Source organism: Microbacterium marinum, assembly GCF_014204835.1.
In the GTDB taxonomy this organism is placed as follows: Bacteria; Actinomycetota; Actinomycetes; order Actinomycetales; family Microbacteriaceae; genus Microbacterium; species Microbacterium marinum.
In genome coordinates this window covers 1469138-1526808 of the sequence record NZ_JACHMD010000001.1, presented here as the reverse complement: position 1 = coordinate 1526808, position 57671 = coordinate 1469138, and the positions used below count along the sequence as shown (strand labels likewise).

Below are 57671 nucleotides of genomic sequence, written 5' to 3'. Positions count from 1 at the left end.
GCCCTCTACGCGTCGAAGATCGTCGCGTACAGCCAGGGCTTCGACGAGATCCGCGCCGGCGCCGCCCAGTACGGCTGGGAGATCGACCTCGGTGCGGTCAGCAAGATCTGGCGCGGCGGCTGCATCATCCGCGCCCAGTTCCTGAACCGCATCGCCGACGCCTACGACGCCGAAGCCGACCTCCCGGTCCTGCTCACCGCGCCGTACTTCGTCGAGGCGCTCGGCCGCACCCAGGACGCGTGGCGCGAGATCGTCCGCATCTCGGCGGCATCCGGCATCCCCGCCCCCGCTTTCAGCTCTTCGCTCGCCTACTACGACGGCCTCCGCGCGGACCGGCTGCCCGCCGCCCTCATCCAGGGACAGCGCGACTTCTTCGGCGCCCACACCTACAAGCGCATCGACAAGGACGGCACCTTCCACACCCTGTGGTCGGGAGACCGCAGCGAGATCGAAGCGGAAGACACCCACTGAGCGGGGACGACACCGCCCTCCGGGTCCACCGCGCCGCGGCGCGGGTGGTCCTGGCGATCCTGACCGCGCTGTACGCGTGGGCTGTGGGGTGGATGACGCTGCGCGCCGCTCCCTACGGCGCCGACATCGCGTCGGGTCTGGAACGTCTGCTCGACTGGTTCTCGGAGCGGTCGGCGACCGCATGGATCACGTTCGAGCGCGTCGAGTTCGGGGCGAATGTCGCCATGTTCGTGCCCCTCGGGGTGATCGCGGTGCTGTGGTTCGGCGTCCGCGGCTGGTGGGCGGCGCCCATCATCGGCGCGGTCGCGAGCATCGGCATCGAGGTGCTGCAGGCGGTGTTCATCGATACACGCGTCTCGGACGTGCGCGACGTCATCGCGAACACGCTGGGCTCCGTGATCGGCATGTGCCTCATGCTTCTGCTCGCCTTCCTGCTCTCCCCGCCCTCGCCGCGCCGCCCGCGCACGGCGTGACGGCGGGATCGGCGCCCGCTGACCTCGGACGCCGACCCCGGCTCATCAGCGGGTGGAGACGGTGACCGTCCCCTTCGCGAGCCGCAGCCGCCTGCCCGCTCGCGCGGCCACGGCGGAGTCGTGCGTCACGACGATGAGCGTCAGCCCCTCGGCGTGCAGATCCTCGAGAACCCGCAGGATCTCGTCGCGCATCGACTCGTCGAGGTTGCCGGTCGGCTCGTCCGCCAGCAGCACACGCGGCCGCTTCGCGATGGCGCGGGCGATGGCGACGCGCTGCTGCTGACCGCCGGACAGCTCCCCGGGGCGGTGGTCGGCGCGCTCGGCCAGCCCCACCCGCTCCAGTGCGTCCGCCGCCCGGGCGGCGCGCTCGGCACGTGGGAGCCCCAGGGGCTCCAGCCCCATCTCCACGTTCTCGGCGGCGGTGAGCGTCGGAATGAGGTTGAACCCCTGGAAGACGAAGCCGATGTCGCGGGCGCGCACCCGGCCGAGCGCTGCGGGCGAGGCCGCCGCGAGGTCGGTCTCGCCCAGGACGACGCTGCCCGTCGTCGGCTGATCGAGCGCCCCCAGCAGCTGGAGCAGCGTGGACTTGCCGCCGCCTGTCGGTCCCTGGATGGTGACGAACTCACCTTGCGCGATCTCGAGGTCGACGCCGTCGAGCGCGCGCACGCGGCGACCGCCGCGCGTGTAGTCCTTCGTGATGCCGGTCAGGCGGTAGGCGACGGAGGTGGTCGTCGCGGCCTGCTCGGTCGTGAGCGTGTCGCTCATGGGTGCTCCTTCGGATGAGACGTCGGGTTGACGATCGGTGTACGGGGTGGGGTCGGATGCCGCGCTCATGCCAGTGCCCGCAGCGCTTCGGCCGGACGGAGCCACGAGGCGCGCCACCCGCCGACGACGCCGGCGACCAGTCCGCCCACGAGGGCGAGGCCGAGGGCCAGCAGGACGATGGTCGGAGCCAGCGGCGCGCTGAGGGTGATCTCGCTCACGGTGGCCGCTGCGGCATCCGCTCCCCCGGGCCCCATGCCACCCATGCGGTCCATCCCACCCGGTCCGCCACCCGACGCGCCCGTCGACTCGGCCGCGAGGCTGACCGTCGGCGAGATCAGGTTGATCGAGACGACCGCGACCAGTCCGATGACGATGCCCACGACGCCGCCGATGGCCGCCTGCACGACCGACTCGCCCGCGATCTGCCCGACCACGCGCCGGTCCGACCATCCGATGGCCTTCAGGGTTCCGATCTCCCTCGTGCGGCGGGAGACTCCCGAGATCGTGAAGAGCACGGCGAGGACGACCGCGACAGCGAGGAGGATCACCGAGAGCCAGGTGCCGAGCCCCGCGATGAGGGCGCCCGCGCTGGAGAGCGACGACGACACCGACGAGGCGAGGTCGGACTGCGAGCTCACCGTCGAATCGGGCACGGCATCCTCAAGCTCGGTCTGCAGCGCGGAGATGGTGGCGGCCGAGGTGGCCTGCACGTAGACGGTGGACACGACGTCGCCGGCACCCGAGATCTCCTGTGCGGTCTCGAGCGGCAGGTACACGTTCGCGGCGGTGTCGGCATCTGCGGAGGTGGAGGCGACGATGCCGACGACCTCGATGTCCGTCCCGCCGACGTCGATGGTGTCGCCGACGGCGATCTCCTCGGATGCCGCGTAGGTCGCATCGACCACGGCGACCTCGGCGCCCGCGTCGGCGGCGGCGAGGGCGCGACCGTCCGTCACCTCGACAGCGGAGAGCGGGCCGACGCCTGCGACGTCGGTGGAGATCCCGAGGACGGTGAACGAGTCGACGTCGAACGATCCGCCCCCGAACCCGCCGCCGCCGGGTGCCGGTCGGTCGCCCGCGGCGGCGTCGTCCGAGGCTCCGGTGTCGGTGGCGTCGTCCTGGGTGGGTGCCTGCGGGAGTTCGCCGTCGAACGTCGTGTTGGTGAGGCTCAGGGCTCCCACGGCGGCGGCGACGTCGTCGAGCGCCGCCACCGACGACACGGTCGAGCCCTCGAGGGTTCCCCGGCGGAAGTCGGTCATGAGTCGCGACTGACTCAGGTTCGTCGCACCGTCCTCATCCGTCTCCGCACCGTCTTCGTCGAACTGGAAGCTCGGGCCTCCGCCCTGCCCCGGCTCGGCCTCGGCGCCGGTCACGGTGAGGTCGGTCCCGACGCCGTACACGGAGGCGAGGGCTGCCTCCTGCGCATCGCGCACGCCTGCGGACAGCGCGTTGACGACGATCACCAGCGCGATGGCGAGCGCGAGGCCTGCCGCCACGATCATCGTCTGCTTCTTGCGCCCGGACAGCTCGCGGCGCGGATAGGTCAGGTACATCGGATCTCCTTCTCGGCGCCCACTGCGCCACGGGACACGACGCTAGGAACGCTCTCGATGGCCCTCCCCTGGCGAACTGAGGGGAACGCTATGAGGACCGCCGCATCCACCGTGCGTTGCTCATAGCAAACGCAGAGGTGGTGCCATAGCTTCTCCATAGGGAAGGCAGAACAATGGGGTCATGACCACCCCCGCGCCCGCCCTGCAACGACCCGACGGGACGCCGCTGCGCGTCCTCGTCGTCGACGACGAGCAGATGCTCACCGACCTCCTGTCGATGGCTCTGCGGATGGAGGGCTGGGACGTGCGGACGGCGTCGTCCGGCTTCGACGCCCTGGCCGCCGCGCGGGAATTCACCCCCGACGCGATGGTGCTCGACATCATGATGCCCGACCTCGACGGCATGGCCGTGCTGCAGCGGCTGCGTCAGAGCGGCGACGACGTGCCGGTGCTGTTCCTCACCGCGAAGGACGCCGTCGCCGACCGTGTCGCGGGCCTCACCGCCGGGGGCGACGACTACGTCACGAAGCCGTTCAGCCTCGAGGAGGTCGTCGCACGTCTTCGAGGACTCATGCGGCGGGCGGGCGCGTCCGCCGGCACGGCGGACCCCATCCTGCGCGTCGGCGACCTGACCCTGAACGAGGACTCGCACGAGGTCATCCGCGGCGGCGAGATCGAGCTGACGGCGACGGAGTTCGAGCTCCTCCGCTACCTCATGCGCAACCAGCGTCGGGTGCTCTCGAAGGCCCAGATCCTCGACCGCGTCTGGAACTACGACTTCGGCGGCCGCTCCAGCGTCGTGGAGCTCTACATCTCCTATCTGCGCAAGAAGATCGACGCCGGGAAGGAGCCGCTCATCCACACCGTCCGCGGCGTGGGCTACATGATCAAAGCGCCGCAGTGACTGCCTCCCCCACGCGTCGCCGGCATCGCTGGAGCCTCCAGGCGCGCTTGATCACGGCCGTGGTCTCGTTCGTCTCGGTGATCCTCATCTCCGTGGGACTCGCGACCGGCGCCCTCCTCGGCGGCATCGTCAGCGACAACCTCGACTCGCAGGTGAGCCGTGCGGCCGACCGCGTGGAGTTCTCCCCCAACTCGACGGCCCAGCAGATCCTGTCCCAGGGGCCGAACGAGCCGGGAACGCTGCTGATCGTCGGGAACCTCGTCGGCACCTCGGGCGCCTACATCACCGAGGACGGGACGGTGACCTCTTTCGGTGTCGACACCGACCTCCTGCGCTCGCTCAGCACGAAGGGGTGGGTGACGCAGACCGTCGAGGGCGTCGGCGAATATCGCCTCCGGTTCGCCAACGACCCCAGCGGCCTGTTCATGATCGTCGGGATGTCGACCTCCGAGGTGAGCTCCATCACGGCACGAGTGGTGACCACCGTCGCCCTCCTCACCGCGGGCGGTCTCCTCGTCCTCGCCGCCGTCATCGCCCTCATCATCCGCAGCGGTCTCGCGCCGCTGCGCTCCGTCGCCGACACCGCGACCCGCGTGGCATCCACCCCCATGTCCGAGGGCGCCGTCACGATCTCCGAACGCGTGCCCGACGAGGACACCGACGACCACACCGAGATCGGACGTGTGGGCCTCGCCCTCAACACCCTCCTCGACCACGTCGACTCCTCGCTCTCGGCACGCCAGCGTAACGAGGAGCGGATGCGCGCGTTCGTCGCCGACGCGAGCCACGAGCTGCGCACGCCCCTGGCATCCATCCGCGGATACAGCGAACTGTCGCTGCGCGGCATCCGGCAACAGGATGCCGCGGGCGCGCCCTCCCCCGTCATCGCCGAGACCACCCGGGAGTCACTCGAGCGCATCCAGGCGCAGTCGCTGCGGATGTCGGCGCTCGTTGAGGACCTGCTGCTGCTCGCGCGGCTCGACGAGGGCAAGGAACTCGTCTACGGCGCCGTCGACCTCACCCGACTGGCCATCGAGGCCGCCTCCGACGCCCGGGCGGCAGGCCCAGAGCACGCCTGGGTCATCGACGTGCCCGACGAGCCCGTCATCGTCGCGGGCGACACGTCGCGCCTGCACCAGGTGGCGGCGAACCTCCTCGCCAATGCTCGCGTGCACACGCCCGCCGGCACGACCGTCACCACCCGGGTGTCCGTCGAGGACGGCACCGCCGTGCTCCGCGTCCACGACGACGGACCTGGCATCGACGCCGCCGTGGCGGACGACCTGTTCGAGCGGTTCTCCCGCGCGGACACGTCGCGCGCGCGGCAGACCGGCGGGACGGGTCTCGGTCTCTCCATCGCCAAGGCGATCGTCGACGGCCACGGCGGCACCATCACCGTCGACTCGGTGGCAGGATCCACGACCTTCTCGGTCCGCCTCCCGGCCCGCCCCGACTCCCCCGCGGAGTGAACCCGGTCCCCGGCCCCCAAGGCCGCGGGGCGCAGCGGGTCAGTAGCCGCTGAACGCGTCGGTCGTGATCCCGCGTGCGCGGTCGAGAGCGGGTGCCAGCGCCGCGATCAGCGCGGGAGGGCCCGAGACGTACGCATGACGCTCGGCGATGTCGGGGACGAGAGCGAGCAGCCCGTCGGCATCCAGACGCGCGCCGCCGGCCCACCGCCACCCCGCAGGCAGCGACGCGGGCTCTTCACGCGTGATGACGATCACGGGGATGCCGGCGGCTTCCAGGTCGTCGCGGAACGCGAGCTCCTCCGCCCCGGATGCCACGTAGACGAAGACGACGTCGCGTCCCTCCTCCGCCAGGCGGAGGTGGCGAAGCTGTGACACGAACGGCGTGACACCGATGCCGGCCGCCACCATGAGGATCGGCGTCGTGGTCTTGCGCGGCAGCACGAAGTCACCCCAGATGCCGGTGATCGCGAGGGCATCGCCCGGCTCCACCTGCGCGAGCGCCTTCTTGTAGCTCGACTGCGAGCCTTCGCGCATCGCGATCCGGACGATCGGGAGCTCCGCGGGCGAGGAGAGGATGCTGAACTCGCGCCGGGTGCCCCGCGAGTCGGGGTGCGGGTGCGGCACCTCCAGCTCGAGGTACTGCCCGGGAGCGAACCGCACCGGGCGCTCGGCGCGGAAGCTGAGCTCACGAACGGTGGGCGTCACGGCCGTGCGCTCGACGATCGTCAGCCGGACGGCGGTGCGCATGGCGAAGAGGAAGGCGACCAGATTGCCGATGAGGAGCGCGCGCTCTTGACCGAGCGTGACCTCGCCGAGCGGGATCGGCCATCCCGCGAGGATGCCGACGACCACCGCGACGATCGCCTGCTGCCAGCGACGCGGCGGAAGGGTGAGCGGCTCCGAGAGCATGAACGCTCCGAGGAACAGGAACGGCGTCTGGAGCAGGAGCTGAGAGAACGTCAGACCGACGTCGAGCGGCAGTCCCAGCGACTGGGTCTGCACGACGGTGCGGAGGAAGCCGACGACGATAGCCACGACCAGGAAGATCGCCACCACCCGGACCTTTTCAGTGCGGAGCAGGACGACGAGGCCGAGGACGGCCACGGGGCCCGCGAGCAGCGGCGATCCGACCCACCACCACGACGACCCGAGGTCCGGCACGGCGATGCTCACCAGGGTGAGCACGGTGGCGCCCACCGCGGCGGGATTGAAGATGTGGCGCCCCTGCCACGCGAGCACGTACTTCGACGCCGAGGCCACCGCTCCGCCGATCGCGATCCCGACGAGCCCCCATGGCTCGAGCGTCGGACGCAGCACGAAGAGGAGGATGAACGCCGTGATGAGCGCCGACTCGATGCGCCACGCCCGTCCGAGCAGTCGCTGCGCGACGGCATCCACCAGCACGATGGACACCGCCAGCACTGCGAGCGAGACGACCAGCTCCACGGGCCCGGCCGCGAGCTGCCCCGTGAAGGAGAGCCCGAACGCGATGACGGCGAGGGCCGCGAGGGCGAACAGGACGAGACGGTACATGGAGACCCGGCCCAGCAGGCCGAAGACGCGGTTCCACACCGCGGTGAGGGTGGAGATCACAGGAACAGCTCCGCTTCGCTTCTCGGGGACCACTCGACGGAGCCGTCGGTGCGCATCCGCACCCATTCTGCGCCCCAGTCAGCCGCCAGGGCCGGACCGCCGTCGAAGAACAGCGCGGTGGCGACGGCGTCGGCTGTCATCGCGTCGGCGGCGACCGCCCACGTCGCCGCATACCGCCGCACCGGTGCGCCGGTGCGGGCGTCGAGCACGTGGTGGAGGCCGGCGCCCCAGGCACGTCGATTGACTGCGGACGCGCACAGCGCGGCATCCGTCACCGACCACACCCCGATGGCTCGGGTGGTGTCGTAGGGGTGCTCGAGCGCGACCCGCTGCGTGAGACCGGAGACGGCGAGGTCGCCGCCGGCGTCAATGACGATGCCCCCGCTCACCCGCGTGAGGAGTGCGCCGTGCACCAGATCGACGAGGCGCCCCTTGCCGAGCGCGCCGACGTCGAGCATCGCCGGCGGGGTGATGCGGAGGCTGCCGGCCTCGTGCCGGACGATCCCCCGCCAGTCTGTGGGAGCCGGGGCCGCGCCAGAGTCGACGAGGGAGATCGTGGCGTCATAGCCGCGCCGGGCGAGAGCGTCACCGACGAGCGGGTTCACCGCGCCGCCGGTGGCCGCATCGAGCTCCGCGTATGCGTCGAGCATCATGGCGGTGTCGGCAGGTGCCGGCGTCGTCTCGCCGCGGGCGAGCGCGGTCACGGCTGAATCCGACCGGAACCGCGACCACTCCCGGTCGAACGTCTCGATGATCCCGGTCACGGCCGCCCGGGTTTCGACGTCGAGCGGGGCATCGGTGTCGATCCTCCACCGGGTCCCGATGGCGTCGAACCGCCAGCGGGCGCCGCTCATCCCGCGGCTTCGGTGCGGATCTCCTGAACGGCGGCGTTGAAGCCGCCGCTGGTGAGAGAGGAGCCGGCGACACGGTCGACCTCGATGTCGTCGAGGCTCTTGCCGACGACCTCGTCCGCGATGCCGCCGATGAACAGCCCCTGATACTGCTCGCTCTCCCGCGCCTGCGGGTCTCCGGTGACCTCGACCTCGGTCACGACGCCGTCCGCGAGGGTCAGGGTGACGCTGACCGTCTCCACCGACTCGGGGGTCTGGTACGAGCCGTCGGCGGTGTAGGTGCCGTCGGCGTAGTCGGCTCCGGGGGCGACGGTCTCGGCGGCCGCGTCCGGGCTCTCCGTCTCGGCGCCGCACCCGGCGAGGAGGACGAGACCGGCGACGGATGCCGCGGCGGCACCGACGCGGACGGGACGGGAGAGGGCGGGGCGGCTCATCGAAGGCTCCTCGGGGGTGGGGGCGAACGCACTCACGCTAACGGTCACGGCCGAGCGCAGGCTCTGCGCCGTCTATGCGGCGACCGTGACGGGGCGGCGGACACCGAGCTTCAGCAGCTCGACGACCAGGAACACGACGACACCCGCCGCCAATGCGACACCCACCTGCAGCAGGCTGAGCGGGCGCGAGTCGAACAGTCCGTTCAGCAGCGGCAGGTAGGTGTAGGCGAGCTGGAGCACGAGCAGCGCCGCCGCCGACCAACCGACCACCGGGTTGCCGCGGAGAACGGCCGGCGTGAGGCTCGACCGGGAGAGGAACCGGCAGTTCAGGAGGAACCCGAGCTGCCCGAACGCGAGCACCGTGACCGCCATCGTGCGCGCGACCGCCAGCTCGGCCCCGGCAGCCAGCGCCCAGCCGAACACGGCGAGGGTCACCCCGCCGATGACGAGCGAGACGGCGAGAACGAACCCGAGTTCGCGCCGGGAGATGATCGACCCGCCCGAGGGGCGCGGCGGGCGCGTCATGATGCCGCGCTCGGCCGGCTCGTAGGCGAGGGCGAGCGAGAGGGTGACGGCGGTGACCATGTTCACCCAGAGCACCTGGACCGGCGACAGCGGCAGCGTGAAGCCGAACAGCACGGCCGCGAGCACGACGAGCGACTGAGCGCCGTTGGTGGGCAGCAGGAAGACGACCGACTTGCGGAGGTTGTCGTAGATCCGGCGACCCTCCCGGACGGCGCTGCGGATCGTGGCGAAGTTGTCGTCGGCGAGGACGATCTCCGCGGCTTCCTTCGTCGCCTCGGTGCCCTTGATGCCCATCGCGATCCCGACGTCGGCGCGGGTGAGCGCGGGCGCGTCGTTGACACCGTCGCCGGTCATCGCGACGACCTCGCCGTGCGACTGGAGTGCGCGGACGATGCGGATCTTGTGCTCGGGGCTCGTCCGGGCGTACACGTCGACGTCGCGGACGACCTCGGCGAGCTGCGTCTGGCTGAGCTCCTCGAGCTCGGGACCGGTGAGCACGCGGGAGCGCTCGTCGCTGACGAGCCCCATCTCGCGGCCGATCGCGACGGCGGTGCCGGCGTGATCGCCGGTGATCATCTTCACCCGGATGCCGGCGGCGTGACAGTCCGCGATGGCGTCGATCGCCTCGGGGCGGGGCGGATCGACGATGCCCCACAGCCCGAGGAACTCGAGGTCGACGAGGTCGCCGGCCTCGACGTGCGCGGCACGCGTGGCCTTCCGGGCCGCGGCGAGCACGCGGAGACCCTGCGCACTGAGCGCGTCGACCTCACTCTCCCAGCGGACGCGGTCGAGCGGCTCGGAGCCGTCGGCGCCACGCTGCGTGAGCGCGCGGGCGAGGAGACGGTCGGGGGCACCCTTCACGAGGATCGCGCGGGAACCGTCATCGGACTCGTTGAGCGTCGCCATGAACTTGTGCGCGGAGTCGAACGGCACGACATCGCGGCGGGTGGTGCCGGCACTCGACGCGCCGCCCTTCATCGCGACGACCTTCAGGGCGCCCTCCGTCGGCTCGCCGACAAGGCTCCAGCGGTCGCCGTCCTTGACGAGGTGCGCGTCGTTGCAGAGCGTCGCTACGGCGAGGAGGGCGGCGAGGTCGCTGCTGGAGGCCTCGTCGCCGTCGGCGTCGACGATGCGCCCGTCGGGGTCGTAGCCGAGCCCGGTCGCCTCGTAATGCCCGATCGGAGTGACGAGCGTGCGCACGGTCATCTCGTTCTTCGTCAAGGTGCCGGTCTTGTCGGAGCAGATCGTGGACACCGAGCCCAGCGTCTCGACGGCGGGGAGCTTCCGGGTGATCGCGTGGCGACGCGCCATCTGCTGCACGCCGATGGCGAGAGTGATCGTGACGAGGGCCGGGAGCCCCTCGGGAATGGCCGCGACGGCGAACCCGATGGCCGCGGAGATGAGGTCGTCGAACGGCAGATCGTGCACGTAGCGGCCGATCAGCAGCATGACCGCGGCCATCCCGAGGATGACCAGGGTCAGCACCTTGCCGAATTTGCCGAGCTGCATCGACAGTGGGGTCTGCAGCGACCCGGCATCCTGCACCAGCTCCTGGATGCGGCCGATCTCGGTCGCCGCCCCCGTGTCGGTGACGATGCCCCGCCCTTGGCCGGCCGAGACGATGGTGCCCGAATAGGCCATCGACCTGCGATCGCCGATGCCGACGTGCGCCTCGACGGGTTCGGTCTGCTTCGACGAGGGCACCGACTCCCCCGTGAGGGCGGCCTCGTCGATGCGCAGCTGCACCGCCTGAGTCAAGCGCAGGTCGGCCGGCACCCGGTCGCCGGGCGCGAGGCGGACACTGTCGCCGGGGACCAGCTCGGCGGCGGGGATCGTGATCCAGGCGCCGTCGCGGCGGACCGTCGCCTCGCGCGACAGCATCCCGCGGATGCCGGCGAGGGCCTTCTCTGCACGTCCCTCCTGCACGAAGCCGATCACCGCGTTGATGACGGCGACGGCGACGATCACCCAGAACTCCAGCCAATCCCCCATGACCGCCTTGATGGCGGCCGAGGCCAGCAGGATGTAGATCAGGATGTCGTTGAAGTGCGACAGGAAACGGCGCCAGGCGGGCGTCCGCGCAGCTTCGGGAAGCTCGTTGCGCCCGTGCTCGCCGAGCCGAGCGGCGGCGTCGTCGGAGGTCAGTCCGCCGGCGTCCGTGCGCAGCAGCGCTTCGACGTCGTCGATCGGGAGGGAGAACGGGGCGCCGATGCCCGCGCCGGAGTCGGAGTGCGGCAAGGCCATGGAATGTCCGATCAGGAGGCGCCGTCGAACATGCTGGTCACCGAGCCGTCCTCGAAGACCTCCTTGATCGCCCGCGCGAGCAGCGGGGCGATGGGGAGGATCGTGAGCCCGGGGAAGCGCTTCTCGGGAGGCAGCGGCACCGTGTCGGTGACGACGACCTCGTCGATGGACGCGTCCTGCAGCCGCTCGGCCGCCGGGTCACTGAAAATCGCGTGCGTAGCGGCGACGATCACGCGCTCGGCGCCATTGGCCTTCAGCGCCTGGGCGGCCTTCACGATCGTGCCGCCGGTGTCGATCATGTCGTCGACGAGGAGGCACACACGCCCCTCAACCTGGCCGACGATCTCATTGACGGTGACCTGGTTCGCCACGTTCGGGTCGCGCCGCTTGTGGATGATCGCGAGCGGGGCGCCAAGGCTGTCCGACCAGGTGTCGGCAACGCGGACGCGGCCGGTATCGGGAGACACGACCGTGAGCTTCGCGCGGTCCTCGGGCGAAAGGGTGTTCTCGAAGTGCTCGAGCAGGACCGGCTTGGCGAACAGGTGGTCGACGGGGCCGTCGAAGAAGCCCTGGATCTGCGCCGCGTGCAGGTCGACGCTCATCACGCGGTCCGCGCCGGCGGTCTTGAACAGGTCGGCGACGAGGCGGGCACTGATCGGCTCGCGGCCGCGGCCCTTCTTGTCCTGCCGCGAGTACGGGAAGTACGGCGCAACCACGGTGATCCGCTTCGCGGACGCGCGCTTGGCGGCATCCAGCATGATGAGGGTCTCCATGAGCCACTCGTTCACCGGGGGGCCGAACGACTGCACGAGGAAGAAGTCGCATCCGCGGATCGAGACCTCGAAGCGGGTCAGGATCTCGCCGGAGGCGAAGGTGCGGTGCTCGGTGGGGACGAGCTGCGTGCCGAGCGCGTCGGCCACCTCGGCAGAGAGCTCCTCGTGCGAACGACCCGACGCGACGACGAGACGCTTCTTGGTCTTCGCGACCAGGCCGGGCGCGATGCCGCGCTCGGCGTCCAGGTCAACCGTCTGCTGCTTCTTGCGACCCATCGTCCGCCTTCTGTGCGGACCGGGCCCGGGCGGCGGCTTCCGCAGCTCCGGTTCCCGGTCGGTTGGTCTCGACCCAGCCCTCGATGTTGCGCTGGGGGGTGACGTTCAGGGCGAGAGCGCCGGCGGGCACATCCTTGCGGATCACCGCTCCGGCACCTGTCTTGGCGCCATCTCCGATCCTAACCGGCGCGACGAAGACGTTGTGCGAGCCGGAGTGCACCTCGTCGCCGATCTCGGTGCGGTGCTTGGTGATGTCGTCGTAGTTCGCGGTGATCGCGCCGGCACCGAGGTTCACGTTCCGGCCGATCGTGGTGTCGCCGATGTACGAGAGGTGAGGCACCTTGCTGCCCGCGCCGATCGTCGAGTTCTTCGTCTCGACGAAGGTGCCGATCTTGCCCTTCACACCCAGCTCGGTGCCGGGGCGGAGGTAGGCGAACGGACCGACCGTGGCGTCCGCGCCGATGACGGCGAGTGTGGCATCCGTGCGGGTCACGGTCGCGCCGGCGCCGACCTCGCAGTCGACGAGGCTCGTGTCGGGCCCGATCGTGGCGCCCTCGGCGATGAACGTCGAGCGCAGGATGTGGGTGTTGGGGAGCACGGTGACGTCGGGCGACAGCGTCGCGGTGACGTCGATCCACGTCGTCGCGGGGTCGAGGACGGTGACGCCCTCGAGCTGCCAGCGCCGCACGGTGCGGGCGTTGAGCAGCCGGCCGACCTCGGCGAGCTGCACGCGGTCGTTGACGCCGAAGGTGACCGTGACGTCACGGGCGACGGATGCCGCGACGCGCGCGCCCTCGGTGCGCAGCAGTCCCACGACGTCGGTCAGGTACTTCTCCTGCTGGGCGTTGTCGGTGCCGACGCGGGCGAGCGAGGCGCGAAGCGATGCCGCGGCGAACACGTACATGCCCGCGTTGATCTCGTCGACGGCGGCCTCGTGCGGCGTGGCATCCTTCTGCTCCACGATGCGCGCGACGCTGCCGTCGCTCTCGCGGATGATGCGTCCGTAGCCGGTCGGGTCGTCGACGACGGCGGTCATGAGGGTCGCAGCGGCCTCGGCCGTGCGGTGCTCGGCGACGAACGCGGTGAGCGTGTCGAAGTCGGCGAGCGGGGTGTCGCCGCTGAGGACGAGCACGTCACCGGCGAAGTCCGGCAGCGCATCCAGAGCGAGCTCGACCGCGCGGCCGGTGCCGGGGATCTCGTCCTGGTCGACGACGACGACCTCGGGTGCGACGCCGAGGACGGCGCCGGCGACGAGATCGCGGTCGTGTCGGACCACGACGACGACGTGTGCGGGCGCGAGATCACGCGCCGTGTCGAGCACGTGCCCGACGAGGGGCCGACCGCCGATGCGATGGAGCACCTTCGGCAGCGACGACTTCATGCGCGTGCCTTGCCCTGCCGCCAGGATGACGACGGCGAGGCCGGCGTCGAGGGTGTTCTCGCTCATGCTCCGCCGCCAGGACTCGAACCTAGACCTCACAGCTCCAAAGGCTGTCGTGCTGCCATTACACCACGGCGGACCGCGCCGATCCCGGGCGGGAGCCGCGCCCGACAAGTCTGCCATGAGAGGGCAGACCCGCCGGGCGCGTCGGCCCTCGCGGGATCAGCGCAGCACGGTCACCGTGATCGGCTTGCCGGCCGTGACGCCGGCGTCGTTGACGAACTCGACGAGGTACGTGTGACCGCCGCGGGCCATCCCCGACGCCCGGTAGGTCACCTGTTGCGCGCCGGGCGTGCGGGCGGTGAGAGACCCCTCCGCGACGACCGCACCGTCCTGCAGGACGCGGTACGACGTCGCGTTCGTCCCCCACCACATGTTCGTCGTCACCGTGTAGGTGCCGTCGCCGTCGTGGTTGTCGTGACTGAGGACGGGGGTGCCGGGTTTCGCGGCATCCACCACGACGTCCATCGCGGCCGTGGTCGTCTCGCCCTTCGTGTTGGCGAGGACCGCGGTGTAGCGATAGGTGCCGTCCGTGCGTCCCGAGACCGGCACGCTCACCGCCTGCGCACGCTGGCCGCGGTACTCGACTGGCACGACCTTCAGGAGGCGACCGTTCTCGTAGAGCCGTACCGACGAGGCGTTCTCGCCCCACCACAGGTTCATCGTCACTGTGTAGGCGCCGTCCTTCAGACCGGTGTCCCAGCCGTTGTCGTTCGACAGTGCACCCTTGCCGGGCACCGCCCCCGCGGTGTCGGCGTCGGTGCGGACCAGGGCGGCCTTCGCGTCGGCGATCAGGTCACGCGCCTTCGCGACCTGGGCGGCCGTCGGCCAGTCGGCCGCGAGAACGATGCGCGCCTTCTCGAGCGCGGCGCTGACCCGGGCGAACGACCACGTCGTGTACGCCGCGCCGTCCACGGCGGCGAGCGCGGTCACGCCCTCCCGCAGCGCGGCGGTGTCGGTCTTCTCTCCGGCGCGGACGACGCGGATCGAGTCGACCGTCCCCCACGCTTCGGCGGGCAGGTCGGCGGCGACCCCGACGGTCAGGATGCCGTCGGTGCCCACGGTCACGACAGGCGTCGTGCCGGTGCGGAACTGCTGCCAGCCGTCGAGTGCGATCGGGGCGCTCTGCGCCCCCGCCGACGTCTGCGCCGTCACCCGGACGGAGCCGCTCCCCTCGCCGTCGCCCTGCGCGACGGCCGAGACCGCATACGTCCCCGGGGTCACACCGGTGATGCGCTGCGAGACGGTGAACCGGTAGTCCGACCCGGACCAGAACGCGACCGCGCGAGAACCGGACGCGGCATCCGTCGTCGCCTGGATCGTCGCACCCGCTCCGGAGACCTCCCACATCGAGATGTCGGCGGACTCGAAGCCGCCGTTCCGCACCGACGAGGCCGCCGTCACGGTGACGGTCGCCGTCGTCGCGATGCCGCCGACGCGGCCGCTCACGCGATAGGTGCCGGGTCCCGAGATCCACGACGCCGCGTCGGACCAGGTCGCCTCGCGCTCGCGCACCGCGCCGTTCCAGGTGCGCACCGACGCGCGAGACGGCAGCGCCACGGCGTCGCCCTCCTCGACCGTGACCTCAACCGGCAGGACGACGGGCGCCGGTTCCGGCCCGCTGAGCACCAGGCCGTCGAGGGCGGCCAGCAGCTTCGCCTCCGCGGCATCCACGCGGGCCGACGTCGGCGCCGCCGAGGCGAGGACGAGCCCGGCGATCCGGACCGCGTCGTCGAGCGGTGCGAGGGATGCCGCGGTCACGACGGTCCGACCAATGCCTTCGGCCCGCGCCACGAGCGCTTCGAGGTCGCCCGTGTCGACGGCATCCGCCGCCCGGGTCAGGACGAGGTCGTCGAGCGTGCCCCAGGCACCCGCGGGGAGCGTCGCCGTGACGGTGAGCGTCGCGGACGCGCCCTCGGCGACCGTGATCGCGTCGGTCGTCGGGGACGACCAGTTGCGCCATCCATCGAGGGCGAACGGCGCCGAGGCCGTCTGACCGGCGGAGGTGAGGCCGAGCCGGACGGTGCCGTCCGACTCGGCGCCGTCGCCCTGCAGCGCACCCGAGGCGGTGTACCGGCCCGCGGCGAGGCCGGTGACGGTCTGCGTGAGCTGGAAGGTGTAGGCGGAGCCCGAGTAGAAGTGCGCCGAGCGCGACCCGGAGTGCGGGTCGTCGGTCGCCCGCAGGGTGAGACCGGTGCCGGTGCGAGTCCACATCGACACGTCGGCATCCTCGAACCCGGGGTTGCGCAGGGCGTTCACGGGCCGGATGACGACCGTCGCGGTGGAGGTCTCGCCCGATGCCGTCGTGCCGGCCACCCGGTAGGTGCCGGGTCCGCCGATCCAGTCGATGTCGTCCGACCAGGTGACCGCCTCCTCGGCGGTCGAGCCGTCGTTGTAGGTGACGGTGACCGTCTCCGGGAGCGCGATCGCATCGCCGTCGGTCAGCGTCACGGTCGGGTCGGCCACGTCGACGACGGCGAGCGGCGCGACTGCGCCGGTGCGCGCATACGAGAACACGTTCAGCGACTCGAGCGGTGTGCCGTCCGCCGCGAAGAGCGCCTGGTTGTCCCACGCGGAGCCGCCGTAGTACTGGCCCGCATCGTCCGGGTCGTACTCCGCGGCGAAGCTCGACGCCCACCCCGAGCCGTCACGCTCCCAGAGCGCCTTGTTCTGCTCGAGCTGATCGGGCGGGCCGACCGGCAACCAGGCGGGCTCCCAGTAGAAGACACCGATACCGGCATCCCCCACGTCGACGACCGCCTCGATCACGTCGCGCACGGCGGTCGCCTGCCCTTGCACCGACACCGGATACTGCGTGGCCTCGGACGCGAGATCGATGACGTTGCCGTGACCGTCGGCGTCGTCGAGCGTGTGCGCCCACGACGTCTCGGCGACCATGACCTGCTTGTCGTAGGTGTCCGCCACCTGCCGGAGCACCGAGGTCAGGTTGGTCGTGGTGCCGTGCCAGTACGGGTAGTACGAGGAGGCGAAGACGTCGTAGTCGACACCGCGGCGCTCGAGCTCGGCGGCGTATCCGGCGTAGCGGCCGGCGCTCTCGGGGTTGGTGAAGTGCACGGCGACGAGCGCGTCGGGGTACACGTCGCGGACGGCGGCCGATCCGGCGGCGAAGATCTTCGCCATGCCGGGCCAGCCCGAGACGCCCGCCACGGCGTTGTTCGTCTCGTTGCCGACCTGAACCATGCGAACGTCGACGCCGGCCGCCTCGAACTGCTCGAGGGCGGCGGTCGTGTACTCCCGCGTCTCGAGCGCCTTCTCATCGACGCTCAGCTGCTCCCATGCCTTGGGCGCATGCTGCTTGGCGGGGTCGGCCCAGAAGTCCGAGTAGTGGAAGTCGACGAGCAGGCGCAGGCCTGCGGCGGTGGCCCGCTCCCCGATCTCGACGGCGCGTTCGACGTCGACGTCGCCGCCGCCGTATCCGTTGCCGTCGGCATCGAACGGGTCGTTCCAGACGCGGACGCGGACGTCGGTCACGTCGTGGTCGGCGAGCACCTCGAACAGGTCGGCCGGCCGGCCCTCGTCGTCGCGGAACACCACACCGGAATCCTCCAGCGCGAGCACTGACGAGACGTCGACACCGTTGATGAAGTCGGCGGGCAGCCCCTCGACCTTCGGGACGACGATCCCCGCCTCCACCGGTCCGTCGTCCGCCGCGGCGGGGGCCGTGGCCGCGAGGGCGCCGAGCAGCCCCACCGCCAGCGCTGTCGACGCGGCCGTCAGCCGCTGCGTTCTCGATGCTCGCATCGCGTTCCGATCCTCTTCGATCCGGCGGGGTCATCCACGACACCCGAACCTGTTACCGGTCACAGTAGCAACGGCGCGGCGACGACACCACCCTCCATCCGCAGCGGCATCCGCCCTCTGCGATGATGGCGGGATGGCTTCCGAACACGACGAGGTCGACCGGATCGTCGGTGCGTGGGTCACGCAGCGACCCGATCTCGACTTCTCGCCCCTCGAGGTGCTCTCGCGTGTCGACCGACTCTCGCGGCACCTCGACCGGGCGCGCCGCGAAGCGTTCAGCCGCAGCGAACTGGAGCCCTGGGAATGGGACGTGCTCTCCGCACTGCGGCGAGCCGGCGAGCCCTACACGCTCAGCCCGAAGCAGCTGCTGCAGCAGACGCTCGTGTCGAGCGGCACGATGACCAACCGGATCGATCGCCTCGTGGGGCGCCGACTCGTCGTGCGCGCCGCCGACCCCGGCGATGGCCGCGGCGTGCTCGTGACGCTGACCGAGGACGGTCGCATCCGAGTGGATGCCGCGATCACGCGCCTCGTCGATGCCGAAGCGCAGCTGCTCTCCGTCCTCTCCCGCGCAGACAGGGAGCGCCTCGCGGGACTGCTGCGCAAGCTCAGCCTCGGCTTCGGCGTCTGAGGTGGGACGCACTCCGCTCCGGTCACCGTTGCCCGTACGCGACGGCGTCGGAGCGACCCGCCTGAAAGTCCCCCGCACGGGGCCGTGGCCGACCATCGCCGACTACGTGGTCGAGAGATTCGGTCACGTCGACCCCGACGGCCTCCGCGCCCGCTTCGACCGGGGCGAGATCGTCACGATCGACGGCTCCCCGGTGCGGGTCGACACTCCCCTCGGCGCGGCCGAGTTCGTCTGGTACTACCGGGAGCTGGGGGTTGAGAAGGTCATCCCGTTCGACGTCGAGATCGTCCATCAGGATGCCGACCTCGTCGTCGTCGACAAACCGCATTTCTTGCCGACCACCCCCGGCGGCGGATACGTGCAGAACTCGGCGCTCGTGCGGCTGCGCATCGCGCTCGAAAACCCCAACCTCACCCCGATCCACCGACTCGACCGCGTGACCGCCGGGCTCGTCATGTTCTCGGTCCGTCCCGAGACCCGCGGCGCCTACCAGTCGATGTTCGCGGACCGGACGGTCGAGAAGGTCTACGAAGCAGTCTCCGCGCTCCCGGTGACGGGGCTCCCGGAGCTGCCGCGCGTCGTGCGGAGCCGCCTCAGCAGCGAGAAGGGCCGGCTGCGCGTGGCCGAGGAGGTCGAGGGCGAGCCGAACGCCGAGACCGCCATCGAGCTGATCCGCACCGGAGAGAGCCGCGGCACGGATGCCGGGCTCCCGGTCGTCCACACCCTCCTGCGCCCGCGGACCGGCCGGATGCACCAGCTCCGCGCACACCTGGCCGGTCTCGGACTCGGCATCCTGAACGACCGGTTCTACCCCGTGCTCGAGGACGAGTCACCCGACGACTTCGACCGGCCGCTCCAGCTCCTCGCGCGCGAGCTGCGCTTCACCGACCCGCTGACGGGCGCGCCCCGCGCGTTCCGCACCGCGCGGGCGCTGCAGGAGGCGCCGCGCTGACGCGGGCGGCATCCGCCCCGTCCTCTGACTCTGACCGCGAGACAGCAGTCACGGCCCGAGACGTCGACAGTCGACCACCGTCTCGGGTTCCCACTGCTGTCTCGCGGTCAGGTGACGAGCGGATGCCGCGTCAGGCGAGCTGCTCGCCGAGCTCGAACCATCGCTCCTCGGCGGCGGCGACCTCGGCTTCGAGAGCGCCGATCGCCTGCATCTTCTCCCCCAGGCCGACGTAGTCGGACTGGTCGTGGTCGGCGAGCGCCGTCTTCGACGCGTCGATCTGCGCGGTGAGCTTCTCGATGCGCCGCTCCAGCGCGGTGAGCTCCTTCTCGGCGTTCCGGCGGTCCGCGCCGGTGAGCGCGGGGGCGGCCGGCGCGGCGGGCGTGGCGTCGCGCTCGGCGCGTGACGCTGCGGCGGCGAGGCGCGGCAGCCGGAGGTACTCCTCGATGCCGCCGGGCAGGTGGCGGAGCGTGCCGCCGTGGACGGCGTATTGCTGATCGGTGACGCGCTCCATGAAGTAGCGGTCGTGCGAGACGACGATGAGCGTTCCCGCCCACGAGTCGAGGAGGTCTTCGATCGCGGCGAGCATGTCGGTGTCGAGGTCGTTGGTGGGTTCGTCGAGGATCAGCACGTTCGGCTGGTCGAGCAGGATGAGGAGCAGCTGCAGACGGCGCTGCTGTCCGCCCGAGAGGTCTTTCACGGGCGTCGACAGCTGCGCCGACGAGAAGCCCATCCGCTCGAGCAGCTGCCCGGGCGTGAGCTCCTGAGCCTTGGATCCGGCGCCGAACGAGTAGGTCGTCCGCAGCCGCGAGATCACGACGCGGACCGGCTCCTCGAGGTGCGGGTCGAGCTCGTCCATCCGCTGGGTGAGGGTCGCGACCTTCACGGTCTTGCCGCGCTTCACACGCCCGCTCGTCGGCTCGACGGTTCCGGCGACGAGGCCGAGGAGCGTCGACTTCCCGGCGCCGTTCACGCCCAGGATCCCGGTGCGCTCACCGGGCGCGATGCGCCACTCGACGTCGCGGAGGACCTCCCGGCCGTCGTACGAGACGCCGGCGTCGAGCAGGTCGACGACGTCCTTCCCGAGCCGGGCGACGGCGAGCGACTGAAGCGACACGCGGTCGCGGATCTCGGGGACGTCGGCGATGAGCTCGTTCGCGGCGTCGATGCGGAACTTCGGCTTGCTGGTGCGCGCCGGCGCGCCGCGGCGGAGCCAGGCGAGCTCCTTGCGGGCGAGGTTCTGCCGGCGCGCCTCGATCGCTGCGGCTTGCCGATCACGTTCGACGCGCTGCAGGATGTACGCGGCGTAGCCACCCTCGAAGGGCTCGACGATCCGGTCGTGCACCTCCCACGTCTTCGTGCACACCTCATCAAGGAACCAGCGGTCGTGCGTGACGACCATGAGGGCTCCGGATGCCGCCGACCACCGCCGCTTCAGATGCTCGGCGAGCCAGGCGATGCCCTCCACGTCGAGATGGTTGGTGGGCTCGTCGAGCGCGAGCACGTCCCAGTCCCCCGCGAGCAGCCGCGCGAGGGCGACGCGGCGGCGCTGACCGCCCGAGAGGGTGCCGACCGCGGCATCCCAGTCGAGATCGCCGACGAGACCCGCGATGACATCGCGCACCTTCGCGTCGCCGGCCCACTCGTGTTCCGGAGTGTCGCCCACGACCGCGCCGCCGACGGTGAGGTCGTCGGGCAGCACGTCGCTCTGCTCGAGGACCCCGATGGTCACCCCGCCGCGGACGGTGACGCGTCCCGAGTCCGGATCCCGGCGCCCGGCGAGCATCGCCATGAGGCTCGACTTTCCGTCGCCGTTGCGGCCGACGATGCCGATGCGGTCGCCCTCGTCGACACCGAGCGAGACGCCGTCGAAGACGACTTTGGTCGGGTATTCCAGGTGCAGGGCCTCAGCCCCGAGAAGATGTGCCATCGCCTCCCAGGCTACGCGGCGCGAGCGGTGTCTCCTGCGCGCCGAGGAGTTCGCTCCAGGTGGCAGAACACGCCGTCTCCACGCTCACGAAGCGACAAGAAGTGCCACCTGAAGCTGTGGAGTGTCCGCCGCGCGCCAGGGCTCAGCTCACCCGGCCCGCGTCAATCCGAGTGTTCGTAGACCCGGAGGAACTCGCCGTCCAGCACGATCTGCACGGCGGTGCCCACGGAGAAGCGCGCGCGCAGCTCGCTCGGCGCGTCGGCGCCGACGACGAACTGCACCGTCGCGGGGAAGACACCGGCTGCGCACCCGTTGAACTGCATGCCGTCGAAGACCCAGCCGCCGGAGCCGTCGTCGGCGTCCGGCCCGATGTACGGCTCGATGTCTTCCGATTCCATCAGCACAAGGCACTCGTCACTCCCCGGGGAGTACACGAACATGTCCGTCGACGCCATCGTCAGTCCGCGGTACGACCACACCCGAACGTCGTCTTCGCCTCCACCGAAGATCTCGGGCCACTCCAATCCGGGATCGGCTCGAACCGTGTCCGCGAGCACCGCTCCGGTTTCGGTCGACGCCACGGACTGCGGCGCGAGCAGTTGGGCGGCGACGACGCCGGCGATCACGCCGCCGACCGCGACGGCGGCGATCGGCCACGCGCGACGCCACCATCGCCCGGGCGCAGCGAGCGTCGATCCGGATGCCGATGGCTCGGCCAGAGGTCCCTCGGATGCCGACGGCTCGGATGCCGGCGGCTCGGGCGCCGGCGGCTCGGATGCACGCGTGTCCGGGGCCGCCGTCACCGCGTTCCGGCCCTCCAAGAACTGCAGACGCTCAAGCGCCCCCGGATCGCTCGCGATGTCGGCATCCCGCCCGTAGGCCCGGGCGCGCAGTCGTTCGAGCTCTGCCCTGTCATCCCCCATGCCTGGATCCTCGCACAGCGGCGCGGCGCGACCGGCGAGGGATCAGTACCAGAAGCTCAGACGCGGCGTCGTCGTCGATGCGAACAGGCGGGCGACGCGATCCGGCTCATCGGCGTCGAGCCTCCCGGCCTTCGCGAGCGTGACCGGCGAGACGCCGCCGAGCAGGAGGGCGGAGAGCTCCGCGACACTGAGGCGCACGAGCGGCACCCCGACGGGCGCTTCCGCGACGGCATCCACTCCCACGTCCTCCCCGGCAGACAGGACGAAGACGCCGGACGCGATGCCGAGCGGGTCGGTCACCTCGAACGCGACGGTGTCGGTGACGTCGTAGCGCCGCGCGGCGAGCGCCGCGGGCACATCGAGGATGCGCAGGTACTGGTGGTCGCGGGTGGTGATGGTCGCCGCACGCTGGTCGGCGATCATCCACCACAGCGGTTCGTCCAGCGACAGCTCCCCCGCGGTCACCGTGCCGATGAGGTCCATCGACAGGAAGAACCGCCAGAGCCCGGCGTAGGCGGCATCGGTGGCGGCCAGAAGCTGAATGACCTCGACGGTCGACGCCGCGAAGTCGTCGTGGTTGTGCGAGATCGAGTAGATCGCCAGGCCGTCGACCTCGCCCTCGGGCGAGCGGTACTGGACCACCCGACGCTCCTCGGCCTTCTCGACATCGGGACGGGTGCCGTAGAAGCGGTCCCAGTGCCCGCCGGGCATGTCGATCTCACCCGGCGAGGTCACGCGGATGCGGTCGTGGAGCGCGGGAGCGAGACGGCGGCCCTCCTCTCGGGTCACGAAGTCGATGCGCCCGGGAGCGTCCGGACCGGTCCACCGGGCACGCCGCACGTCGATCTTCCAGTGCGCAGCGTGCGCCGCCGGAGCGAAACCGAACCGGCCGTAGATCCCCGACTCGCTGACGGTGAGGATCGCGAGGGGGTAACCGAGACCGGCGGCGGTGCGCAGCTCGCCCGCCATGACCTGGCGGAGGATGCCGCGCCGGCGGTGCGTCGGCGCGACGGTCACCGAGCTGATCGCGCACGCCGGAACGGTGCCGCCGGGCACGCTGAGCTCGGCGCCCCACGACGCGAAGCTCGCCACCGGGACGGCCGCATCGGGCCCGGAGTCGTCGAAGACGCCGATCTTGCGCCGGTAGGCGGTCCGGTCGAAGAAGGCCTGGCGGTGCGTGTCGTTGCGCTCGCCATCGAGGAAGCCCCGGGCGACAGCATCCAGCCACCGATCGGTGCCGGGACGGTCGTCGTCGCTCACGCGGCCCACGCGCAGGCCCTGTGCCTCCAGTGCCGAGCGCAGGTCGGCGTCGAGTGCGGCGGAGTGGAACGTGTCGTCGAGCTCGGTCATGCACCCAGGCTACGGGGGCCCACCGACTCGGCGCGCGCCGGTCGGTCAGAGCACCCGCGCTCCGGCGACGGGACCGTGGACGTGCAGGGCTCGGAGTCCGTCGCCGCTGAGGCGGTCGGCCAGGTCGCGGCCGTGCTGTTCGCCCCCGGCGAGGAAGGCGACCGTCGGACCCGACCCCGAGACGAGGGCGCCGAGCGCCCCGTGCGCGGTCCCGGTCTTCAGAACCACGGCGAGCTCGGGCTGGAGCGTGACCGCGGCGAGCTGGAGGTCGTTGCGGATCGATTTCCCCAGCCCGACCGGGTCGCCGGCGCGGAGCGCCCGCAGCACGGCGGGGTCGACGGTCGGCGCGACGCGATCGGGCCGGATGTCGGCCTCGGCGCGCAGCCGGTCGAGCTCGCCGTACACGGTGGGCGTCGAGAGACCTCCGTCGCTCGGGACGAGGACCCAGTCGAAGCGGCCGCGCGCGAGCGCCGGGGCGAGCTCATCGCCGCGACCGGTGCCGACGGCGGTGCCCCCGAGCAGCGCGAACGGGACGTCGGCGCCGAGCTCGGCGCCCAGCTCCTGCAGCTCGCTCCCGGACAGACCGCCGCCCACGAGTTCGTTGACGGCGACGAGCGCCGCGGCGGCGTCGGCGGACCCGCCGCCCATTCCGCCGGCCACCGGGACACCCTTGTGGACGTCGAGGTGGATGCCGCCGTTCCACCCGACCGCACGGGTCACCAGTCGCGCGGCGCGGACCGCGAGGTTGCGCTCATCGAGCGGCACCCCCGACACGTCCACGTCGCCGGTCACCGCGATCGAGAAGTCGTCGCCGTGCGTCGCCCAGACGTCCTCGAAGAGCGACACCGCCTGATACACGGATGCCACGTCGTGGTATCCGTCGTCCCCGGCGTGCCCGACCTCGAACGAGAGGTTGAGCTTGCCCGGGGCGCGGACGTGGACGCGGCGACCGGCGTCGTAGACGAGACTCACGCGTCCGACGACTCCGCCCAGAGGTTCACGTCGATCGCGCCGGACAGCTCGTCGATGCGCGCGAGCTCGTCGGCGTCGAACGGCGCTCCCTCGGTGGCGGCCAGGTTCTGGTCCAGCTGCGCCGTGCTCGACGCGCCGATGAGGGCGGACGCGACGACCTCGTCGCGGAGGATCCACTGGATGGCCATCTGCGCAAGGGTCTGTCCGCGCTCATTCGCGATGTCGTTGAGGGAGCGCAGCGTCGTCAGGGCCTTCTCGCTCAGCGTCCCGTCGGGGAGCGAGAACCGGGACTGCGACCGGTCGCCGGTGCCGTCGCCGAGGTACTTGTCCGTCAGGAGACCCTGGGCCAGCGGGGTGAAGGCGATCGCGCCCATGCCCGCCGTCTTCAGCGCATCGGTGAGTCCTTCCTCGATCCAGCGGTTCAGGATCGAGTAGGAGGGCTGGTGGATGATCAGCGGGGTCCCGAGCGACTCCGCCACGGCGACGGCCTCGGCGGTGCGCTCGGCGCTGTAGGAGGAGATGCCGACGTACAGCGCCTTGCCCTGGCGGACGAGGGTGTCGAGAGCCCCGACCGTCTCCTCGATGGGCGTGACCGGGTCGGCGCGGTGAGAGTAGAAGATGTCGACGTAGTCGACGCTCATCCGCTTCAGCGACTGCTCCGCGCTCGCGATCAGGTACTTGCGCGAGCCGTTGTTGCCGTAGGGGCCTGGCCACATGTCGTAGCCGGCCTTGGACGAGATGATCAGCTCGTCGCGGTACGGCGCGAAGTCCTCGCGCATCATCCGGCCGAAGTTGGTCTCCGCGGTGCCGAAGGGCGGACCGTAGTTGTTGGCCAGATCGAAGTGGGTGATCCCCCGGTCGAAAGCGTGCCGCAGGACGGTACGCTGGTTCTGGAAGGGCACGTTGTCCCCGAAGTTCCACCACAGGCCCAGCGAGATCGCCGGCAGCCAGAGGCCACTCGTGCCGACCTGGCGGAAAGCGCCGGATTCGTAGCGATCGGACGCCGCCTGATACGGACGGTGGGTGTCGCCGTTGCGCGACTCGGGAAAACGCTCGGCGTAGTCGGTGGTCATACCCCCAGGCTATCGAGCGTTGACGATGAAACGTCGGCGAAACGAGGCCCGCCTACCCTGACTCGAATCGAACATTTCGGAGGATATGTGACGCACATCACCGCCCTGCCGCACCGCGGCGGCTCCTGGACCCGGCTTCTCCAGCGCGAGGACATCGTCCTCCACGGCGGTGTGCTGCATCTGCGCCACGACGACCTGACCCCCGACGACGCCCGCATCGCCGACCTGCGGCTCGTCGCCGACGCGTTCGACCGCGACGGGATCGCTCACCTGCTGATCCGCCACGACGGTCGTGTCCCCGCCCTCGTCGTAGATCTCGAGGATCGGGACCGCGCCCTCGCCGCGCTCGCCGCCGCGGCATCCGGCGAACCTCTCTACGCCAAGCCGAAGGGCGGCACAACGGTGCCGATGGCCGAGTACCGTCACACCGCCACCGGCCCGTCGTCGGTGCGGGTCTTCCGCCCGCGGCTCGCCGGCGCCCTGCGCTACGGCGCGGGCGTCGCCGTGCGCGTCGAGTTCTGGCGGTTCGGCGAGGAGGTCGTCGAGGCGCCCCACGCCAACGACCTGACCCGTCGCACGATCGCCGCCGAAGACCTCGAGCGCGCCACCGTCGACCGGTACGACCGCACCTGGCAGACGCTGCAGGGAATGTTCGACCCGCACCCCGGGGAGATCACACACGACATCGACATGGTGTTCTCGTGGGTCGACGGGTCGTCCACCGACTTCCAGCGTCAGCGCGCCGCCCGCATGTCCGAGTACGTGGTCGGTGAGGGCGACGACGGCCCCGCCCGCTTCCGTCACGTCGACGAGCTGCGGTACGCGCTGCGGAGCGTCCACATGTACGCGCCGTGGGTGCGACGCATCTTCATCGCGACCGACTCCCCCGCCCCGGCGTGGCTGCTCGACCACCCGAAGGTGACCATCGTGCGCAGCGAGGAGTTCTTCGCCGACCCCTCGGTGCTCCCCACGCACAACTCGCACGCCGTCGAGGCTCAGCTCCACCGCATCGACGGCCTCTCGGAGCACTTCCTGTATTCCAACGACGACATGTTCTTCGGGCGCCCGGTCTCCCCCGAGCTCTTCTTCTCGCCCGGCGGGGTCTCGTCGTTCGTCGAGTGCGACATCCGCATCGGCACCGGCCCCAACCGCGTCGCCCGCAGCGGACACGACAACGCCCTCCGCGTGAACCGTGCCCTCCTGGAGGAACGCTTCGGCCGCACGATCGTCCGCGACCTCGAGCACTGCGCGGCACCGCTCCGACGGAGCGTGATGTTCGAGCTCGAGCGCGAATTCCCCGAAGAGGTCGCCCGCACCGCGGCATCCCGCTTCCGCTCCGCGACGGACGTGTCGGTCACGAACTGCCTGTACCACTACTACGCGGCGTTCACCGGTCGGGCGATCGCCTCGACGACGCCCCGGGTGCGGTACTTCCAGACCACGCAGGCCGCATCGCTGCGCCGGATGGAGCGTCTCGCCGACCGCCGCGACGTCGACATGTTCTGCCTCAACGACGGCGGCGACCACGAGGTCCCCGAACCCGTGCGCGTACGAGCGGTCACCGAGCTGCTCGAACGGCTCTTCCCGGTGCGTGCCCCGTGGGAGGATCCCGCGGTCAGCGCAGCGCCGGCACGGAGCGCCGAGCAGCACGCGTGAGCGCGCCCTCGATGCCCGCGTCGCTCAGGCGACGCTGAGCCTCGTCCGCGTCGATGTATTCGAGCGCGGGCGCCGCGGCGATCGGGACCACCGAGTGGACGATCGTCTCGTCGTACACGTGGACGAGGTTGTACGCCTGCGCGGCATCCTGAGGCCGGGTCCCCCCGACCGGCACCGTCAGATCCTGCGCGTAGCAGGTCGAGGATGCCACGGACACCGGGATGCCCGCGAACGTCGCGAACGTCGAGTAGTGCAGGTGACCCGCGATGATCGCGCGCACGTCGGTGCCCCGCAGCACGTCGGCAAGCCGCCGCTGATCGCGGAGCTCAACGCTGGAGGCCAGCGGGAGGACGCTCGGGACCGGCGGGTGGTGCATCGCGAGGACGGTGCCGAGCGGCGCGGGCGTCGCCAGCACGTCGCGGAGCCACGCGAGCTGCGCGTCCGACACCTCGCCGTGGTGACGCCCCGGCACGCTCGAATCGAGCGTCACGACCCGGAGGCCATCGAGCTCGTCGACGCGGTCGTACGGCGCGGTCGGATCATCGGAGGACGCGCCCAGCAGGCGGGCCCGGAACGCGCCGCGATCGTCATGGTTGCCCATGACCCACAGCAGTCTCGCGCCGAGGCGCTCGGCGAACGGCTCGACGAGCTCGCGGAGCATGTCGTACGCGTCAGCCTCCCCCAGATCGACCAGGTCGCCCGTGAACACGATCGCGTCAGGGGCGACGCCGCTCGCCTCGATCCCGGCGAGAGCCGTGGTGAGGGAGGCGAGTCCGTCGACACGGTCGAACAGCTGCGGCCCGGGAGCGCGCAGGTGCGTGTCGCTGAGGTGGAGCAGGATCCGGTCGGCGGCCGGATGCTCGGCGCGGCGCATGGGTGTCTCTTCCCGTCGGGACGAGCGCCTCGGGTCGCGCCCGTTCAGCCGAAATGTTACCGGCATGTTTCGGGAACGCGTGGTGAACGACGCGCGAAGAGTCGGAGACCCGCTCAGACGCGTGCGATGCGGACGTAGTCCTCGATCGTGAGATCCTCGCCGCGCGCGGTCGGCGGAACACCCGCCTGCTCGAGGACGGCGCTCGCGGTGCCCGACGACCCGCCGAAGAGCCCCGACAGCGCCTGACGCAGCATCTTGCGGCGCTGCTGGAACGCGGCATCCACGATCTGGAAGGTGCGTCGCCGGAGGTCGTCATCGCCCCGCGGAGTCGCGTCGCGCTCGAAGCCGACGAGGAGGCTGTCGACGTTGGGGACCGGCCAGAACACCTGGCGCGAGACGGTGCCGGTGAGGCGCCATGGGCCGTACCAGGCGGCCTTGACGCTGGGGGTGCCGTAGATCTTCGATCCGGGCGGGGCTGCGAGGCGCTCGGCGACCTCGGCCTGCACCATGACGACGCCGCGTTCGATGCCCGGGAACGTCTCCATGAAGTGCAGGAGCACCGGGACGCTGACGTTGTACGGCAGATTCGCGACGAGCACGTTCGGGTCGCCGGGAAGTTCGGTGACGCGGAGCGCGTCGGCGGGGACGACGGTGAGGGCGCCGTCCGGCACGCCGTGCGCGGCGGCGGTCGTCGGCAGGTGCGCGGCGAGGCGGTGGTCGATCTCGACGGCGGTGACCGGCGCACCGGTCTCGAGGATGGCGAGGGTCAGCGAGCCCAGGCCCGGCCCTACCTCGACGACGCGGTCGGCGGCGGTGACTTTGGCGGCCGTGACGATCTTGCGGACCGTGTTGGCGTCAACGACGAAATTCTGCCCCAGCTTCTTGGTCGGAGTCACATCGAGTTCGGCGGCGAGCGCGCGGATCTCGGCGGCTCCGAGCAGGGTCACGGGCATGACGTCCAGCCTAGTTGGGGCGTCAGCCGCCCTCCCCACCCTGGTCGATGGGAGCACCATCGCCGTTCCCGGGGAGGTCGCCGCGCTCGACCGGTTCGTTCTGACGGCGGTTCGATGCGTCGGAGAACAGCTGCTCCAGTTCGTCGGCCGACGGCACGCGGACCGCTTCTGCCGCGGCGAGCAGATCGGCGGCCGGCGCGCCGTACCCGTCGCCGCCGATGACGCGGATCAGTGCGCCGTCGCGGGCGACGGCGTACTCCTCGACATCACCACCGACGCGATGCCAGATGTCGCCGTCGACGGTGCAGGTGACGTTTCCGTCGACGAGCCCCCACATCGGCAACGCTGCGCACGCGGCATCCGTCAGCTCGCCCGCTCCGATCCGGAGAGTGATCGTGTCACCCGTGCCGGTGGAGACCCAGGTCGCCGAGAGACCACCGTCATCGACCTCGTTGACCGACTGCGGCGCGAGGTCGTAGCCGTCGACCGACGTCGTGTACACGACGGCCGGATCGATGCCGAGCGGTACGGCGTGTGCAGCGATCGCGTCTGGTTCGGCCGCGGGCGCCGCGCCGGCGCAGGCGGTGAAGCCGAGGATGGCGACGACGCTCGTCGCTGCAGCGATGAGATGTCGTTCAGTGCGTGTGGCTCGTTCCCCCATGCGCCGATCCTTGCTTGCGGATGCCGCAGGGGCAATCTGCGGCCGTGTTCGAGGGCGCTTCTTGGTGTGTTCCACGCCGAAACGCAAGGTCCAGAAGGGCACGTAGCCAGATGAGAGAACCCTCACACTTCGCCGCTCTTTTAAGCCGCTGATCTGCTTGTTTTCCACCTCCCAATGTCGGACCCCCTCGGCAGAATTGGGGGTATGGACCTCCCCCGACCGCCACTTCGAGACCTGCACAAGCAGGCCGCGTCGGTGGTCGCGCGGAGCGACGCCGAGCGCTGGTTGGAGCGAGCGACGGAGACCGAACTCGCGCAACAGCTGGCAGCCGTCGGCGACCTGCAGCGACTTGTCGAGGCGCTCCTTCTCGACGCCGTGGGCGAAGTCATGCGGCGCTCTGAGCAGCCCGTCCGCGACGAGCGGATGACCTCGCACCTCGGATGCCGCGACGTCACCGAACTCGTCGAGAAGCTGACCCGCGTCGATGCGCGGAGCGCGGCGCGACTGCAGCGCGCGGCAACCGCGGCGCGGCAGACAGTGTCGGAGATCACCGGCGAGCGGTGCGCGGCGCCGTACCCGGAGGTGCGCGAAGCGATGATCGACGGCGTGCTCGGTGTCGACGGTGTGTTGGCGATCACCGAGCCGCTGCGCACAACTGCTCCCCGGGTGTCGGAGTCCGCCCGCCGCGACGCCGCCGCGATCGTGGTCGCTGAGGCCCGCGGCGAAGGTCCCGACGGTGCACCACCCGCGTGCGCGGCGCTCCTGAAGATCCACGCACAGACGTGGGCGATCGCGCTGGATCAAGACGGTGCGGAGCCTCGCGAACGCGCCGCCGAGCGGAAGCGCTCCGTCGTCTTGGGCACTGCGACACCGCACGGTGTCCCCGTGCACGGGATGCTGCTCCCCGACGTCGCCGCGCAACTGCAGACGATCTTCGATGCGCAGCTCTCACCCAAGGTCGCGTTCGTCCCCGATGGCGACCCGTCGCTCCACGCGCCGCGCGACGACCGATCGCGCGCACAGCGCCAGCACGACGCGTTCGCGGCGGCGCTCGGTGTGGCGGCATCCAGTGGCCTGCTGCCAACCATCGGTGGACATGCACCGACGCTCGTCGTGCAGGTGACGGAAGAAAACCTGTCGAAGGGCAAGGGCTACGCGCACGCGCAGGGATGCGACGAGCCGATCTCGACCGACGTGGCGCGGCACATCGCGTGCGCCGGGACGATCCAGCGGGTGACGAGCCGCGACGGCCGGATCATCGCGATCGGGAACGAGGAGCGGGTCTTCAACCGTCATCAGCGACGCGCGATCGCTCTCCGCGACGGCGGGTGCATCATCCCCGGGTGCGGCGCACCGGCCGCGTGGTGCGAGATCCACCACGTCGTCGAGCACGCCGTCGGCGGCCCGACCCACACCGACAACGGAGTCCTGTTGTGCTGGTTCCACCACCGGTTCCTCGACAAGATCGGCTGGCGGATACGGATGAACCGCGGCGTCCCCGAAGTGATGGCACCGATCTGGTTCGACACCTCGATGACCTGGCGCGCCGTGACGACCTCGCCGGTTCGGTTGCGGTCTGCGGTCACGCGGACGTGACGGATGCCGCGGTGACCGCCTCGATCACCGGCGCACGAGCCGCACGATTGAAAACACTGCGACCGCGAGACTGATGCCGGCGACGACGATCGCTCCCGGCCAACCGAGCGAGGGCGCCATCGTGCACGTGCTGTCCCCCGCGGACTCCGAGACGTAGTCGATGCAGACTCCGGTCCACACCGTGAGCGCGAGAAATCCGGTGATCACTGCGGCCAAGAGCAGAATCCCCCACGGCCACACAGGGCGAGTCCGAGCAACCATACGGCCGATCCTGCTCGCGCACGTCGCACGCAGTCAACCTCACGTACCCGAACCTGAGGTCGAAACCCCAGTCAGCCCGCCGCAGCCCGCGCCGCCGCGGGCAGCGCGTCGACGATGCGGGCGATCGCGGCGTCGTCGTGGGCGGCGGTGACGAACCAGGCCTCGAACGCGGACGGCGGCATCGAGACACCGGCATCCAGCATCGCGTGGAAGAACCGGCCGTACGCGGCCGAGTCCTGCGCGGTCGCCGTCGCGTAGTCGGGCACCCCGCCGACGACGGCGTCGCCGAAGAACACGCTGAACAACGTCCCCGCCCACTGCACGACGTGCGGCACCCCGGCCTCCCTCAACGCAGCGGATGCCGCTCCCGCGACCGCGTGCGCCGCGGCATCCAACCGCCGGTAGACGTCTTCGTCGGCGTGCGTCAGCGTCGCGAGCCCCGCCGCCACAGCCACCGGATTCCCGGACAGCGTGCCCGCCTGGTAGACGGGACCGGTCGGGGCGAGCAGGTCCATGATGTCGGCGCGCCCGGCGACCGCCGCGACGGGCAGTCCGCCGCCGATGACCTTGCCGAACGTCACGAGGTCGGGGACGACGTCCTCGCCCGCCGCTGTCAGCACGCCCGCGTATCCCGACGCCGACGAGCGGAACCCGGTCAGCACCTCGTCGCTGATGAGCACGGCACCGTGCCGGTGCGCGATGTCGGACAGGAACGCGGTGAACCCCGGCGCCGGCGGCACGACGCCCATGTTCGCGCCCGCCGCCTCGGTGATGATCGCGGCGATCCGGCCGTCGTGCTCGGCGAACACGGCCTCGATCGCGGCGCGGTCGTTGTACGTCACCACGAGCGTCTGCGCGGCCACCGCCGCGGGCACGCCGGCCGACCCCGGCAGCGCGAGCGTCGCGAGCCCGGACCCCGCCTGCGCGAGCAGCCCGTCGGAGTGGCCGTGGTAGTGCCCCGCGAACTTGATGAGCAGATCCCGCCCGGTTGCCGCCCGCGCGAGACGGATCGCCGTCATCGTCGCCTCTGTCCCCGTCGACACGAGCCGGATCTTCTCGGCCGCGGGCACCCGCCGACGGATCTCCTCGGCCAGCTCGGTCTCGGCGGCTGTCGGCGCACCGAACGACAGCCCACGCCGCGCGGCCGCCACGACCGCCTCCACGACGGCAGGGTGCGAGTGTCCCAGCAGCGCAGGACCCCAGCTGGCGATCAAGTCGACGTACTCGCGGCCGTCGGCGTCGGTGACATACGCACCCTGCGCCGACACCATGAACCGCGGCGTGCCACCGACCGAGCCGTACGCCCGCACGGGCGAATCGACGCCGCCCGGAATGACCTCGCGGGCGCGGTCGAAAAGCTCCTGATTGCGGCTCATGAGAGCTCCTTCCCGGCGCGCAGCCAGCCGGCGACTTCGATCGCCCAGTACGTGAGGATGACATCGGCACCCGCTCGGCGGATGCCCAGCAGGCTCTCATCGATCGCGCGCTCCCGGTCGATCAGGCCGGCGGATGCCGCGTGCTCGATCATCGCGTACTCCCCCGACACCTGGTAGGCCCACACCGGCACGCTCGATCGGTCCGAGACACGAGCGAGCACGTCGAGGTACGGCATCGCGGGCTTCACCATGACGACGTCCGCACCCTCGGCGATGTCGAACAGCGCCTCCTCGATGCCCTCGCGAGCGTTCGCCGGGTCCATCTGGTACGTCCGACGGTCGCCGTCCAGCGTCGACTCGACGGCGTCGCGGAACGGCCCGTAGAACGCCGACGCGTACTTCGCGGAGTACGCGAGGATCGCGACGTGCGCGAACCCGGCCTCGTCGAGCGCGGCGCGCACGGCGGCGACCTGGCCGTCCATCATTCCCGAGAGCCCCAGGATGTCCGCCCCGGCGCGGGCCTGCGCGACACCCATCGCCGCGTAGATCGGCAGCGTGGCGTCGTTGTCGACGGTTCCATCGGCGGCGAGCACACCGCAGTGGCCGTGATCGGTGAACTCGTCGAGGCAGAGGTCGGCCTGCACCGTCAGCCGGCCCGCCGCGGCATCCTTCGCGACCGCGATGGCGCGGTTGAGGATGCCGTCGGGGTCGGTGGCGCCGCTCCCGACTGCGTTGCGGCTCGCGGGAACACCGAAGAGCATGACGCCGCCGATGCCCGCGGCAGCGGCCTCGTCGACGACTTCCGCGATCTTCTCGAGCGGATGCTGCGACACCCCCGGCATGCTCCCGATGGGCTGCGAGGCGGCGATCCCCTCCTTCACGAAGACGGGCAGGACGAGCTGCGAGGGCACCAGGTGGTGCTCCGCGGACAGTCGGCGAAGCGCGGAGGTGCCGCGCAGGCGACGGAGACGGCGGGTGGGGAAAGCGGTCATGACGACTCCTCGGGGACGAGCGCATCGATCTCGGCGATCAGTGCGTCGATGCTCTGGGTGTGTGCGGTGTGGGCGACCGCGAAGCCGAGCGCCTCGCCGTCGCGGGTGGTGCCGGGGCCGATGGATGCCACGAGCGTGCTCGCCGGCAGCTCGCCGATCTGTCGGCGCAGCTCCCGCCCGACGCTCAGCGAGGTGAGCAGCACGGTGTCGATGACGCCCGAACGCAGATCGGCGGCGACGTCAGCGGGCAGGTCGATGCCGACGGTGCGGTACGCGATGCACACATCGACCTCGTAGCCGCGCACTTCGAGCTCGTCGCTCACGACCGCCTGCGCGAGGTCGCTGCGCAGCACCAGGCAGCGGCCGGTGCCGGCGGGGACCCGCCCCGCGCACCACTGCGCGATGAGTGCGCCGGCCGACGACGCTCCGGCGGGGACGAACTCGACCTCCCAGCCGGCGTCGACGACGGCACGGGCGGTGGCGCGGCCGACCGCCGCGATGCGCGTGGTCGGCGGCACCTCGACGCCGTGGGTGCGGAGCTGCTCGATGGTCGCCGCGCTCGTGACGAACAGCCACTCGTAGTGCCCGGCGGCGAGCGCGGCGAACGCACGATCCCGGGCGGCGGCGTCTCGGGGTTCGGCCGATCCGATGAGCGGCGCGACGACGGCATCCGCCCCCCGTGCGCGGAGATCGGCGCGCACCCGCTCACCCCAGGCTCCCGCCCGCGGGACGAGCACGCGGCGACCGCGGAGGTGTCCGCCGGTCATCGTGAGGTTCCGGCGAGGTCGGCGAGATCGCCCGCGCCACCGGCGAAGAGCTCGGCGACGACGTCGGCGGAGACGGCCTCGATGTCGACGTCGTGCGGAAGCCGCCGGTCGGCGCGCACCGCGCGGGTGCCGTCCTCGGAGTGGACCACGGCGACCAGGGTCACCGCGTCTGCAGCCACGACGGCGTCGATCGCGACCGGCGCCGCGCAGCCCGCTTCCAGCCGCCGCAGGACGGCGCGCTCGAGGTGGGCGGCGAGGGCGGTGTCGGCGTCCTCGATCAGCCCGATCGCAGCGAGCACGTCGACGTCACCGCCGCGCGCCTCGACGGCGAGCGCCCCCTGCGCGGCCGACGTCGGCCAGTCGAGGATCTCGGTGATCGCCGCGTCGCGACCGATGCGCCGCAGCCCCGCCTCGGCGAGGACGATCGCGTCGAACTCCCCGTCGTGCACCTTCCGCAGGCGGCTGTCCACGTTGCCGCGGATCCCCTCGACGACGAGGTCGGGGCGCCGCGAGAGAACCTGTGCGACGCGACGCGGCGAGCCCGTGCCCACGCGAGCGCCGGGAGGCAGGTCGGCCAGGGCCACCCCGTCGCGCGAGCACAGCACGTCACGCTGAGACGCGCGCACCGGCACGGCGCCCACGACGATCCCCGGGAACGGAGCCGTCGGCAGGTCCTTCATCGAGTGGACGAGGAAGTCGCACTCCTCGCGCAGCAGCGCGTCGCGCAGAGCCGTCGCGAACACCCCGGTGCCGCCCATCTGCGCGAGCGGGCCGGTGAGGACGTCGCCGGCACTGGTGATCGGCACGAGCTCGACGGAGGCGCCGGATGCCGCGGCCACGGCATCCGCCACATGCTGGGACTGCGTGGTCGCCAGCAGGCTCGCGCGGGTGCCCAGACGGAGGGTGGTCACGGTGCCACCCCCGCGAGGGCCGGCTGGAACCCGAGCCGCTTGTTCTCGCAGCATCCGGGGCGGCAGACGTCGTACCAGGGGCCGAGGTCGGTGACCGCGGGGCGCTCCTCGGCGGGGGTCCCCGCGAGGCGCTCCTGCACCAGGTCGACCAGTCCCGCGACGTAGGCGGGGTGGGTCGAGGGCGTGGCGGTGCGGATCCCGATCAGGCCGAGTTCCTCGGCCGTCTCGATCGCCTCGGTGTCGAGATCCCACATGACCTCCATGTGGTCGCTGACGAACCCGAGTGGCACGATCAGCACGGCTTTGCGGCCGCGCTCCGGGAGCTCCTGCATCGCGTCGTTGATGTCGGGCTCGAGCCAGGGCACCTGCGGCGGGCCGGACCGGCTCTGGAAGACCAGCTGCCACGAGCTCGGAATGCCGAGCTGCGTCATGATCTCCTGCGCCACGGCGGTGTGCTGGGCGACGTAGGCGCCGCCGGCGCCGAACGCACGCTCGGGCGGGCCCGAACGGTCGGCGTCGGAGGTCGGGATCGAGTGCGTCGAGAACAGGATCTCGACCTCGTGCTCCAGGTCGGTCACACCGCGTTCGGCGAGCTGCGCGATCCCCTCGCGAATGCCCTCTACGAAGGGCGCCACGAACCCGGGGTGGTCGAAGAACTGCCGCACCTTGTCGATGCGGACCGCGCTCTGCAGGCCGGTCGCCTCGACCGCGTCGGCGAGGTCCTCACGGTACTGCCGGCACGAGGAGTACGAGCTGTAGGCGCTCGTGGCGATGGCGAGCAGCGTCGTGCGCCCGTCGCGGTGCGCCGCCTCGACGGCATCCGTCACGTAGGGCATCCAGTTGCGGTTGCCCCAGTACACCGGCAGGTCGATGCCGCGGCCCGCCAGCTCGGCGTCGAGCGCCGCCTTCAGCTCGCGGTTGTGCTCGTTGATGGGCGAGACGCCCCCGAAGTGGCGGTAGTGATGGGCGACCTCCTCGAGTCGTTCGTCGGGGATGCCGCGCCCCGCCGTCACGTTCCGCAGGAATGGGATCACGTCGTCCTGACCCTCGGGACCGCCGAAGCCGAGCAGCAGGATGCCGTCGTAGGCGGTGGGCGCGGACACGTGCGGCGCCCCGGTGCTGGCCGCCTCGGTGGCGCCGGGGACGACGGAACCGTCGGCCACGACCGCGGCGCTCGCGCGCGGCGGCTTGGGGCGGAAGGTCGCTCCGATGTTCTCGGCGCTCACGAGAGCACCTCCGCGAGCTCGGCGATCTCGACCCGGCGTCCCGTGTAGAACGGGACCTCTTCGCGCACGTGGCGGCGCGCATCGGTCGCCCGCAGGTCGCGCATGAGGTCGACGAGGCTGATGAGGTTGTCGCTCTCGAGCGGCAGCAGCCATTCGTAATCGCTCAGCGCGAAGGTCGACACCGTGTTCGCGACCACGTCGCGGAACTTCGCACCCTGTCGGCCGTGCTCGGCCAGCATGCGCGAGCGCTCCTCCTCGGGCAGCAGGTACCACTCGTAGCTGCGCACGAACGGGTACAGGCACAGCCACTCGCGGGCGTGCTCGCCGCGCAGATAGCCGGGCACGTGGCGCTTGTTGAACTCCGCCTCGCGGTGCACGCCCATCGCACTCCACACGTTGTCGAACTCCGCGAGGGCGGCGCTGCGCCGAAGCTCGCGGAGCGCCTTCTGCAGCGCGGCCGGGTCCTCGCCGTGGAGCCACACCATGAGGTCGGCCTCCGCACGCATCCCGGTCACGTCGTACAGGCCGCGCAGGGTGACACCCGACGCCTCGAAGCCGTCGACCACGGCGCGGAGCGCGTCGAGGTCGGCAGGCGTGGGCGCGGCATCCCGCGGCCGGGGGCCGGCGAGGATCGCGAACAGGGTGTAGCCGAGGCCGGGGGCTGACGCGTCGTCAGCGGACATGACGTGCTCCTTCGTGAGGGATGGGGTGGGAGAGAAGATCGGCGGCAACGCGCCGCGCGTGCGGGATCACCGAAGCGAGGCCCGTCCCGGCGGCGATGGCGCCGGCGAGATGGATGCCGTGACGCTGAGCGGCACCGGCCAGCAGCGCACGGGTCGTCGGCGTGCAGACGGCGTCCGGCCAGTCCACGCGCGTGTGCGCGCGGACCTCGGCCGGCGCCACGTGGACGCCCGTGAGGACACGGATCGCGCGGGCGATGTCGGCCGGGGTGTCGAGGCCGCCGGCGTCACCGTCGCGCGCGGACAGCCGGACGACAGAGGTACCGGGCGGGAGAGCTGCTGCGGCCCACTCCCACTTGGCGTCGACGTGGGTGAGAGCCTTGGCGGGCGTCGGGACGTCGGGCGCCACGATCACGCCGGAGCCCACCGGGGCGCGGGTGAGCCCGTGCGCCGTGATCTCCGCGACGGTCAGCCTCACCGGCGCCGCCGGCGCCACCTCGACGTCCAGGAGCCGCGCCGCCGCCGACGGGCCGGTGGCGATCACGACCTGCCCCGCGTGGACGGTCTCGCCGCCCCGCAGGACGACTGCGCCGTCGACCCCGGCCGACACCGAGACCACCGGAGCGGACGTGCGGATCACCGCGCCCGCGCGCAGCGCCGCGGCGTGGAGCTCCGCGGCCAGCCGCCACAGGCCGCCCTCGACCCCACGGACGGCGGAGCCCGCCCGCGCGGCCGGCGCCAACGCATCGACCGCCGCGGTCAGCGAACCCCGCGCGACGTATTCGGCCCACAGCGTCGGGTGCAGCGCCGAGAGCCGCACCGACGCGGCGTCATGCGAGTACACGCTGCGGCACAGCGGCTCGACCAGGCGCGTGGCCACGGCCTCGCCCAGCTGCGCGGTGACCAGGTCGGCGAGCGACGGCTCGTCCTCGACGTGCGCCGGCGCCGGCTCGGCGAGGGCGCGACGGACCCCGTCGCGCCCGAGGATGCGCGCGACATCGGGCGCGGCAGGATCGGCCGGGATGCCGATGAGGGCGCGGCGCGGAAGCGGCGCGCGGCGCGTCCGGCGCAGCGCGCCGAAGGCCCACGGCTCCCGGTAGGCGAGGTGCGCCCCCGCGGGGCGCGGCTCGACGAACTGCACCGGCAGTCGGGCGTCGGCGACGAGGTCGACGACGCCCGACGTCCGCGTCGCGAAGGACTCGGCTCCGAGGTCGGCCTCGATGCCCGCGATGACGCCGCGGCGCAGCATCCCCCCGGTGGCTGCCGAGCTTTCGAGTACGACGACGTCGCGACCGGCGCGCGCGGCCTCCCAGGCGATGGTCAGACCCGCGATGCCGCCACCGATCACGACGATGTCGTGACGGTCGGCCCCGACCGAAGACGCTGAGGTCACGGTGCCCGCCAGTCGTGGACGGTGCGGACGACCGAGGTGATCGCGTCAGGATCGGCATCCATCGGGACACCGTGCCCGAGGTTGAAGACGTGCGCGCGAGCGGCGCGGCCGGCCTCGAGGATCCGGTGCACTGCGGCCGTGCGGGTCGCCTCGGGCGCGAACAGCAGTGCGGGGTCGAGGTTCCCCTGCAGGGTCAGGTCGCGGCCGATCCGACGACGCGCCTCGTCGAGGGGGACGCGGTAGTCGACGCCGAGCGCATCGATGTCGGGCGTCGCCATGTCGGCGAGGATCTCTCCGGTGCCCACGCCGAAGTGGACGAGCGGGAGCCGGTCCACGCCGTCGGGCAGGGACAGGCCGCGCGCGTGGGCGAGCGCCGCCACCGACGAGGGCAGGACGGCGTCCCGGTAGTCGTCCGGGTGCAGACCCCCCGCCCACGAGTCGAACAGCTGACCGGCGCTCGCGCCCGCCTCGATCTGCAGGGCGAGGAACCGGCCGGTGACCTCCGCGAGCCACGAGGTGAGGTCGTCCCAGGCGGGTCGGTCGGTGTGGATGAGCCGCCGCGCGGCCATGTGGTCCTTCGACGGTCCGCCTTCGACGAGGTAGGCCGCCAGGGTGAAGGGCGCACCGGCGAATCCGATGAGCGGCAGCGGCTCACCGCGACGCTCGGACTCCTCTGCGAGCATCGCCGTCGTGCGCGCCACGGCATCCGCGATGGCACCGCCCCGCTCAGTCAGGCTCGCCGGATCGATCGCGACCGTCCGGGCGATGTCCGCCGCGGTGTGGAGGGGGCGCGAGAACACCGGGCCGCGGCCGGCCGCGATCTCGACGTCGATGCCGAGGAGCGCCAGCGGCACGATGATGTCGCTGAAGAAGATGGCGGCGTCGACGCCGTGGCGACGCACCGGCTGCAGGGTGATCTCACTGGCCAGCGCGGGGTCGAGGCAGGCTTCGAGCATGGTCCCCTGCGATCGCAGCGCCCGGTACTCCGGCAGAGACCTTCCGGCCTGGCGCATGAACCAGACGGGGGTCTGCGCGGGCCGGTCGCCGAGCAGCGCCCGGATCAGACGCGAGTGCAGGGTGCGGTGGGCGATGAGGGGATGGCTGGGGGCCGGAATGATGAGCTCCTCGAATCGGTTAATCGATATACTAATGCCGATCCGAGGGGGTTCTCCGCACTGTGCTCGTCTGTCTGACCGCTCATCAGCGTTCCACGCCGTTCGATTCTCTCGAGCGGCTGTCGACGGTCGGCGACGACCTCGCAGGCCAGCTCTCGACCGTGCACGATTCCGTGCGCGGTGCGGTCGTCCTCGCCACCTGCAATCGCTTCGAGGCGTACTTCGACCTCGCCGACGACCCCGACCACGGCTCCCCCGTTCCCGCGATGGATGCCGCGATGGAGGCGATCGCGGACGCCGCCCAGCTCCCGTATCGGGCGCTCCGGGAGAACGTCGACTTCGCGCACGGCAACCAGGTCGCCCATCACCTCTTCTCCGTGGCATCCGGTCTCGATTCGGTCGCCGTCGGCGAGGACGAGATCGCCGGGCAGGTCCGTCGCGCCCTCGAGTCCGCGCGGGAGCACGGCCTGACCACGGCGCCACTGGAGCACCTCTTCCAGCGTGCAACGGAGACCTCGCGCACGGTCAAGAACACCACGCGGCTCGGCGAGTCCGGGCGTTCGCTCGTCCGCCTCGCCGTGGACCTCGTCTCCCCGCGCATCGACGACTGGGCCCGCGCCCGCGTGCTCCTTGTGGGCACCGGACGCTACGCGGCCGCAGCTCTCGCCGCCCTCCGCGCCGTCGGCGCGCAGGACATCCGCGTGCACTCCCGCTCGGGACGCCAGAAGTTCGCGCACCGCGAGCATCTCGTCCACGTGAGCGTCGACGACTACGCGGCCGAGGCCGCGGCCGCCGACGTCGTCGTCACCTGCACCGCGACCACCGACACCTTCGCCCTCGAAGCGGGTGCGCACGCGGCGGCCCGGGCCGGGAGCACGGCTCCGCAGGTCGTGATCGACCTCGGCCTGCCGCGCAACGTCGATCCCGGGGTGGCACTCCTGCCGGGCATCGACCTCCTCGACCTCGAGACCATCCGCCTGCACGCCCCGGTCGACGAGGCCGTCACCGTCGGGCAGGCCCGCGAGATCGTGCAGGCCGCCGCGCAGCGTCACGCCGCCGCCCGTCGGGTGCACGAGGTCGCGCCGTCGGTCGTGGACCTCCGCCACTTCGTGCAGGGAATCCTCGACGAGGAGCTCACCCGGGCGCGCCGCCGCGGCGACTCCCCCGAGGTCGAGACGGCGCTCCGTCACTTCTCGGGCGTCATGATGCACCAGCTGATCGCGCGGGGACACACCCTCGCGTCGAACGGCTTCGGAGCGTCGTGGGCCGATGCCGTGCGCACGGTGCTGCCGGAGAGCGCCGAGCCGGGGTCCGGGGACGAGGGCGAGCAGGCATGAGCCCGAGCGTCACGCTGAAGGACATCGCCCGCGCCGCAGGCGTGTCGACGGCGGCCATCAGCCAGGCGCTCAACGACCGCGGCAGCATGCGTCCCGAGACGCGGGAGCGCATCAAGGCGATCGCCGCCGATCTCGGCTACGTGCCCAACCGTCACGCGGCGGCGCTGCGGAGCGGACGGACGATGACGGTCGGCTTCGTGATGGCCGACGACGATGAGCCCGACCGCCGCTGGGAGTGGGAGCGCACCCGCAAGCTCACCTCGCTCGTGCGGGCGTCTGCCGAGCACGGCTTCACCGTGACCGTGCTCCCCGAGTCCAACCCCGACCTCATCGCCGGCACCACGCTCGACGCACTGTACGTGCCCGATGCCCGCGGCAGTCAGGCGCTGCTGCGCGCGGCGATCGCACGCGGCATCCCGATCGTGGCGGACGACCAGTATGTCGACGGGTCGCGCGGGCTCAGCATCCGCACCGGCTTCGACGCCGCCGTGCGGGCGGGGCTCGACGAGCTCGAGCGTGCGGGCGCGCAACGCATCGTGTTCCTGACCGAGTCGGGCGGTCGACCGCGCGACGACATCGGCCGGGCCGCCTACGAGATCTGGAGCTCGGTCCGTGGTCGTGAGCCGATGGTGCGAACGGTGGATGCCGCCCGCCGCACCCTTCCGCGCGTGCTCACGGAGGCCCTCGCGGCCGGCGCCGACGCGGTGTTCGCCGGCGCGGAGGACGGGCCGGATGTGTACCTCCAGCTCGAGGAGATGCGGCTCATCATCCCGCGCGACGTGCAGCTCGTGGCGCTGTGCTCGAGCGACTGCGCGGTGAACCGCCGCCTCGGCGTCACCCACGTCTGCATCCGTCCGGACCTCGCCGCGGAGGCGATGTTCGCGACGCTTCCGGCGGCGCTCCTCGACGACGGGCCACGCGTCGTGGACCTGCCGTGGGAGCTCGTCCCGGGGTCCACGACCCGTCCTCCCGTGGGCGCGCTAGCGTCTCCGACGGCGGCGCTGGCGGGCTCGGTGCCGACGGCGCCGGCGGGTTCGATGCCGGCGGCGCCCTCGGTCAGTCGCTGAACGACCCGTAGACCTCGAGGGTGTTCTGCGCGAGCTGCGCGCAGAACTCGTCGACGTCCACGCCGAGCTCGGCGGCCATGAACCGCACGGTGACCGGGATCAGGTACGGCGCGTTGGGCCGCCCGCGGTGGGGCGTCGGCGTGAGGAACGGCGCGTCGGTCTCGACGAGGATGCGCTCGCGCGGCGTGACGGCGAGGGCATCCCGGAGGTTCTGCGCGTTCTTGAAGGTGACGTTGCCGGCGAAGCTGAGCCAGTAGCCGCGTTCGGCGCTGTACCGCGCCATGTCCGCGTCGCCCGAGAAGCAGTGGAAGACGGTCCGCTCGGGCGCGCCGACGCGTTCGAGGGTCTCGAGGACCGCGTCGTGCGCGTCGCGATCGTGGATCTGCATGGCGAGGTCGTGACGCTTGGCGATGTCGATGTGCGCCTCGAAGCTCTCGAACTGGGCCGGCAGCCCGTCCTCCTCCGTGCGGAAGAAGTCGAGGCCGGTCTCCCCCACCGCACGCACCCGCGGCTGCGCGGCGAGTTCGTCGATGACCGCGATCGCCTCGTCGAGCCGTCCGGCTGACTTGTAGGCGGGAGCTTCGTTGGGGTGGATGGCGACCGCCGCGAGCACCGACGGGTGGGATGCCGCAGCCCAGGCGGACCAGCGGGAGGACTCGATGTCGCCGCCGGCTTGCACGACGCCGACGACGCCGACGTCGGCCGCGCGGGACAGTTGCTCGTCGAGCGACCGCGGTTCGTCGCCGTCTTCGATCTCGAGGTGCGCGTGGTTGTCGTAGACCGCGACGGCGAGCGGCTCAGGCGCGTCGGGCCAGCGGACGTCGCGCGCCGACTGCTCGCGCTGACGCACGTAGCCGCTCGGGTCGGCGGCGTCGGTGGTCATGCGGTCTGCTCGACGCGCGGGAACAGCGGCGTGAGCGTCGTCACGCGCGTTCCTGCCGGCAGCTGGCCCCAGGTGCCCGCGTCGCGCAGCGGCTGCTGGGTGAGCTCGCCGAGGGAGTCCGGGCCGCCGAGCGCTTCCCACAGCCGGCGCGTGGCGACCGGCATGACCGGGGAGAGCAGCACGGCGAGAGCGCGGAGGCCTTCCGCAGCGGTGTACAGGACCGTCGACAGGCGGTCGCGCTGCGCGTCGTCCTTCGCGAGCGCCCAGGGCTCGTTCTCGGTGATGTAGCCGTTGAGGTCGTCGACGATCGTCCAGATCGCGTCGATCGCGAGGTCGGGGCGGAACGCGGTCATGGCCTGGTCTGCTGCGGCTGCGGCATCCGACACCGTCTTCTGCACCCGCAGGTCGTTCTCGGCGGCGTCGCCGCTGACGGGCAGGATGCCGTCGAAGTAGCGCTCGATCATGGCGACGGTGCGCGAGGCGAGGTTGCCGAAGCCGTTGGCGAGCTCGGCCTGGTAGCGGGCGGACAGGTCCTCCCACGAGAACGAGCCGTCCTGGCCGAAGGCGATCGCCGACAGGAAGTAGAACCGGTAGGCGTCGGCGCCGAACACGTCGGTGATCTCGGTGGGGGCGATGCCGGTGAGCTTCGACTTCGACATCTTCTCGCCGCCGACGAGCAGCCAGCCGTGGGCGAAGATCCCGCGCGGCACCTCGAGGCCGGCGGCCATGAGCATGGCGGGCCAGATGACGGCGTGGAAGCGGAGGATGTCCTTGCCCACGACGTGGTAGGCGGGCCAGCGGCGGTCGAACTGTTCGGGGTCGGTGCCGTATCCGACGGCGGTGGCGTAGTTGAGGAGGGCGTCGACCCACACGTAGATGACGTGCGAGTCGTCCCACGGCACGCGGATGCCCCAGTCGAAGGCCGACCGCGAGATGGAGAGGTCCTTCAGACCGCTCTTGACGAAAGAGACGACCTCGTTGCGCGCGGAGTCTGGGCGGACGAAGTCGGGCTGGGTCTTGTAGAGCTCGAGGAGGCGCTCCTGGAAGTCGCTGAGCTTGAAGAAGTAGTTCTTCTCCTGCAGCAGTTCGAGGGGCTTGGAGTGGATGGCGCAGACCTTGAGGCCTTCGAAGGGGCCGGTGCCGTCGACGATCTCGGCTTCGGGTTTGAACTCTTCGCAGCCCACGCAGTAGAGGGCTTCGTATTCGCCGGCGTAGATGTAGCCGCTGTCGTAGAGCGCCTGCACGAACTTCTGGACGCGCTCCTCGTGGCGTGCCTGGGTGGTGCGGATGAAGTCGTCGTTGGCGACTTCGAGGGTTTCCAGGAGCGGGAACCAGGATTCTTCGACGAGCTTGTCGACCCATTCCTGAGGGGTGACGCCGTTCGCGGTCGCGGCGCGGAGCATCTTCTGCCCGTGCTCGTCGGTGCCGGTGAGCATCCAGGTGTCGTCGCCGGCTTGCCGGTGCCACCGCGCGAGCGTGTCGACCGCCACCGAGGTGTACCCGTGCCCAATGTGGGGCAGATCGCTGGGGTAGTAGATCGGGGTGGTGATGTAGAAGGAGCCGCCGGAAGTCACCCGACGATTCTAGGCGTGTGTGGCGCTCAGCCCGGCTCCTGTGACGACCCGCCGACGGTACGCACCTCGTCGAGCACGAGCGGCAAGATCACGGTCGGGAAGAGTCCGAGGTCGGGTTCGGATGCCACGTATCCGTCGCGCTGGTGCCCGCGGGTGCCGCGCCGGGAGGGCCGACCCGGACCGCGCCGGGGAACGACGTCGGACGGCATGCGGAGCGGATCGCGGGGGACGACGTCGGACGGCATGCGGAGCGGATCGCGGAGGCCGCGCCCGAAGGGGTCCTCTCCGACGCCGCCGCTCATGCGGTCCCGGAGTTCGTCGACGGCGTCCTCGAGACGCTCGAGGCCCGTTGCCGTGAAGAAGTACCAGCGCCATCGTTCATCCGCGCGGACCTCGACGAATCGTGCGTCCCGCAGGATGCGGAGGTGCTTCGAGACCGCCGTGCGGGTGATCCGGAACTCGGCGGTGATCGCCGCGGCGATCTCCCCGGCGGTGTGCTCACCGCTCGCGAGTATCTCGATGATCCGCCGACGCACCGGCTCCGCCATCACTTCGAAAGGGTCCATCGCCGCAACCTACGTCTGCCCTCCGACACCGCGCATCGCGTGCCCGACGCCTTCAGACCTTCGCAAAACCTCATGTGAGTTCCCGTTCACACGCGAGAAGCAGTGGGCCTGGGCGGCCGCGAACGAGGCACTCCCCCGTCGATGACGAAGCCCACGGTCCAGCTGCCGAGCGAGTCCTCCATGCCGCGTGCGCCGGAACTCACATGCCTCCTCACGGGTCAGGTGAACCGGAACTCACATCGACGATCCGCGCGAAGCCGCGTGAACCGGAACTCACACGACGGTCTCGCGAACCCGCGTGAACCGGAACTCACATGACGATTCTCGCGAGGGCGAGTGAACCGGAACTCACACGACGGTCTCGCGACGCCGCGTGAACCGGAACTCACACGACGGTCTCGCGAACCCGCGTGAACCGGAACTCACACGACGGTCTCGCGACGCCGCGTGAACCGGAACTCACATGACGATTCTCGCGAGGGCGAGTGAACCGGGACTCACGTCGGGAGCTCGGAACGTCTCGACGCCACCGACCGCCGGGCACTCGAGAATGCGTGAGCGGGAACTCACATGAGGATTTCGGAGGGTCGCGAAAGTCTCAGGAGCGCACGAATCCCGAAGAGCTCGGAAGGTCGCCGAGAAAGGCGTCAGGCGCTTGCGCGCGCGACGAGCGTCGTCGGCAGGACGACGGATTCACCGGTGCCGCCGCCGATCACGTCGAGGAGCACTTCCACCATGCGGTGCGAGATCTCCGACCAGGGCTGACGCATCGTCGTCAGCGGCGGGTCCGTCGAGGCGGCAAGACCCGAATCGTCGAAGCCCGCGACGGCGACGTCCTCGGGGACGCGGCGCCCCGCCTTGCGCAGCGCCGCGATCGCGCCCACGGCCATGACGTCCGACGCGGCGAACACCGCGTCGATGTCCGGTGCCCGCTCCAGCAGACGCGTCATCGCCGCCGCGCCCGCATCGCTCGAATACACATCCTGCTCGACGAGATCCGGGTCGAAACGGTCCCCCATCTCCTCGCGGAAACCCACCAGCCGGTAACGCCCACCCGGAGTGTCATCGGGACCGGTGATCACCGCGATCCGCTCATACCCGCCCGCCAAGAGATGACGCGTCATCTCCCTCGCAGACCCCTCCTCATCCACCGAGACGGTCGGCACATGAGCGCGGTCACCCAGCGGCACACCCGTACACACCGTCGGCACGCCGGCCTCCGTCAGCGCCGCGAGCAACGGATTCGACTCGTGCGACGAGATGAGCAGCACCCCGTCCACGTGACCGGCGCGCACATAGCGCTCGATGTTCGCGTACTGCGACGGATGCTCAGCGATCAACAGCACCAGCGTCATGTCGCGCTGCGCCAGCGCCTCCGTCGCCCCCCGCAGGAGGAGGGCGAACGTCGGATCGGCGAACAGCAGATGCTGCGGCTCGGTGAGCAGGAACGCCACCGAACTCGCCCGACCCGTCGCCAACGCCCGCGCGGCATGGCTGACCGTGTACCCCGTCTTCCGGATCGCCTCGTCAACCGCGGCGCGAGCCTCCTCCGACACCCACCGACCACCATTGATCACACGCGAGACGGTTCCGTGCGAAACACCGGCCACCTCCGCGACATCGCGGATGGTGGGCCGTCTGCGCTCAGGAGGGAGGACCACTCGCCGACTCTATACCCGCAGCGGCTTCCGAGCCGACGATGGATGGGACCGGTCACAGTTCGGTAACGACGGACGGTCCAGCGGCATCCCTCGACATAGACTCGACCCGAACCTGTTACCGGTCCCAGCCTCGTCCCAGCAACAAGACGCATGGACCGGACCCGCTGAGATCAATGAGGATGGCACGCCGAATGACGACCCCCGCCTGGCCGCATCTGGAGGGCATCGCCTACGGCGGTGACTACAACCCCGAGCAGTGGCCCCGCGACGTCTGGGACGAAGACGTGCGCCTCATGCGTGAGGCAGGCGTCAACCTCGTCAGCATCGGCATCTTCTCGTGGGGTCTCATCGAGGTCCGCGAGGGCGAGTTCGACTTCACCTGGCTCGATGACGTGATCGACCTGCTCCACGCGAACGGCATCGCCGTCGACCTCGGCACCCCGACCGCCTCTCCCCCCGCATGGTTCTTCGCTACCTACCCCGACGCCCGCGCGGTGACCAAGGACGGCGTCGCCCTGGGGTTCGGCGCCCGCGGCATGGTGTCGCACTCCGCCCCGGAATACCGCACTGCGATCGCCCGCATCGCGGGCGCTCTGGCAGAGCGATACGCCGACCACCCCGCCGTCGTCATGTGGCACATCCACAACGAATACGGCGTGCCCGTCGGTGAAGACTTCTCCGCCCACTCCGTCCGCGCATGGCGCCTCTGGCTGCAGAACCGGTACGGCACCATCGCCGGGCTCAACGCCGCGTGGGGCACCGCCTTCTGGGGCCAGCACTATGAGGAGTGGGAGCACGTCGGGGCACCTGCCGCCGCGCCCTCGACCATCAACCCCGCGCAAAAGCTGGACTTCGCCCGCTTCACCGACGAGCAGCTGCGCGCCTGCTTCTCGATCGAGAAGCAGGCGATCCGCGCCCATGCCTCGCAGCCGGTGACCACGAACTTCATGGCCAACCAGCACCACGGCGTGGACCTCTGGGCCTGGGCCCGAGAGGTCGACATCGTCTCCGACGACCACTACCTGTGGGCGGCCGATGAGGAGGGCGAGATCGGACTCGCGATCGCCGCCGACCTCTCCCGCTCGGTGGGCGGCGGCAAGCCGTGGATTCTCATGGAGCACTCCACCTCCGCCGTGAACTGGCAGCCCCGCAACATCGCCAAGCGACCGGGCGAGATGGCACGCAACTCGCTGTCACACTTCGGCCGCGGCGCCGACGGCATCCTCTTCTTCCAGTGGCGCGCCGGACGCTCCGGAGCCGAGAAGTTCCACTCCGCGATGCTCCCCCACGCCGGCACCGACTCCCGGGTCTTCCGCGAGGTCGTCGACCTCGGCGCCAAGCTCAGCCGGCTCGGCGAAGTGCGGGGCTCCCGCGTCAACGCCGATGTCGCCGTCCTGTGGGACTTCGAATCCTTCTGGGCGCAGGACCTCGAATGGCGCCCCTCCGAGGACGTCGGCCACGACGAGCGCATCCGGGCGTTCTACGAGCGCCTGTGGCGCGACGACATCACCGTCGACTTCGCGCTCCCGGGCCACGACCTCTCCCGCTACAAGCTCGTCATCGCCCCGGCGCAGTACCTCCTCACGCAGGCGGATGCCGCCAACCTCACCGCCTACGTACGCGGCGGCGGCACACTCGTCGTCTCGTTCTTCTCGGCCGTCGTCGACGAGAACGACGCCGTCCACCCGGGTGGCTTCGCGGCGCCACTCGCGGAGGCCCTGGGTCTTCGGATCGAGGAGCACCTGCCGCTGCGCGAAGGCGGCACCGCCGAGGTTGCCTTCGGCGACGCGCGGCTGTCGGCCGGCGTCTGGCAGGAGGATCTCGTCCTCACGACGGCGGAGGCGCGCGGGACCTACCTCGCCGGCCCGGCCGAAGGTCAGGCCGCGATCACCCGCAACCGCCTAGGCGAAGGAACCGCGTGGTACATCAGCACGCGTCCGGATGCCGCCGGCCTCCAGGCCGTCATGGCGGAGATCTACGCCGATGCCGGCATCGCCCCCGCGGGGACGCCGACCGGTGTGGAGACCATCGTCCGTCACGGCGACGACGCGGACTACCTGGTCGCGATCAACCACGGGACCGAGGCGGTCTCGCTCGATACATCCGGATTCGACCTGCTGACGCAGGAAGAGATCCGGGGCACGCTGGTGCTGGCAGGAGGCGACGTCGCCGTCGTCCGCCTGCCGCATGCAGCCGACGGGAGCGGTCGATGACCGAGCGCTCCTCGACGGGGAACCGTCAACCGCACTGAGAGAAACCGTTCCGATCACCTGATCGGAACATCACACCACCGGTCGTGACGGCGCGACCTCACCCGAGGCCGTGCCGGATCGACCACATTCGGAAGGAACATCCATGCGCAAGATGGGCATCGGCGTCGCTGCACTGGCGGCCGGATCCCTGCTGCTGGCCGGTTGCGCCAGCAGCACCCCCACGGCACCCGCGGAATCCGAGGCTGCCCCGATCGACGCCAGCGGTGTCACGCTCACCGTCTGGACCGACGAGAACCGGGAGCCGGCCATCGAGGCCGCGGCTGCCGCCTTCGAGGAGGAGACCGGCGCGACCGTCGAGCTCGTCCAGAAGAACTTCGAGGACATCCGCACCGACTTCATCAACCAGGTCCCGACCGGTGAGGGCCCCGACATCACGATCGGCGCGCACGACTTCCTCGGAGCGTTCGTCTCGGCCGGTGTCGTCGACACCGTCGACCTGGGCGAGGCCGCCGACAAGCTGGAGCAGGTCGCGGTCGACGCGTTCAGCTACGACGGCCAGGTGTACGGCTTCCCGTACGCGCTCGAGTCGATCGCGCTGATCCAGAACACCGACCTCGTCGGCGAAGACGTGCCGACCACGTGGGACGAGATGATCGCGCAGGCCGAAGAGGCCGGCGCGGAGCGTCCCCTTGTGATCAACACGGCCGGGCAGACCGGCGACGCGTACACGATGTACGGTTTCCAGACCTCGTTCGGCGCACCCGTCTTCGTCCAGGACGACTCGGGCTCATACACGACCGAGGTCGGCATGAGCGGCGACGCGGGCAACGCGTTCGCCACCTGGCTCGGCGAGAAGGGTGAGAAGGGCACGGGGAACATCTCGACGACGATCGACTACGACACGAACAACGAGCTGTTCGCCGCGGGCAAGGCGGGATTCACCATCCAGGGTCCGTGGGCCGTGGAGGCGCTGACCGCACAGGGCGCGAACATCAAGGTGAGCCCGATCCCCTCGGCCGGCGGCGAGGCCGCAGCGCCGTTCGTGGGCGTCCAGGGCTTCTACCTCAGCTCGCAGAGCGAGAACGCGCTGGTCGCCCAGGAGTTCCTCGTGAACTACCTGGCCACCGACGAGGCGCAGAAGGCGCTCTACGAAGCCGACCCGCGCCTGCCCGCGTGGAAGACGCTCGCGGAGGACCCGGCCATCGCGGAGGACCCGATCGTCGCCGGCTTCCTGGCCTCGGCCTCCAACGGCGTGCCGCAGCCGTCGATCCCCGAGATGGGCTCGGTCTGGGACCTGTGGAACGCAGCCCAGGTCCAGATCATCAAGGGCGCTGACCCCGAGGCGACGTGGAGCAAGATGGTCTCCGACGTCGAGGCCGCCATCGGCTGATCAACCCCCGGGCGCGGGGCGCAGAGCCCCGCGCCCGGGAACCACTTTCCTCGAGAGGGAGAAGCACATGACGGCTCCGCAGAGCACAGTCGCCGCGGACGAATCCACCGCGCCGCCGCCGGAATCGCACGCGCGACGCTGGTCGGGACCGGGCTGGGGCTTCCTGGTCAAGCTCGCGCTCATGGCCGTGGTCAACGCGGTCGGCCTGCTCGGCATCATCGCGGCGTTCCAGGCACAGTCCTGGCTCGTCTTCGGTGTCGCCGTGGCGCTCCTGGTCATCGCCGACGTCGTGTACTTCACGAAGAAGGCGCTGCCCCTGAAGTACCTGCTGCCCGGGCTGTCGTTCCTGCTGATCTTCCAGGTCTTCATCTTCCTCTACACGGGGTACATCGCCTTCACGAACTACGGCTCGGGGCACGTCGGCTCGCAGGAGCAGGCCGTCGAGGCGGCCCTCGCCCAGGGCGAGCGGCGTGTCGAAGGCGCACCGACCGTCCCCCTCGCGGTCGTCGAGCGCGGCGGTGAACTCGGCTTCGCCGTCGTCATCGACGGCGAGGTGCTGGCGGGAACCGCCGACGAGCCGCTCACCGCCGTCGGCACCGCCCCCGCGGCGGGCGCCCCGACCGACGTCCCGGGATGGTCGATCGTCCCGCGCAACACGATCATCAGCGACAAGGAGACGCAGGCCGCCGTCGTCGACCTCCGCGTCCCGGTCTCCGACGACCCCAACGAAGGCTCGATCCGCACCCGCGACGGCTCCAGCGGCGCCGTCTACCTGTCGACCATGACGTGGGATGCCGATGCGCAGACCATCACCGACAGCGCGACAGGCCTCGTCTACCAGGCCAGCGCCGACGGTCGCTTCATCGCCGACGACGGGACCGCCCTCCCCACCGGCTGGATGGTGCATGTCGGATTCGACAACTTCATCAAGCTCTTCACGAACCCCTCGATCGTCGAGCCGCTCGGATTGGTGACGGGCTGGACCTTTGTCTGGGCGATCCTCTCGGTCGCCGTCCCCTTCGCCCTGGGCCTCGTGATGGCCCTCATCTACAACGACCCGCGCGTGCGGGGGCGCAAGATCCTGCGGACCCTGTTCATCCTCCCGTACGCCTTCCCGGCCTTCATGTCGGCGCTGCTGTTCCGCGGCATGTTCAACGCCGAGTTCGGTGTCATCAACGAGCTGTTCTTCGGCGGCTCGAACATCGACTGGCTCGGCGACCCGTGGCTCGCCCGCGGCGCGGTGCTGTTCGTCAACGTGTGGCTGACCTACCCGTACTACTTCCTTGTGTGCACCGGCGCCCTGCAGGCGCTGCCGCAGGATGCGTTGGAGGCGGCATCCATCGACGGGGCCGGACGGTTCCGGCAGCTGCGATCGATCATCCTGCCGCTCGTACTGGTGTCGACCGCTCCCCTGCTGATCTCGTCGTTCGCGTTCAGCTTCAACAACTTCACGATCATCTATATGTTCAACAACGGTGGACCCGCCATTCCGGGCGCACCGTACGCGCTGGGGTACACCGACATCCTCATCTCCGCCATCTACGACATCTCGGGCGTCTCGGGCGGAAAGGCCGACTACGGCCTGGCCAGCGCACTCTCGATCCTCGTGTTCATCCTCGTGGGCCTCATCTCGGCGCTCGCGTTCCGCCAGACCAAGAAGCTGGAGGAGTACCAGTGATGTCCGCTCCCACCACCGCCACCATCACCACCGGGACTGCCCGCGCGCGGCGCACGGCGGCGACCGCTCCCCGCCCCGGACAGCGACGTCGCTGGCTGCTCGAGGTCGGCTGGAAGTATCTGCTGGCGATCGTCATCCTCTTCTACGCGATGTTCCCGCTGATCTACGTGTTCTCGGCGTCGCTCAACCCGAACGGCAACCTGGCTGCGGCCAACTCGCTGTTCTCGGTCTTCGACGCCGGCAACTACGCGGCTCTCGGAGGCACCAGCTACTGGGCGTGGTACGGCAACACCCTGATCGTCGGAGGGGCCTCCGCAATCGGCGCCGTGCTGATGGGCGCCGCCGCCGCGTACGCGTTCTCGCGATTCCGGTTCACGGGCCGGCGCCCGGGTCTCACGGCGCTGCTCATCGTGCAGATGTTCCCTCAGGCACTCGCTTTCGTGGCCATCTTCCTGATGCTGCTGACGCTCGGCGAAGTGTTCCCCGCGCTCGGGCTGAACTCCAAGATCGCCCTCATCTGCGTCTACCTCGGCGGCGCGCTGGGCGTGAACACGTTCCTCATGTACGGGTTCTTCAACACGATCCCGATGGAGATCGACGAGTCGGCGAAGATCGACGGTGCCACGCACGCGCAGATCTTCTGGCGGCTCATCATGCCGCTGGTCACGCCGATCCTCGCCGTCGTCGCCCTGCTCGCGTTCATCGCCGCCTTCGGCGACTACATCATCGCGAAGATCGTGCTCGTCTCGGAGGACAACTGGACCCTCGCCGTCGGCATGTTCCAGTGGGTCTCGAACCAGCTCTCCAGCAACTGGGGCCTGTTCGCCGCCGGCGCGATCCTCGCCTCCGTGCCGGTCCTCGTACTGTTCCTGTCGCTGCAGCGGTACATCGTCGGCGGGCTCACCGCCGGGTCCGTCAAGGGCTGACCCGTCCGGTCGCCGCCCCGGCTCAGCCGCGGGCGGCGACGGCGGCGCGGTACAGGTCGCGCGAAGGCAGGCCGGTCTCGCGCGAGACTTCCGCCGCGGCATCCTTCAGACGGATGCCGCCGGCCACCATCCGCAGCACCTGCGCGACCGCGTCTTCTTCGGACACGGCACGCACCTCCGCGCCGGAGACGACGACCACGATCTCGCCGCGGACACCGGCTGACGCCCATTCCGCCAGCTCGCCGAGCGGGCCACGGACGACCTCCTCGTGGAGCTTGGTGAGCTCGCGGCACACCGCGGCGCGTCGGTCGGTGCCGAACGCCTCCGCCATGGCCGCGAGCGTCTCGGCCAGCCGGGAGGGCGCGTCGAAGAACACCATCGTGCGGGGCTCGGACGCGAGGGCCCCGAACGTCGTCCGACGCTCGCCGTCCTTTCGCGGCGCGAAGCCCTCGAAGGTGAAGCGGTCGGTGGGCAGCCCGGCGAGGGCGAGCGCGGTGATCACGGCGCTCGGGCCGGGGAGCGCTGTGACGTCGACGCCGCGCGCGGCCGCTTCGGCCACGACCGCGAAGCCCGGGTCGCTGACGGTCGGCATCCCGGCGTCGCTGAGCAGGAGTACGTCCTCCTCGCGGGCGAGTTCGACGATCTCCGCCGCACGTTGCTTCTCGTTGTGATCGTGCAGCGCGAGCAGGCGGGGGCGGTTCTGGATGCCGAGCGCCTGCAGCAGCCGGACCGTGGTGCGGGTGTCCTCGGCGGCGACGATCGTCGCGTCTTCGAGTGCGGTGCGCAGCCGGTCGCTGGCGTCACCCAGGTTTCCGATGGGGGTCGCGGCGAGGATCAGCACCGCCTCAGCTTAGGCGGCCCCCGCCCTGATCCCGCCGGGGGCGCAGTCCCCCGTAGGCTGACCGCTGTGACCACGACCGCGGAACCGCTGCTCCCGGCCTCCCCCGACGCCCGCCCGTCCCGCTACGACGCCTGGCGCACCCGCGTCGCCGCGGATCCGTGGCTGCAGCGGCGTCTCTCGTGGCTCGTGCCCCTCATCGTGACGCTGTTCGCGGCACTGCTACGGTTCTGGAACCTCGGTCACCCGCACGCGATCGTCTTCGACGAGACCTACTACGTGAAGGACGCCTGGACGCAGTGGGTCCTCGGGTACGCCGCAACGTGGCCCGACGACGCCGACGCGCGCTTCGCCGCCGGCGAGACCGGCATCTTCAGCACCGACCCGAGTTTCGCCGTGCATCCTCCGCTGGGCAAGTACCTGATCGGTGCCGGCATGGCACTGTTCGGCGCGGAATCGTCGTTCGGCTGGCGCGTCGCCGTCGCGCTCGCGGGGACCGCGGCCGTGCTGCTGGTCTATCTGGTCGCGAAGCAGCTCAGCGGATCGATCGCCTTCGCCGCGGTCGCCGGCCTGCTGATGGCGATCGACGGTCTCGCGATCGTGATGAGCCGGGTGTCGATCCTCGACATGCTGCTCACGACCTTCGTGCTGCTGGGCTTCTGGTTCCTCCTCCTCGACCGGCGGAGACATCTCGATCGCCTCGCGGCGGTCGTCGTTACCCGGGGGCACGACGCGTGGAGCGCGTGGGGGCCGGTGCTCTGGAACCGGCCGTGGCTGATCGCCGCGGGCGCAGCGCTGGGTGCCGCCTCCGCCGTGAAGTGGTCCGGCGCGTGGGTGCTGGCCGCATTCGGCATCTACGCGGTCGTGACCGATGCCCTCGCCCGCCGGCGTCTCGGCATCCAGTACTGGCCGCTCGACGCCGTCCGCCAGGGCGCCGCCGCCTTCCTTCTCCTCGTCCCGGTGGCGCTCGTCGTGTACCTCGCGTCGTGGACGGGGTGGATCGCGACCGACGGCGGGTACGGACGTCACGCGGCGGATGCCGACCCCGCCACGGGCCTGTTCGCGTGGGTGCCGATGTGGCTGCAGAACCTCTGGAAGTACCACGAGACGATCTACGCCGCGACGGCCGAGATCACGACGGCGCACACCTACTCGAGCCCGGCGTGGCAGTGGCCCCTGCTGCTGCGCCCCACGTCGATGTACGCGGGCAGCACGGCCGACGGCGTCGACGGCTGCGCCAGCGCGCGGGGGTGCCTCGAGGTGCTCTACAGCATGCCGAATCCGCTGATCTGGTGGGGCGGCATCGCGGCGATCCTCTGGCTGATCGTCCGGTTCGCGATGACACGGGACGGTCGTCATGCCGTCGTGCTCGTCGCCTTCGGCGCGGCGTACGTCCCCTGGCTGCTGTACCCGGAGCGCACGATCTTCCAGTTCTACACCGTGCTGATGCTCCCGTTCATGGTGCTCGCGCTCACCTTCGCGCTGCGGGAGATCTCCGGCGCGGCGCACGCCGATCAGCACCGTCGCACCTCGGGCCAGCGCACGGTGATGGTCGTCCTGAGCGTGATCGCCCTCGTCTCGGCGTTCTGGTTCCCGCTGTGGTCGGCCATGCGGGTGCCGTACGAGTTCTATTGGCTGCACGTCTGGCTGCCCGGCTGGGTCTGAGCGGCCGGTCAGAGCTCCCGGTCGGAGCGGCGAGGTGGCGCTCCGCCCGCGCGTGCGCGCGGTGCCCGAGCGGCGGGCGACCTAGGCTGACAGCGTGTTCCGCTATCCGACTCCGCCGCGCCCGACCGAGGCGGGGTACGCGATCGCGGGCGATCGTTTCGCGATCCTGCTGGCCGGTCCCGCCGCCGAGGGCCTCGTCTCCTCCGTGTGGGATGCCGCCGCCGCGGACTCCTCGCTCCTCGAAGACGTCCTCAGCGTCATCGTCACCGCAGGCATCCACGCCCTCCCCGACTTCGCCGTGGTCGAGTTCGCGGGGACGTCGCCCGAGACGCTCCGGGTGGCCGCCCGCGGTGAGGTGACGATCGAGACGGACGCGGGCGCCGTGATCGACGGCCGTGACGCCCGCACCTGGACCGAGACCTCCCTGTCCGCCGTCACCGGATTCCGCCTGGTCCACGTCGGCGCACCCGAGGGCATCGGCCTCCTCCCCGTCGGGCTCGGTGTCGCCCGTGCCGACGAGCTCGCGTGGGGACGCCCGGCAGCACCGGTGTCGCCGCGCGCCACGGCACCGGCGCACGCAGCCGTCCCGCCGGAAGCGCCCGCCCCTGCGGAAGCGCCCGCTCCCGCCCAGACGCCGCCCGTCGCCGCACGGCCCGCGGCCGGATCGACGCCTGCCCCGACCCCGGCTCCCCCGGCACCGTCGCTGCCCGATGAGACCGACGTCCTCGAGACGCTGTCGATCGACCGGAGCCTGTTCGCTCGCCCCCTCGATGACGAGAACCTCGAGCTCCCCGCCTTCCTCAGCGACGACACCGGCGACATCGAGCTCCCCGACGACCGCACCCTGCTCGGCGGCCGACGCGCGACGCCCGCGCCGACACCCGCCGTGACGTACGTCTTCGCGGTGGACCCGGGGCGCGAGCTCCCGCTCGACCGCCCGGTCGTGCTGGGCCGCGGGCCGCGACCCGCGCGGCATCCGGGCGCACGGATCGAGGCCGTGCCCTCCCCCGCGAAGGAGATCTCCGGCGCACACCTGGAGGTGCGCCTCGACGGCGAGCACCTCATCGCGCGCGATCTCGACTCGACCAACGGGACGATCGTGCGCCCGCAGGACAGCCAGCCGCTCCTGCTCCGCGGCGGCGCGACGCTGCGGGTGCCGGTGGGGACCCGGTTCGATCTCGGAGACGGCGTCACCGCTGTCTTCCAGATAGCAACGTGAGCGTCAAGAGCCGGATTTCGTCGCCCGAATCGCATATGTTAGAAAACCTTCACCGAGGTTCTGACAGGCTGCGCGGGGCGGCTGCACCGGTGATGACGGGGTGAGGAGAGGCGTGTCCAGCAGACTGCCGTCCACACCCCCCGGACTCTCGGGATTCACGTACGTGCGTCCCCTCGGCGCGGGCGGATTCGCCGACGTCTTCCTCTTCGAGCAGAACCTGCCACGGCGCCCCGTCGCCGTGAAGGTCCTCCTCGAGGACATCGTCGACGAGAACCTCCTGCGGATGTTCAACGCGGAAGCCGACGTGATGGCCCGCCTGAGCGCGCACCCCTCGATCCTCACCATCTACGAGGCGTCCATCTCCGCCGATGGGCGCCCGTACCTCGTGATGGAGTACTGCCCGACCTCGCTCACCAACCGGTACCGCCGCGAGGTCATCCCGGTCACCGAAGTCCTGCAGCTGGGCGTCAAGATCGGTTCCGCTCTCGAGACGGCGCACCGCGCCGGCCTCCTGCACCGCGACATCAAGCCCTCCAACATCCTGATCACCACCTTCGGGTCGCCCGTCCTCTCCGACTTCGGCATCGCCGCGGCCGTCGAGAGCCGGCCGGGCACCGAAGAGGTCTTCGCGATGTCGGTGCCGTGGAGTGCTCCCGAGGTCGTCGACGAGAAGGTGTCGGGTTCGGTCGCGGCGGAGGTCTGGAGCCTCGGCGCGACCGTCTACTCGCTCCTCGCCGGGCGGAGCCCGTTCGAACGTCCCGGCAAGGGTCAGAACACCCGCGAGCAGCTGAAGGCGCGTATCCGGAAGGCCGCTTACACCCCGATCGGCCG

48 protein-coding genes and 1 tRNA gene (2 of these 49 running past the window's edge) are annotated in these 57671 nt (G+C 71.0%); 17 read left to right on the top strand and 32 right to left on the bottom strand.

The window, feature by feature from the left end:
* Positions 1-471, top strand: the final stretch of a protein-coding gene (gene gndA, locus BKA24_RS07315; protein ID WP_184216580.1) for an NADP-dependent phosphogluconate dehydrogenase. Its footprint begins 1125 nt before the window's first position; 471 of the gene's 1596 nt are visible here — the last part of the coding sequence; its start codon lies beyond the left edge, outside the window; the stop codon is at positions 469-471.
* Positions 472-515: 44 nt separating this feature from the next.
* Positions 516-944 carry a VanZ family protein gene (locus BKA24_RS07310; protein ID WP_343066007.1) on the top strand — a complete coding sequence of 143 codons (429 nt, stop codon included), beginning with the start codon at positions 516-518 and terminating at the stop codon, positions 942-944.
* A gap of 45 nt (positions 945-989) precedes the next feature.
* Here the strand turns inward: BKA24_RS07310 and BKA24_RS07305 are convergent, their stop codons facing one another.
* Together BKA24_RS07305 and BKA24_RS07300 are read right to left on the bottom strand one after the other, a co-directional pair.
* Positions 990-1709, bottom strand: coding sequence for an ABC transporter ATP-binding protein (locus BKA24_RS07305; RefSeq protein WP_184216577.1), 720 nt, complete (start codon positions 1707-1709; stop codon positions 990-992).
* A 65-nt stretch (positions 1710-1774) separates the two neighbouring features.
* Positions 1775-3262 (bottom strand): ABC transporter permease, encoded by a 1488-nt coding sequence (locus tag BKA24_RS07300; RefSeq protein ID WP_184216575.1) that lies wholly within the window; start codon positions 3260-3262, stop codon positions 1775-1777.
* Positions 3263-3443: 181 nt separating this feature from the next.
* Here BKA24_RS07300 and BKA24_RS07295 point away from each other — a divergent pair, with 181 nt between their 5' ends.
* Together BKA24_RS07295 and BKA24_RS07290 are read left to right on the top strand one after the other, a co-directional pair.
* Positions 3444-4166, top strand: coding sequence for a response regulator transcription factor (locus tag BKA24_RS07295; protein ID WP_184216572.1), 723 nt, complete (start codon positions 3444-3446; stop codon positions 4164-4166).
* On the top strand, positions 4163-5635 hold the full coding sequence (locus BKA24_RS07290) for an ATP-binding protein (protein ID WP_184216570.1): 1473 nt from the start codon (positions 4163-4165) through the stop codon (positions 5633-5635). The genes BKA24_RS07295 and BKA24_RS07290 overlap by 4 nt, the downstream gene beginning before the upstream one ends.
* Before the next feature lie 39 nt (positions 5636-5674).
* Here BKA24_RS07290 and BKA24_RS07285 read toward each other — a convergent pair whose 3' ends face one another.
* The 8 genes from BKA24_RS07285 to BKA24_RS15755 all read right to left on the bottom strand — a co-directional run bounded on the left by BKA24_RS07285 (position 5675) and on the right by BKA24_RS15755 (position 17534).
* A complete protein-coding gene (locus tag BKA24_RS07285; protein ID WP_184216568.1) occupies positions 5675-7228 on the bottom strand; it encodes a ferredoxin reductase domain-containing protein in 1554 nt (517 codons plus the stop codon).
* Positions 7225-8082 carry an FAD:protein FMN transferase gene (locus tag BKA24_RS07280; RefSeq protein ID WP_184216565.1) on the bottom strand — a complete coding sequence of 286 codons (858 nt, stop codon included), beginning with the start codon at positions 8080-8082 and terminating at the stop codon, positions 7225-7227. Before BKA24_RS07280 ends, BKA24_RS07285 begins: the two co-directional genes overlap by 4 nt.
* Positions 8079-8513, bottom strand: coding sequence for an FMN-binding protein (locus tag BKA24_RS07275; RefSeq protein ID WP_184216563.1), 435 nt, complete (start codon positions 8511-8513; stop codon positions 8079-8081). Before BKA24_RS07275 ends, BKA24_RS07280 begins: the two co-directional genes overlap by 4 nt.
* 72 nt (positions 8514-8585) lie before the next feature.
* Positions 8586-11282 carry an HAD-IC family P-type ATPase gene (locus BKA24_RS07270; protein ID WP_184216561.1) on the bottom strand — a complete coding sequence of 899 codons (2697 nt, stop codon included), beginning with the start codon at positions 11280-11282 and terminating at the stop codon, positions 8586-8588.
* An 11-nt stretch (positions 11283-11293) separates the two neighbouring features.
* Positions 11294-12331, bottom strand: coding sequence for a ribose-phosphate diphosphokinase (locus tag BKA24_RS07265; RefSeq protein WP_184216559.1), 1038 nt, complete (start codon positions 12329-12331; stop codon positions 11294-11296).
* Positions 12303-13778 carry a bifunctional UDP-N-acetylglucosamine diphosphorylase/glucosamine-1-phosphate N-acetyltransferase GlmU gene (gene glmU / locus BKA24_RS07260; protein WP_184216557.1) on the bottom strand — a complete coding sequence of 492 codons (1476 nt, stop codon included), beginning with the start codon at positions 13776-13778 and terminating at the stop codon, positions 12303-12305. The genes BKA24_RS07265 and glmU overlap by 29 nt, the downstream gene beginning before the upstream one ends.
* A gap of 1 nt (position 13779) precedes the next feature.
* Positions 13780-13851, bottom strand: a tRNA-Gln gene (locus BKA24_RS07255).
* A gap of 83 nt (positions 13852-13934) precedes the next feature.
* The gene (locus BKA24_RS15755; RefSeq protein WP_184216555.1) at positions 13935-17534 is read right to left on the bottom strand and encodes a glycosyl hydrolase 53 family protein; all 3600 of its coding nucleotides are present in this window, start codon (positions 17532-17534) and stop codon (positions 13935-13937) included.
* Positions 17535-17667: 133 nt separating this feature from the next.
* Here BKA24_RS15755 and BKA24_RS07245 point away from each other — a divergent pair, with 133 nt between their 5' ends.
* Together BKA24_RS07245 and BKA24_RS07240 are read left to right on the top strand one after the other, a co-directional pair.
* Positions 17668-18165, top strand: a complete 498-nt coding sequence (locus BKA24_RS07245) for a MarR family winged helix-turn-helix transcriptional regulator (protein WP_184216553.1) — start codon at positions 17668-17670, stop codon at positions 18163-18165.
* A gap of 1 nt (position 18166) precedes the next feature.
* A complete protein-coding gene (locus tag BKA24_RS07240) occupies positions 18167-19117 on the top strand; it encodes a pseudouridine synthase (protein WP_343066006.1) in 951 nt (316 codons plus the stop codon).
* 130 nt (positions 19118-19247) lie between these two features.
* On the opposite strand, the gene BKA24_RS07235 is transcribed toward BKA24_RS07240, so the two are convergent.
* The 5 genes from BKA24_RS07235 to BKA24_RS07215 all read right to left on the bottom strand — a co-directional run bounded on the left by BKA24_RS07235 (position 19248) and on the right by BKA24_RS07215 (position 25362).
* Positions 19248-21044, bottom strand: a complete 1797-nt coding sequence (locus BKA24_RS07235; RefSeq protein ID WP_184216549.1) for an ABC-F family ATP-binding cassette domain-containing protein — start codon at positions 21042-21044, stop codon at positions 19248-19250.
* Between the two features lie 161 nt (positions 21045-21205).
* Positions 21206-21967: a hypothetical protein gene (locus tag BKA24_RS07230; protein WP_184216547.1), complete on the bottom strand. Its 762-nt coding sequence runs from the start codon at positions 21965-21967 to the stop codon at positions 21206-21208.
* A gap of 42 nt (positions 21968-22009) precedes the next feature.
* Entirely contained in the window at positions 22010-23317 is a 1308-nt protein-coding gene (locus BKA24_RS07225) for a GNAT family N-acetyltransferase (RefSeq protein WP_184216545.1), read from the bottom strand.
* Positions 23318-23362: 45 nt separating this feature from the next.
* Positions 23363-24289, bottom strand: coding sequence for a 4-(cytidine 5'-diphospho)-2-C-methyl-D-erythritol kinase (locus BKA24_RS07220; protein WP_184216543.1), 927 nt, complete (start codon positions 24287-24289; stop codon positions 23363-23365).
* A complete protein-coding gene (locus tag BKA24_RS07215; RefSeq protein ID WP_184216541.1) occupies positions 24286-25362 on the bottom strand; it encodes an aldo/keto reductase in 1077 nt (358 codons plus the stop codon). The genes BKA24_RS07220 and BKA24_RS07215 overlap by 4 nt, the downstream gene beginning before the upstream one ends.
* An 87-nt stretch (positions 25363-25449) precedes the next feature.
* Here BKA24_RS07215 and BKA24_RS07210 point away from each other — a divergent pair, with 87 nt between their 5' ends.
* Complete coding sequence (locus BKA24_RS07210; RefSeq protein WP_184216538.1) at positions 25450-27018, top strand: stealth conserved region 3 domain-containing protein; 1569 nt, start codon at positions 25450-25452, stop codon at positions 27016-27018.
* Here the strand turns inward: BKA24_RS07210 and BKA24_RS07205 are convergent.
* From BKA24_RS07205 to BKA24_RS07195, 3 genes are all read right to left on the bottom strand, one after another.
* Positions 26978-27892, bottom strand: coding sequence for a phosphodiesterase (locus BKA24_RS07205; RefSeq protein ID WP_184216535.1), 915 nt, complete (start codon positions 27890-27892; stop codon positions 26978-26980). The genes BKA24_RS07210 and BKA24_RS07205 overlap by 41 nt on opposite strands.
* A gap of 113 nt (positions 27893-28005) precedes the next feature.
* Complete coding sequence (gene rsmA, locus BKA24_RS07200) at positions 28006-28845, bottom strand: 16S rRNA (adenine(1518)-N(6)/adenine(1519)-N(6))-dimethyltransferase RsmA (protein WP_184216533.1); 840 nt, start codon at positions 28843-28845, stop codon at positions 28006-28008.
* Positions 28846-28867: 22 nt separating this feature from the next.
* Complete coding sequence (locus BKA24_RS07195) at positions 28868-29506, bottom strand: hypothetical protein (RefSeq protein ID WP_221417293.1); 639 nt, start codon at positions 29504-29506, stop codon at positions 28868-28870.
* A 204-nt stretch (positions 29507-29710) separates the two neighbouring features.
* Between BKA24_RS07195 and BKA24_RS07190 the strand changes: the two genes are divergently transcribed.
* Positions 29711-31102 (top strand): HNH endonuclease signature motif containing protein, encoded by a 1392-nt coding sequence (locus BKA24_RS07190; RefSeq protein WP_184216531.1) that lies wholly within the window; start codon positions 29711-29713, stop codon positions 31100-31102.
* A gap of 24 nt (positions 31103-31126) precedes the next feature.
* Here BKA24_RS07190 and BKA24_RS07185 read toward each other — a convergent pair whose 3' ends face one another.
* From BKA24_RS07185 to hemE, 9 genes are all read right to left on the bottom strand, one after another.
* Positions 31127-31318: a hypothetical protein gene (locus tag BKA24_RS07185; protein ID WP_184216529.1), complete on the bottom strand. Its 192-nt coding sequence runs from the start codon at positions 31316-31318 to the stop codon at positions 31127-31129.
* 116 nt (positions 31319-31434) lie between these two features.
* Positions 31435-32739 carry a glutamate-1-semialdehyde 2,1-aminomutase gene (hemL, locus tag BKA24_RS07180; RefSeq protein ID WP_184216527.1) on the bottom strand — a complete coding sequence of 435 codons (1305 nt, stop codon included), beginning with the start codon at positions 32737-32739 and terminating at the stop codon, positions 31435-31437.
* Positions 32736-33731, bottom strand: a complete 996-nt coding sequence (gene hemB, locus BKA24_RS07175) for a porphobilinogen synthase (RefSeq protein ID WP_184216525.1) — start codon at positions 33729-33731, stop codon at positions 32736-32738. The genes hemL and hemB overlap by 4 nt, the downstream gene beginning before the upstream one ends.
* On the bottom strand, positions 33728-34498 hold the full coding sequence (locus BKA24_RS07170; RefSeq protein WP_184216522.1) for a uroporphyrinogen-III synthase: 771 nt from the start codon (positions 34496-34498) through the stop codon (positions 33728-33730). Before BKA24_RS07170 ends, hemB begins: the two co-directional genes overlap by 4 nt.
* Positions 34495-35409, bottom strand: coding sequence for a hydroxymethylbilane synthase (hemC, locus tag BKA24_RS07165; RefSeq protein WP_343066004.1), 915 nt, complete (start codon positions 35407-35409; stop codon positions 34495-34497). Before hemC ends, BKA24_RS07170 begins: the two co-directional genes overlap by 4 nt.
* Complete coding sequence (locus BKA24_RS07160) at positions 35406-36635, bottom strand: ferrochelatase (protein ID WP_184216518.1); 1230 nt, start codon at positions 36633-36635, stop codon at positions 35406-35408. Before BKA24_RS07160 ends, hemC begins: the two co-directional genes overlap by 4 nt.
* Positions 36632-37318 carry a hydrogen peroxide-dependent heme synthase gene (gene hemQ / locus BKA24_RS07155; protein ID WP_184216515.1) on the bottom strand — a complete coding sequence of 229 codons (687 nt, stop codon included), beginning with the start codon at positions 37316-37318 and terminating at the stop codon, positions 36632-36634. The genes BKA24_RS07160 and hemQ overlap by 4 nt, the downstream gene beginning before the upstream one ends.
* On the bottom strand, positions 37308-38708 hold the full coding sequence (locus BKA24_RS07150) for an FAD-dependent oxidoreductase (RefSeq protein WP_184216513.1): 1401 nt from the start codon (positions 38706-38708) through the stop codon (positions 37308-37310). The genes hemQ and BKA24_RS07150 overlap by 11 nt, the downstream gene beginning before the upstream one ends.
* Positions 38705-39772, bottom strand: coding sequence for a uroporphyrinogen decarboxylase (gene hemE, locus BKA24_RS07145; protein WP_281385784.1), 1068 nt, complete (start codon positions 39770-39772; stop codon positions 38705-38707). The genes BKA24_RS07150 and hemE overlap by 4 nt, the downstream gene beginning before the upstream one ends.
* A 113-nt stretch (positions 39773-39885) precedes the next feature.
* On the opposite strand from hemE, the gene BKA24_RS07140 reads away from it, so the two are divergent.
* A complete protein-coding gene (locus BKA24_RS07140; protein WP_184216511.1) occupies positions 39886-41160 on the top strand; it encodes a glutamyl-tRNA reductase in 1275 nt (424 codons plus the stop codon).
* Positions 41157-42227: a LacI family DNA-binding transcriptional regulator gene (locus BKA24_RS07135; protein ID WP_184216509.1), complete on the top strand. Its 1071-nt coding sequence runs from the start codon at positions 41157-41159 to the stop codon at positions 42225-42227. The genes BKA24_RS07140 and BKA24_RS07135 overlap by 4 nt, the downstream gene beginning before the upstream one ends.
* Here BKA24_RS07135 and BKA24_RS07130 read toward each other — a convergent pair.
* The 4 genes from BKA24_RS07130 to BKA24_RS07115 all read right to left on the bottom strand — a co-directional run bounded on the left by BKA24_RS07130 (position 42217) and on the right by BKA24_RS07115 (position 46911).
* A complete protein-coding gene (locus tag BKA24_RS07130; RefSeq protein WP_184216507.1) occupies positions 42217-43110 on the bottom strand; it encodes a TatD family hydrolase in 894 nt (297 codons plus the stop codon). The two genes, BKA24_RS07135 and BKA24_RS07130, sit on opposite strands and share 11 nt — an antisense overlap.
* On the bottom strand, positions 43107-44684 hold the full coding sequence (gene metG / locus BKA24_RS07125) for a methionine--tRNA ligase (protein WP_184216505.1): 1578 nt from the start codon (positions 44682-44684) through the stop codon (positions 43107-43109). Before metG ends, BKA24_RS07130 begins: the two co-directional genes overlap by 4 nt.
* A 26-nt stretch (positions 44685-44710) precedes the next feature.
* Positions 44711-45250, bottom strand: coding sequence for an ArsR/SmtB family transcription factor (locus BKA24_RS07120; RefSeq protein WP_184216503.1), 540 nt, complete (start codon positions 45248-45250; stop codon positions 44711-44713).
* 647 nt (positions 45251-45897) lie between these two features.
* Positions 45898-46911 carry a substrate-binding domain-containing protein gene (locus BKA24_RS07115; RefSeq protein WP_184216501.1) on the bottom strand — a complete coding sequence of 338 codons (1014 nt, stop codon included), beginning with the start codon at positions 46909-46911 and terminating at the stop codon, positions 45898-45900.
* Positions 46912-47102: 191 nt separating this feature from the next.
* On the opposite strand from BKA24_RS07115, the gene BKA24_RS07110 reads away from it, so the two are divergent.
* The 4 genes from BKA24_RS07110 (at position 47103) to BKA24_RS07095 (ending at position 53118) form a co-directional block, all read left to right on the top strand.
* Positions 47103-49124 carry a beta-galactosidase gene (locus BKA24_RS07110; protein ID WP_184216499.1) on the top strand — a complete coding sequence of 674 codons (2022 nt, stop codon included), beginning with the start codon at positions 47103-47105 and terminating at the stop codon, positions 49122-49124.
* 142 nt (positions 49125-49266) lie between these two features.
* On the top strand, positions 49267-50514 hold the full coding sequence (locus tag BKA24_RS07105) for a sugar ABC transporter substrate-binding protein (RefSeq protein ID WP_184216497.1): 1248 nt from the start codon (positions 49267-49269) through the stop codon (positions 50512-50514).
* 67 nt (positions 50515-50581) lie between these two features.
* Positions 50582-52192: an ABC transporter permease subunit gene (locus BKA24_RS07100; protein ID WP_184216495.1), complete on the top strand. Its 1611-nt coding sequence runs from the start codon at positions 50582-50584 to the stop codon at positions 52190-52192.
* Positions 52192-53118 (top strand): sugar ABC transporter permease, encoded by a 927-nt coding sequence (locus BKA24_RS07095; protein WP_184216492.1) that lies wholly within the window; start codon positions 52192-52194, stop codon positions 53116-53118. Before BKA24_RS07100 ends, BKA24_RS07095 begins: the two co-directional genes overlap by 1 nt.
* A 22-nt stretch (positions 53119-53140) precedes the next feature.
* On the opposite strand, the gene rsmI is transcribed toward BKA24_RS07095, so the two are convergent.
* On the bottom strand, positions 53141-53959 hold the full coding sequence (rsmI, locus tag BKA24_RS07090) for a 16S rRNA (cytidine(1402)-2'-O)-methyltransferase (protein WP_184216490.1): 819 nt from the start codon (positions 53957-53959) through the stop codon (positions 53141-53143).
* A 66-nt stretch (positions 53960-54025) separates the two neighbouring features.
* On the opposite strand from rsmI, the gene BKA24_RS07085 reads away from it, so the two are divergent.
* The 3 genes from BKA24_RS07085 to BKA24_RS07075 all read left to right on the top strand — a co-directional run.
* Complete coding sequence (locus tag BKA24_RS07085; RefSeq protein WP_184216487.1) at positions 54026-55621, top strand: phospholipid carrier-dependent glycosyltransferase; 1596 nt, start codon at positions 54026-54028, stop codon at positions 55619-55621.
* 94 nt (positions 55622-55715) lie between these two features.
* Positions 55716-56840: an FHA domain-containing protein gene (locus BKA24_RS15920; RefSeq protein WP_184216485.1), complete on the top strand. Its 1125-nt coding sequence runs from the start codon at positions 55716-55718 to the stop codon at positions 56838-56840.
* Between the two features lie 112 nt (positions 56841-56952).
* A protein-coding gene (locus BKA24_RS07075; protein WP_343066001.1) for a serine/threonine-protein kinase crosses the window boundary here: on the top strand, positions 56953-57671 show its 5' portion. It continues 424 nt past the right edge of the window; only the first 719 of its 1143 coding nucleotides appear in the window; its start codon is at positions 56953-56955; the stop codon falls past the right edge of the window.

What these genes read in the sequence shown, in the direction of transcription:
- BKA24_RS07205 (WP_184216535.1), bottom strand. Translation starts at nt 27,892, where the DNA reads ATGCGCCGCGCCGAGCATCCGGCCGCCGACCGGATCCTGCTCCACCTC.
- BKA24_RS07230 (WP_184216547.1), bottom strand. Translation starts at nt 21,967, where the DNA reads ATGGGGGATGACAGGGCAGAGCTCGAACGACTGCGCGCCCGGGCCTAC.
- glmU (WP_184216557.1), bottom strand. Translation starts at nt 13,778, where the DNA reads ATGAGCGAGAACACCCTCGACGCCGGCCTCGCCGTCGTCATCCTGGCG.
- BKA24_RS07300 (WP_184216575.1), bottom strand. Translation starts at nt 3,262, where the DNA reads ATGTACCTGACCTATCCGCGCCGCGAGCTGTCCGGGCGCAAGAAGCAG.
- BKA24_RS07105 (WP_184216497.1), top strand. Translation starts at nt 49,267, where the DNA reads ATGCGCAAGATGGGCATCGGCGTCGCTGCACTGGCGGCCGGATCCCTG.
- BKA24_RS07120 (WP_184216503.1), bottom strand. Translation starts at nt 45,250, where the DNA reads ATGGACCCTTTCGAAGTGATGGCGGAGCCGGTGCGTCGGCGGATCATC.
- BKA24_RS07095 (WP_184216492.1), top strand. Translation starts at nt 52,192, where the DNA reads ATGTCCGCTCCCACCACCGCCACCATCACCACCGGGACTGCCCGCGCG.
- BKA24_RS07295 (WP_184216572.1), top strand. Translation starts at nt 3,444, where the DNA reads ATGACCACCCCCGCGCCCGCCCTGCAACGACCCGACGGGACGCCGCTG.
- BKA24_RS07245 (WP_184216553.1), top strand. Translation starts at nt 17,668, where the DNA reads ATGGCTTCCGAACACGACGAGGTCGACCGGATCGTCGGTGCGTGGGTC.
- BKA24_RS07215 (WP_184216541.1), bottom strand. Translation starts at nt 25,362, where the DNA reads ATGACCACCGACTACGCCGAGCGTTTTCCCGAGTCGCGCAACGGCGAC.
- rsmA (WP_184216533.1), bottom strand. Translation starts at nt 28,845, where the DNA reads ATGCCCGTGACCCTGCTCGGAGCCGCCGAGATCCGCGCGCTCGCCGCC.
- BKA24_RS07265 (WP_184216559.1), bottom strand. Translation starts at nt 12,331, where the DNA reads ATGGGTCGCAAGAAGCAGCAGACGGTTGACCTGGACGCCGAGCGCGGC.
- BKA24_RS07110 (WP_184216499.1), top strand. Translation starts at nt 47,103, where the DNA reads ATGACGACCCCCGCCTGGCCGCATCTGGAGGGCATCGCCTACGGCGGT.
- BKA24_RS07100 (WP_184216495.1), top strand. Translation starts at nt 50,582, where the DNA reads ATGACGGCTCCGCAGAGCACAGTCGCCGCGGACGAATCCACCGCGCCG.
- hemB (WP_184216525.1), bottom strand. Translation starts at nt 33,731, where the DNA reads ATGACCGCTTTCCCCACCCGCCGTCTCCGTCGCCTGCGCGGCACCTCC.
- hemQ (WP_184216515.1), bottom strand. Translation starts at nt 37,318, where the DNA reads ATGTCCGCTGACGACGCGTCAGCCCCCGGCCTCGGCTACACCCTGTTC.
- BKA24_RS07305 (WP_184216577.1), bottom strand. Translation starts at nt 1,709, where the DNA reads ATGAGCGACACGCTCACGACCGAGCAGGCCGCGACGACCACCTCCGTC.
- hemL (WP_184216527.1), bottom strand. Translation starts at nt 32,739, where the DNA reads ATGAGCCGCAATCAGGAGCTTTTCGACCGCGCCCGCGAGGTCATTCCG.
- BKA24_RS07280 (WP_184216565.1), bottom strand. Translation starts at nt 8,082, where the DNA reads ATGAGCGGCGCCCGCTGGCGGTTCGACGCCATCGGGACCCGGTGGAGG.
- BKA24_RS07270 (WP_184216561.1), bottom strand. Translation starts at nt 11,282, where the DNA reads ATGGCCTTGCCGCACTCCGACTCCGGCGCGGGCATCGGCGCCCCGTTC.
- BKA24_RS07130 (WP_184216507.1), bottom strand. Translation starts at nt 43,110, where the DNA reads ATGACCACCGACGCCGCCGACCCGAGCGGCTACGTGCGTCAGCGCGAG.
- BKA24_RS07225 (WP_184216545.1), bottom strand. Translation starts at nt 23,317, where the DNA reads ATGACCGAGCTCGACGACACGTTCCACTCCGCCGCACTCGACGCCGAC.
- BKA24_RS15755 (WP_184216555.1), bottom strand. Translation starts at nt 17,534, where the DNA reads ATGCGAGCATCGAGAACGCAGCGGCTGACGGCCGCGTCGACAGCGCTG.
- BKA24_RS07235 (WP_184216549.1), bottom strand. Translation starts at nt 21,044, where the DNA reads ATGGCACATCTTCTCGGGGCTGAGGCCCTGCACCTGGAATACCCGACC.
- BKA24_RS07275 (WP_184216563.1), bottom strand. Translation starts at nt 8,513, where the DNA reads ATGAGCCGCCCCGCCCTCTCCCGTCCCGTCCGCGTCGGTGCCGCCGCG.
- BKA24_RS07135 (WP_184216509.1), top strand. Translation starts at nt 41,157, where the DNA reads ATGAGCCCGAGCGTCACGCTGAAGGACATCGCCCGCGCCGCAGGCGTG.
- BKA24_RS07190 (WP_184216531.1), top strand. Translation starts at nt 29,711, where the DNA reads ATGGACCTCCCCCGACCGCCACTTCGAGACCTGCACAAGCAGGCCGCG.
- BKA24_RS07170 (WP_184216522.1), bottom strand. Translation starts at nt 34,498, where the DNA reads ATGACCGGCGGACACCTCCGCGGTCGCCGCGTGCTCGTCCCGCGGGCG.
- BKA24_RS07195 (WP_221417293.1), bottom strand. Translation starts at nt 29,506, where the DNA reads ATGGGGGAACGAGCCACACGCACTGAACGACATCTCATCGCTGCAGCG.